The organism is Paenarthrobacter sp. NPDC091711, from assembly GCF_044756605.1.
GTDB lineage: Bacteria > Actinomycetota > Actinomycetes > Actinomycetales > Micrococcaceae > Arthrobacter.
The window spans coordinates 1-42,969 of record NZ_JBIVTF010000025.1 but is presented as its reverse complement, the minus strand read 5'-3'; the positions used below and the strand labels follow the sequence as shown (position 1 = coordinate 42,969).

General features: G+C 63.4%; 40 protein-coding genes. 22 read left to right on the top strand and 18 right to left on the bottom strand.

Annotation, left to right across the window (positions count from 1 at the left end):
• Window positions 1–234: 234 nt before the first annotated feature.
• From ACIQH5_RS21870 to ACIQH5_RS21855, 4 genes are all read right to left on the bottom strand, one after another.
• Entirely contained in the window at window positions 235–1,128 is an 894-nt protein-coding gene (locus tag ACIQH5_RS21870; protein ID WP_400407625.1) for a glucose 1-dehydrogenase, read from the bottom strand.
• A gap of 198 nt (window positions 1,129–1,326) precedes the next feature.
• Complete coding sequence (locus tag ACIQH5_RS21865; protein ID WP_400407623.1) at window positions 1,327–2,160, bottom strand: alpha/beta fold hydrolase; 834 nt, start codon at window positions 2,158–2,160, stop codon at window positions 1,327–1,329.
• Between the two features lie 107 nt (window positions 2,161–2,267).
• Window positions 2,268–3,122 carry an alpha/beta fold hydrolase gene (locus tag ACIQH5_RS21860; RefSeq protein ID WP_400407621.1) on the bottom strand — a complete coding sequence of 285 codons (855 nt, stop codon included), beginning with the start codon at window positions 3,120–3,122 and terminating at the stop codon, window positions 2,268–2,270.
• Window positions 3,123–3,131: 9 nt separating this feature from the next.
• Complete coding sequence (locus tag ACIQH5_RS21855; RefSeq protein ID WP_400407619.1) at window positions 3,132–4,034, bottom strand: alpha/beta fold hydrolase; 903 nt, start codon at window positions 4,032–4,034, stop codon at window positions 3,132–3,134.
• A 75-nt stretch (window positions 4,035–4,109) separates the two neighbouring features.
• Here ACIQH5_RS21855 and lysS point away from each other — a divergent pair, with 75 nt between their 5' ends.
• The 15 genes from lysS to ACIQH5_RS21780 all read left to right on the top strand — a co-directional run bounded on the left by lysS (window position 4,110) and on the right by ACIQH5_RS21780 (window position 18,750).
• Complete coding sequence (gene lysS, locus ACIQH5_RS21850) at window positions 4,110–5,639, top strand: lysine--tRNA ligase (protein ID WP_400407617.1); 1,530 nt, start codon at window positions 4,110–4,112, stop codon at window positions 5,637–5,639.
• A 2-nt stretch (window positions 5,640–5,641) separates the two neighbouring features.
• Window positions 5,642–5,815: a hypothetical protein gene (locus tag ACIQH5_RS21845; protein ID WP_011772935.1), complete on the top strand. Its 174-nt coding sequence runs from the start codon at window positions 5,642–5,644 to the stop codon at window positions 5,813–5,815.
• Between the two features lie 129 nt (window positions 5,816–5,944).
• Entirely contained in the window at window positions 5,945–6,271 is a 327-nt protein-coding gene (locus ACIQH5_RS21840; RefSeq protein ID WP_014920382.1) for an Lsr2 family protein, read from the top strand.
• A 362-nt stretch (window positions 6,272–6,633) separates the two neighbouring features.
• Window positions 6,634–9,126, top strand: a complete 2,493-nt coding sequence (locus tag ACIQH5_RS21835; RefSeq protein ID WP_400407614.1) for an ATP-dependent Clp protease ATP-binding subunit — start codon at window positions 6,634–6,636, stop codon at window positions 9,124–9,126.
• A gap of 168 nt (window positions 9,127–9,294) precedes the next feature.
• Window positions 9,295–10,512: a glycosyltransferase gene (locus ACIQH5_RS21830; RefSeq protein ID WP_400407612.1), complete on the top strand. Its 1,218-nt coding sequence runs from the start codon at window positions 9,295–9,297 to the stop codon at window positions 10,510–10,512.
• 87 nt (window positions 10,513–10,599) lie between these two features.
• Window positions 10,600–12,702 carry an alpha/beta fold hydrolase gene (locus ACIQH5_RS21825; RefSeq protein WP_400407610.1) on the top strand — a complete coding sequence of 701 codons (2,103 nt, stop codon included), beginning with the start codon at window positions 10,600–10,602 and terminating at the stop codon, window positions 12,700–12,702.
• A 189-nt stretch (window positions 12,703–12,891) separates the two neighbouring features.
• The gene (locus tag ACIQH5_RS21820) at window positions 12,892–13,401 is read left to right on the top strand and encodes an amino-acid N-acetyltransferase (RefSeq protein WP_062070814.1); all 510 of its coding nucleotides are present in this window, start codon (window positions 12,892–12,894) and stop codon (window positions 13,399–13,401) included.
• A 170-nt stretch (window positions 13,402–13,571) separates the two neighbouring features.
• Window positions 13,572–15,020: an FAD-binding oxidoreductase gene (locus ACIQH5_RS21815; protein ID WP_400407608.1), complete on the top strand. Its 1,449-nt coding sequence runs from the start codon at window positions 13,572–13,574 to the stop codon at window positions 15,018–15,020.
• 14 nt (window positions 15,021–15,034) lie between these two features.
• A complete protein-coding gene (locus ACIQH5_RS21810) occupies window positions 15,035–15,223 on the top strand; it encodes a hypothetical protein (RefSeq protein ID WP_400407606.1) in 189 nt (62 codons plus the stop codon).
• A gap of 174 nt (window positions 15,224–15,397) precedes the next feature.
• A complete protein-coding gene (gene dhaK, locus ACIQH5_RS21805; RefSeq protein WP_400407604.1) occupies window positions 15,398–16,399 on the top strand; it encodes a dihydroxyacetone kinase subunit DhaK in 1,002 nt (333 codons plus the stop codon).
• A 2-nt stretch (window positions 16,400–16,401) separates the two neighbouring features.
• Entirely contained in the window at window positions 16,402–17,064 is a 663-nt protein-coding gene (gene dhaL, locus ACIQH5_RS21800) for a dihydroxyacetone kinase subunit DhaL (protein WP_400407627.1), read from the top strand.
• Window positions 17,061–17,753 carry a dihydroxyacetone kinase phosphoryl donor subunit DhaM gene (gene dhaM, locus ACIQH5_RS21795; RefSeq protein ID WP_400407602.1) on the top strand — a complete coding sequence of 231 codons (693 nt, stop codon included), beginning with the start codon at window positions 17,061–17,063 and terminating at the stop codon, window positions 17,751–17,753. Before dhaL ends, dhaM begins: the two co-directional genes overlap by 4 nt.
• An 89-nt stretch (window positions 17,754–17,842) precedes the next feature.
• The gene (locus tag ACIQH5_RS21790) at window positions 17,843–18,019 is read left to right on the top strand and encodes a CsbD family protein (protein WP_062070824.1); all 177 of its coding nucleotides are present in this window, start codon (window positions 17,843–17,845) and stop codon (window positions 18,017–18,019) included.
• 107 nt (window positions 18,020–18,126) lie between these two features.
• Window positions 18,127–18,387: a DUF4235 domain-containing protein gene (locus ACIQH5_RS21785; protein ID WP_024818999.1), complete on the top strand. Its 261-nt coding sequence runs from the start codon at window positions 18,127–18,129 to the stop codon at window positions 18,385–18,387.
• Window positions 18,388–18,390: 3 nt separating this feature from the next.
• Window positions 18,391–18,750, top strand: coding sequence for a VOC family protein (locus ACIQH5_RS21780; protein ID WP_400407600.1), 360 nt, complete (start codon window positions 18,391–18,393; stop codon window positions 18,748–18,750).
• Between the two features lie 33 nt (window positions 18,751–18,783).
• On the opposite strand, the gene ACIQH5_RS21775 is transcribed toward ACIQH5_RS21780, so the two are convergent.
• Window positions 18,784–19,296: a VOC family protein gene (locus ACIQH5_RS21775; RefSeq protein WP_400407598.1), complete on the bottom strand. Its 513-nt coding sequence runs from the start codon at window positions 19,294–19,296 to the stop codon at window positions 18,784–18,786.
• Between the two features lie 91 nt (window positions 19,297–19,387).
• On the opposite strand from ACIQH5_RS21775, the gene ACIQH5_RS21770 reads away from it, so the two are divergent.
• Window positions 19,388–20,200 (top strand): helix-turn-helix domain-containing protein, encoded by an 813-nt coding sequence (locus ACIQH5_RS21770; RefSeq protein WP_400407596.1) that lies wholly within the window; start codon window positions 19,388–19,390, stop codon window positions 20,198–20,200.
• A gap of 6 nt (window positions 20,201–20,206) precedes the next feature.
• Here the strand turns inward: ACIQH5_RS21770 and ACIQH5_RS21765 are convergent, their stop codons facing one another.
• The 3 genes from ACIQH5_RS21765 to ACIQH5_RS21755 form a co-directional block, all read right to left on the bottom strand.
• Window positions 20,207–20,686: a MepB family protein gene (locus tag ACIQH5_RS21765; protein ID WP_400407594.1), complete on the bottom strand. Its 480-nt coding sequence runs from the start codon at window positions 20,684–20,686 to the stop codon at window positions 20,207–20,209.
• Between the two features lie 26 nt (window positions 20,687–20,712).
• Window positions 20,713–21,195 carry a hypothetical protein gene (locus ACIQH5_RS21760; RefSeq protein WP_400407592.1) on the bottom strand — a complete coding sequence of 161 codons (483 nt, stop codon included), beginning with the start codon at window positions 21,193–21,195 and terminating at the stop codon, window positions 20,713–20,715.
• 121 nt (window positions 21,196–21,316) lie between these two features.
• Complete coding sequence (locus ACIQH5_RS21755; protein ID WP_400407590.1) at window positions 21,317–22,267, bottom strand: A/G-specific adenine glycosylase; 951 nt, start codon at window positions 22,265–22,267, stop codon at window positions 21,317–21,319.
• 136 nt (window positions 22,268–22,403) lie between these two features.
• On the opposite strand from ACIQH5_RS21755, the gene ACIQH5_RS21750 reads away from it, so the two are divergent.
• A complete protein-coding gene (locus ACIQH5_RS21750; protein ID WP_400407588.1) occupies window positions 22,404–23,087 on the top strand; it encodes a hypothetical protein in 684 nt (227 codons plus the stop codon).
• Here ACIQH5_RS21750 and ACIQH5_RS21745 read toward each other — a convergent pair.
• From ACIQH5_RS21745 to ACIQH5_RS21715, 7 genes are all read right to left on the bottom strand, one after another.
• Window positions 23,084–24,079 carry a GNAT family N-acetyltransferase gene (locus tag ACIQH5_RS21745; protein ID WP_400407586.1) on the bottom strand — a complete coding sequence of 332 codons (996 nt, stop codon included), beginning with the start codon at window positions 24,077–24,079 and terminating at the stop codon, window positions 23,084–23,086. The two genes, ACIQH5_RS21750 and ACIQH5_RS21745, sit on opposite strands and share 4 nt — an antisense overlap.
• Window positions 24,080–24,208: 129 nt before the next feature.
• Complete coding sequence (gene disA, locus ACIQH5_RS21740; protein WP_024819020.1) at window positions 24,209–25,285, bottom strand: DNA integrity scanning diadenylate cyclase DisA; 1,077 nt, start codon at window positions 25,283–25,285, stop codon at window positions 24,209–24,211.
• Between the two features lie 233 nt (window positions 25,286–25,518).
• Window positions 25,519–27,363 (bottom strand): allophanate hydrolase, encoded by a 1,845-nt coding sequence (gene atzF, locus ACIQH5_RS21735; RefSeq protein ID WP_400407584.1) that lies wholly within the window; start codon window positions 27,361–27,363, stop codon window positions 25,519–25,521.
• The gene (gene uca / locus ACIQH5_RS21730; RefSeq protein WP_400407582.1) at window positions 27,360–31,070 is read right to left on the bottom strand and encodes an urea carboxylase; all 3,711 of its coding nucleotides are present in this window, start codon (window positions 31,068–31,070) and stop codon (window positions 27,360–27,362) included. Before uca ends, atzF begins: the two co-directional genes overlap by 4 nt.
• On the bottom strand, window positions 31,067–31,723 hold the full coding sequence (locus ACIQH5_RS21725; protein WP_400407580.1) for an urea amidolyase associated protein UAAP2: 657 nt from the start codon (window positions 31,721–31,723) through the stop codon (window positions 31,067–31,069). The genes uca and ACIQH5_RS21725 overlap by 4 nt, the downstream gene beginning before the upstream one ends.
• A complete protein-coding gene (locus ACIQH5_RS21720) occupies window positions 31,720–32,607 on the bottom strand; it encodes an urea amidolyase associated protein UAAP1 (protein WP_400407578.1) in 888 nt (295 codons plus the stop codon). Before ACIQH5_RS21720 ends, ACIQH5_RS21725 begins: the two co-directional genes overlap by 4 nt.
• A 63-nt stretch (window positions 32,608–32,670) precedes the next feature.
• Window positions 32,671–34,209, bottom strand: a complete 1,539-nt coding sequence (locus ACIQH5_RS21715; RefSeq protein WP_400407576.1) for an amino acid permease — start codon at window positions 34,207–34,209, stop codon at window positions 32,671–32,673.
• 227 nt (window positions 34,210–34,436) lie between these two features.
• On the opposite strand from ACIQH5_RS21715, the gene ACIQH5_RS21710 reads away from it, so the two are divergent.
• A complete protein-coding gene (locus ACIQH5_RS21710) occupies window positions 34,437–35,141 on the top strand; it encodes a TetR/AcrR family transcriptional regulator (RefSeq protein ID WP_400407574.1) in 705 nt (234 codons plus the stop codon).
• On the opposite strand, the gene ACIQH5_RS21705 is transcribed toward ACIQH5_RS21710, so the two are convergent.
• Genes ACIQH5_RS21705 through ACIQH5_RS21695 form a run of 3 tightly spaced genes read right to left on the bottom strand, consistent with a single transcriptional unit; the run spans window position 35,138 to window position 38,355 of the window.
• Window positions 35,138–35,761, bottom strand: coding sequence for a Pr6Pr family membrane protein (locus ACIQH5_RS21705; RefSeq protein ID WP_062070889.1), 624 nt, complete (start codon window positions 35,759–35,761; stop codon window positions 35,138–35,140). The genes ACIQH5_RS21710 and ACIQH5_RS21705 overlap by 4 nt on opposite strands.
• A 53-nt stretch (window positions 35,762–35,814) precedes the next feature.
• On the bottom strand, window positions 35,815–37,188 hold the full coding sequence (gene radA / locus ACIQH5_RS21700; RefSeq protein ID WP_400407572.1) for a DNA repair protein RadA: 1,374 nt from the start codon (window positions 37,186–37,188) through the stop codon (window positions 35,815–35,817).
• A 39-nt stretch (window positions 37,189–37,227) separates the two neighbouring features.
• On the bottom strand, window positions 37,228–38,355 hold the full coding sequence (locus ACIQH5_RS21695; RefSeq protein ID WP_400407570.1) for an aromatic acid exporter family protein: 1,128 nt from the start codon (window positions 38,353–38,355) through the stop codon (window positions 37,228–37,230).
• 237 nt (window positions 38,356–38,592) lie between these two features.
• Between ACIQH5_RS21695 and pstS the strand changes: the two genes are divergently transcribed.
• The 4 genes from pstS to pstB all read left to right on the top strand — a co-directional run bounded on the left by pstS (window position 38,593) and on the right by pstB (window position 42,737).
• On the top strand, window positions 38,593–39,714 hold the full coding sequence (gene pstS, locus ACIQH5_RS21690; protein ID WP_400407568.1) for a phosphate ABC transporter substrate-binding protein PstS: 1,122 nt from the start codon (window positions 38,593–38,595) through the stop codon (window positions 39,712–39,714).
• A 137-nt stretch (window positions 39,715–39,851) separates the two neighbouring features.
• Complete coding sequence (pstC, locus tag ACIQH5_RS21685) at window positions 39,852–40,784, top strand: phosphate ABC transporter permease subunit PstC (protein WP_024819033.1); 933 nt, start codon at window positions 39,852–39,854, stop codon at window positions 40,782–40,784.
• Window positions 40,785–41,888: a phosphate ABC transporter permease PstA gene (gene pstA, locus ACIQH5_RS21680; protein WP_091327046.1), complete on the top strand. Its 1,104-nt coding sequence runs from the start codon at window positions 40,785–40,787 to the stop codon at window positions 41,886–41,888.
• 69 nt (window positions 41,889–41,957) lie between these two features.
• On the top strand, window positions 41,958–42,737 hold the full coding sequence (gene pstB, locus ACIQH5_RS21675) for a phosphate ABC transporter ATP-binding protein PstB (RefSeq protein WP_011772968.1): 780 nt from the start codon (window positions 41,958–41,960) through the stop codon (window positions 42,735–42,737).
• Window positions 42,738–42,969 lie beyond the last annotated feature (232 nt).

The window sequence follows — 42,969 nt, the reverse complement described above, 5'->3', positions numbered from 1 at the left end:
CATTCCGAACCCGGAAGCTAAGACCCACAGCGCCGATGGTACTGCACCCGGGAGGGTGTGGGAGAGTAGGACACCGCCGGACAACCATTAACGGGAAGCCCCGACCAACACAGGTCGGGGCTCCCCGCATTTAACAACCACATTCGTCGCCAGCCTAGGGGACGAGCTTTCCCTTATATGAGGGAACAAGCCCGCCCCTTAGAAGGCGAGGCCTACGACTTCACCGCCCGAGAGCTAGGGCGTGGGGGTACCGCCGTTGACGTTCAGCGTTTCGCCGACCACGTAGCTTGACTCGGGCGAGGCCAGGAACACGTAGGCCGGTGCCAGTTCTGCCGGCTGTCCCGCGCGGCCGAGAGGCGTCGACTGCCCGAACTCCGGCAGCTCTTCCTTGGGCTGGCCGCTGCTGACCTGCAGGGGCGTCCAAATGGGTCCCGGCGCAACGGCATTGACCCGGATGCCCTTGGGCGCGAGCTGCTGTGCGAGTCCCTTAGTGAAGTTGTTGATGCTCGCCTTGGTGGTGGCGTAGTCCACCAGCGTTGGCGACGGGTTGTACGCCTGAATGGATGTGGTGTTGATAATTGTGGACCCTGCAGGAAGGTGGGGAAGCGCCGCCTTGGTCAGCCAGAACATGGCGTACACGTTGGTCTTCTGTGTGTGGTCGAACTGTTCGTCGGTGATCTCGGCCAGGTTTTCCTGAGCCACCTGCTTGCCGGCGTTGTTGACCAGGATGTCCACTCCGCCGAGGACGGCAACGGCGGTATCCACCACTTCCTGGCACGTGGCGGAGTTCTTGAGGTCTCCGGGTACCTTGACGGCCTTGCGACCTGCGGCCTCGATGATGCCGGCAATTCGCGAGGCGTCTTCTTCCTCTTCGGGCAAGTAGGAAAGAACGACGTCTGCCCCTTCCCGGGCAAAGGCGATGGCCGTGGCGGCACCGATTCCCGAGTCCGCTCCAGTGACGATCGCCTTGCGGCCTTCCAGGCGTCCCGTCCCGCGGTAGCTCTCGTCACCAAGGTCTGCCTTGGGTGTCAGCTCGGCATCAAGGCCGGGTTCGGGCTGGTGCTGTACGGGTGGTGAGATCTGTTCGTAGGCGGTCACAGGGTTTCGGAATGTGTACTGATCAGTCATGGTTCTCCTCCTGTTGCCGGGTGCTGAGACACGTAAGGCAGCCGCCGGGAAATCAAGCCGGTCAGCGCCCGTCCCCTAAAAAGGTAAGGGGACTTATGAATTACAGCCTAGGGGTGGGAAGAGCGGTCTGCCAAGCCACGCTGGTCAGCCGAACCACTTCATGTGGACGTCGATACGGCCCAAATGCTGCCGGCGATCCTAACCCGAGAAGAACTCCGACAACTCCGCGATCAGCTTGTCCGGCGCCTTGATGGGTCCGTCATGCCCGAACCCGGGGAGGATGGTGTAGCTGGATCCGGACAAGATGTCGTGGATCTGGCCGCACGCAACACCGAAGTATGCGGGGCTCTTTTCGCCCACCACAATCAGCGTCTCCAGGGGAAGCTCAAGGAATGGTTCAGCAGGCATGTCCGCCGCGATGACGGCTTTGATTTCGCGGACACCGCAGGTCATTAGCTCCCGCATCTGTTTGCCCAGCGGTGTGCCAGCGGCCAGCTTGTTGGCCAGGGTCAACATGGACAAGGGCATCCGGGCGAAGGTCCCGCCGGTCTCCACTCCCTTGATGAGGATGGCGAGGGCGCGATCGTAGTCTCCCGCCGCCGTCGCGCGTTCATAGTCCGGTGTCCAATCGGCTTTGACGCTGTGGTTGACCGACACTGCGGGATCATACACAGCGAGGCGCTCCACGGGCAGGGTTCGAGCCGCATGCAGCGCAACGGCACCGCCGAAGCTGTGCCCGAAGACGTCCGTGCTGGAAGTGTGCTTCATGACATCGTGGAGGTCCCTAATGTCCGCTTCAAGGGTGTAGTCCTCTGACTGCGGGGACGAATCACCGCGCCCACGCCGGTTGAAGGTGTGGACGGGGCGGCCGAGGGCCTCGCTGAGTTTTTGAGCAAAGCGTGCGTAGTCAGTGGCCGTGACCATGGAGGCAGGAACGACGACGACGCCGGAGCCTGCCGCTGCCAGCTCACCGCCGGTGGTGAGTACTTCGAGGTGGCCGCCGTCGTGGGTCATGATGATGTCGCGCGTCATGACTTGAGCCTAACCGAGCGACCTGAATGCAGGCACCTTCCCGGTCCCTATGTGGAAAAAGCAATCCGCGTGGAAAAAGCAATCCCCTGGGAAAGTATGAAAACCGCTCAGCCCTTGAAGTAGTCCGAGATGTCTGAGACCAGTTCATTGACCGCCGCTGGAACAGAGCCGTGAAAACCCTTGGGTGAGACTTCCAGGGTGCTGCCGGGAACGGCCCTGTTCAGGCGTGCGGCTGCCACCTTGTAGAACTGCGGGCTCTTCTTACCCACCATGAAGTGCGTGCTGGAAGGAAGGACGGAGAAATCCCGCGGAGTATCGGACTCATCGAAGGCTGCTTTGAGTTCCCCCACGCCAGTGGGCAGCAAGTCGCGGAATAGCTTGTTCACTTTGGTTCGTGACACCACGGCCATGAGCCCGGCCAGAATGGGTTCAGGTACGCGGGCAAGTGCTGTACCAGCCTCCATGCCCCGCTTCATCTTCGCCATGGCCTGGTTGATGTCACCGGCATTGACGGAGTCCTCGAACCCTTTGATCCACCTGGTATCCATGCTGCCGTCGATATTCACCGCGGCGTCGTAGACGGCAAGTTTGTCCGGCTGGTGGGAGCTGCCCACGAACTCCTGAGCGGCGTTCAGGGCCACCGAACCGCCAAGGCTGTGGCCCATGATGTTGCGGGCACCCGTGGCGTCCATGATGGTGCGGACATCGGCGATCTCGGTGGCCATGGAGTAGTCGGACGGCTGCTCGCTGGACTTGCCCCGGCCACGGCGGTCGTACACATCCACGGCCCAGCCTTCACCCAGTCCCTTGGACAGGGCTATGGAGAAAGGACGGTAGATCAGCGCGGTCAGGAATGCCCCGCCAATGAGCACCACCCGGCGTTCCCCGGGCGCGTCTTCGGTGCCGTAGCTATACAAGGCGAGTTTGCCGCCGTCGTGCGTTCTGATGTCCTGTTCCCTCACCGGAACATCCTAGGGGGCACTGTGGGTTTCCTCGCCCACCACATTCCCCGACAGGAACCGGGCGATCCGGGACGCGAGCCGCTTCCCGGGCCGGAGCGGACCTTCATGGAACTGCAGTGGCACCACCGCGAAAGTGATCGCAGGCACGGCCCCGGCCAGCATCCGGCCGGTCTCTGCGAAGTAGGACGGGCTCCAGCCGCCGCTGAGCATCAGCGTGGGAGTAGAGAGTTTCATGAAGTCGTGAAGGTGGGCGTCGGCGTCCAGTACCGCGCGCATTTCCGTGACCGCGGTGGGCAGCAGGGATCGCATCTCCAAACCGAGCCGGGTCCGGGCCGAGAGGACACTCAGCGCCCGCAGCGCACCCATGGGCAGATAGGAAATGGGCCCAGCGGTCCCCAGCCCTTGCACCAGGTGGGCCCACGCATGATCCAGCTGCCCGGAGGTAACAGCTTCCTCGAGCTCGGGCCGCCAGCGGCTGCTGAGGTTGCCGGAGAGCGACACGGCGGCGTCGTAGGTCACCAACTTGTTGATCCTGGCCTGGCGGGCGGCTTGCAGAGCTACGAATCCGCCGTAGCTGTGAGCCACCACATCCGTGGAGCCGCTCTGTTCCATGACCGTTTGAAGGTCCGCGATCTCGGTGCCCACTGAGTAGCCCGGTGGTTGTGGTGCGGAATGGCCCCGGCCACGCCGGTTGTAGCTGTGCACCGGACGCCCCAGCATGACGCTCAGCGTCCGCGCGAACGGCCAGTACAGGGAGTCGGTCACCAAAGTGCCATGAACAAGCACGACGCCGGTTGGTTCAGCGGGTGCTTTGGAACCTGGAAGGGCAGTACCCAATGAACCAGCCGGCCGGAAGGTGTGCACCTCCAGCTGTCCGCCGCCGTCGTCCGTTTCAACCGTCCACGTTTCCACAGCCCGAGTCTATGCGTTTCCCTGATCTTGGCGCCGGGAAGTAAAGGTCAGTAATCACCGGTAAACTTAAGGACTGTGACTTCCGCAAACACCCCCGCCCTGAACACCTCCGCAGAGCCCATCGACGCCAGCGAGCAAATGCGCATCCGTATGGAGAAGCGCGCCAAGCTGATCGAGCGCGGCACCGAGGCCTACCCGGTGGGTGTTGAACGGACTCATTCCCTGAGCGAAATCCGCGAGAAGTACGCGCATCTGGAAGCCGATGAAACCACCGGCGAGATAGTGGGCGTCACCGGACGCGTCGTCTTCGTCCGCAACACCGGCAAACTGTGCTTCGCAACGCTCCAGGAGGGCGGCGTGGACGGCAAGGGTGTGCGCTTGCAGGCGATGCTTAGCCTGGCCAATGTTGGCGAGGAGGCCCTGGCTGACTGGAAGGCCCTTGTTGACCTTGGCGACCACGTCTTTATCAAGGGCGAGGTCATCTCTTCCCGTCGCGGCGAGTTGTCGGTCATGGCCGACTCGTGGTCCATGGCGTCCAAGGCCCTGCGTCCGCTGCCTGTCCTGCACGCGGAACTGAATGAAGAGACCCGCGTTCGGCAGCGTTATGTGGACCTCATGGTCCGTGACGAAGCCCGCGAGATGGTTTACAAGCGCGCAGCTATCACCCGCTCGGTCCGGGACACCCTTGACCGACACGGCTATGTGGAGGTGGAAACTCCCATCCTGCAGCTGGTTCACGGCGGCGCTACGGCCCGTCCTTTTGAGACGCACATGAACGCGTTCGACCAGAAGATGACCTTGCGCATCGCCACTGAGCTCTTCCTTAAGCGCGCCGTTGTTGGTGGCATTGATCGCGTGTACGACATGGGCCGGGTTTTCCGCAACGAAGGCGTGGACTCCACACACAGCCCCGAATTCACCACCCTCGAATGCTACGAAGCATGGGCGGACCAGTTCGTCATGGCTGAGCGCATGAAGGAAATCATCCTGAATGTGGCCGACGTCGTAGGTACTCGCACCATCCAGACGGATGCTGGAGAAATTAACCTCGACGGCGAATGGGCTTGGATTTCGGTATACCCGGGTATTTCCGAAGCTGTGGGAAGTGAAATTACTCCGGACACCACGGTGGAGGAGTTGTTGGCAATTGCTGCCAAGCACGAGGTCAAGGTGGACCCCAAGTGGGACGCCGAGAAGATCGTTGTGGAACTGTTCGGCGAGATCGTGGAACCCACCCTGCTGAATCCCACGTTCGTCTACGACTACCCGCCCTCCGCCCAGCCGCTGGCACGCCCGCACCGTGAGGACGGCCGGCTCATCGAGGCCTGGGACCTGATTATTGGCGGCATGGAGCGCGGTACGGCGTTCTCCGAGCTCATCGATCCCGTGATCCAGCGTGAACGCCTCACAGAGCAGTCCCGCCGCTCCGCTGCAGGCGACGAGGAAGCCATGCAGTTGGACGAGGACTTCCTCCGGGCCCTTGAATACGGTGCACCGCCCATGGGCGGCATCGGGCTGGGTATTGACCGATTGGTGATGTTGTTCACCGGTGCCGGTATCCGCGAAACCATCCTGTTCCCGTTGTTGAAGCCTGAAGGTCACTGATTATGGAGTACATCGCAGTCCTGGCGCCATCCATTGTGGTGGGATTGATCTTCTGGTTTGCCATGAAGTCGATCTTCAATGCGGACAAATCAGAACGGCAGGCCGAAGCCAAGGCACAGGCCGAAGCGAATTTGAAAAATTCGGGACCTGCATCCGAGGGCCCGGCAGCTAAATAGCTTCAATTGGGTTCAGCTAACGGAAGAGAATCCAATTACGCTTTGACGTGCGTGCTTGCCGTGAACGATAATCATCAAAGGAATCCGGGGAATTTCTGATTATCCAACCCTCCAAATGAGAGGCACCTCATGGCACAGAAAGTAAAAATCATCCTCGTCGATGACCTGGATGAAGGGGCCGCGGACGAAACTGTCCGTTTTGGCCTCGATGGCGTGAGCTACGAGATGGACCTGTCCACTGCCAACGCAGCATCGCTGCGCAAGGCATTGGAGCCCTACGTCGCAAAGGCCAGGAAGACTTCTTCCGGCCGTGCAACCCGGGGCCGTGCCACAGCCGCACGTAACCAGGATTCCGCGCAAATCCGCCAGTGGGCCCGTGACAACGGCTACACGGTCAACAGTCGCGGACGTATTCAGGCTGAAATTCAGGAAGCGTACCAAAAGGCCAATTCCTGATTCACCGCTGCAATGCCCCGGCAGTCACTGCCGGGGCATTGGCGTTTAAGCCGGAAAGTTTATGGTCGGCCGCCCCAACACTTGGAATATCCTGTGAATCTCTGGCCCAGGCACGCTTCGAATACCGGCACTAATGGGTTCCAACAAAGCCGCGGCCAGGGGCATAGGGGAAATGCCGCCCGCCGACGGTAGCCATGTGCTGTCGGGCAGGGCAACAGGGTGACACCGCAGGCTGGCTGGGTCAAGGGCCGGAGCAGGATTTATTCCGCAACCACGTCATGTTTCCCCTGTGGCGAACACGCCCCAAAAGTGCTTCTCGGACACGTAGCATCAAAGTACGTCGTAGCTAGGAGTGTGGCGAAATGTTTGAGAGATTTACGGACCGTGCCCGTCGCGTGGTCGTCCTTGCCCAAGAAGAGGCACGGATGCTCAACCACAATTACATCGGTACCGAGCACATCCTCTTGGGTCTGATCCACGAGGGTGAAGGCGTTGCTGCCAAGGCGCTCGAGTCCCTGAGCATTTCGCTCGATGGCGTTCGTGAGCAGGTGCAGGAGATCATCGGTCAGGGCCAGCAAGCCCCGTCCGGTCACATCCCCTTCACGCCGCGCGCCAAGAAGGTGCTCGAGCTTTCCCTCCGCGAAGCACTGCAGCTCGGCCACAATTACATCGGTACTGAGCACATCCTGCTCGGCCTCATTCGCGAAGGCGAAGGTGTGGCCGCCCAGGTGCTGGTGAAGCTTGGGGCAGACCTGAACAGGGTCCGTCAGCAGGTTATCCAGCTGCTCTCCGGCTACCAGGGCAAGGAGACCGCAGGCAGCGGCTCCGGTCAGGGCCAGCCGGAAGGTACTCCTGCCGGTTCGGTGGTGCTTGACCAGTTCGGCCGCAACCTGACCCAGGCTGCCCGCGAGAACAAGCTCGATCCCGTGATCGGCCGCGAGCAGGAGATGGAACGCGTCATGCAGGTCCTCTCCCGCCGTACCAAGAACAACCCGGTCCTGATTGGTGAGCCGGGCGTCGGCAAGACTGCCGTCGTCGAAGGCCTCGCCCAGGCGATCGTCCGCGGCGATGTTCCGGAGACCATCAAGGACAAGCAGCTGTACACGCTTGACCTCGGTTCCCTGGTTGCCGGTTCCCGCTACCGTGGTGACTTCGAAGAGCGCCTGAAGAAGGTCCTCAAGGAGATCCGCACCCGCGGCGACATCATCCTCTTTATCGACGAGATCCACACCCTCGTTGGTGCAGGTGCTGCTGAAGGCGCTATCGATGCTGCGTCCATCCTCAAGCCGATGCTTGCCCGTGGCGAACTCCAGACCATCGGTGCCACCACGCTGGATGAGTACCGCAAGCACATCGAGAAGGACGCCGCTCTTGAGCGCCGCTTCCAGCCGATCCAGGTCAAGGAGCCCTCTGTCGCTCACGCGATTGAGATCCTGAAGGGCCTGCGTGACCGTTACGAGGCCCACCACCGCGTAACGATTACCGACGGCGCCCTTGCCTCAGCAGCGCAGCTGGCCGAACGCTACATCTCGGACCGCTTCCTGCCGGACAAGGCGATCGACCTCATCGATGAAGCTGGCGCCCGCCTGCGCATCCGACGCATGACCGCTCCGCCGGAGCTCAAGGCCATGGATGAGCGCATTGCCGAAGTGAAGATGGAGAAGGAATCCGCCATCGACGCCCAGGACTTTGAGGGTGCTGCCTCACTGCGCGACAAGGAGCAGAAGCTCATTGCCGAACGCGCAGAGAAGGAACGCAACTGGAAGTCCGGCGGCATGGACGACATCTCCGAGGTTGACGAGGACCTGATTGCTGAAGTTCTTGCGAACTCCACCGGCATCCCGGTCTTCAAGCTCACCGAGGAAGAGTCCTCGCGCCTGCTCAAGATGGAAGACGAACTGCACAAGCGCGTCGTCGGCCAGGACGAGGCCATCAAGGCACTGTCCCAGGCCATCCGCCGTACCCGTGCAGGCCTGAAGGACCCCAAGCGTCCGGGTGGCTCGTTCATCTTCGCCGGCCCCACCGGCGTCGGCAAGACCGAGCTCGCCAAGGCACTTGCCGAGTTCCTGTTCGGTGAAGAGGACGCCCTCATCACGCTGGACATGTCCGAGTACTCCGAGAAGCACACGGTTTCGCGTCTCTTCGGTGCACCTCCGGGCTACGTCGGCTACGAAGAAGGCGGCCAGCTGACCGAGAAGGTCCGCCGGCGTCCGTTCTCCGTGGTTCTGTTCGACGAAGTGGAAAAGGCCCACGCGGACCTCTTCAACTCGCTGCTGCAGATTCTGGAAGACGGCCGACTGACCGACTCCCAGGGCCGCGTGGTGGACTTCAAGAACACCGTGATCATCATGACCACCAACCTTGGTACCCGCGATATTTCCAAGAGTGTGGCCACGGGCTTCCAGTCCGGCACGGACACCCAGACCGGTTACAACCGGATGCGGGCCCGGGTTACCGAAGAGCTCAAGCAGCACTTCCGTCCCGAGTTCCTCAACCGTGTTGACGACGTCGTGGTGTTCCCACAGCTGACGCAGGACGAGATCATCGAGATCGTGGACCTGTTCGTGAACCGCTTGGAGCGTCGCCTCAAGGACAAGGACATGGGCATCGAGCTCACCCCCGCTGCCAAGGTTCTCCTGGCCACGCGTGGTTACGATCCCGCCATGGGTGCCCGGCCGCTGCGCCGCACCATCCAGCGCGAGATCGAGGACCAGCTGTCCGAGAAGATCCTGTTCGGCGAGATCCACTCCGGCGACATTGTTGTGGTGGACGTTGACGGCGAAGGTGACGACGCCAAGTTCACGTTCGAAGGCAACGCCAAGCCGCGTATCCCGGAGATCGCTCCCACCGCGTAAGCGCAGCAGCACAAAGCGCACCAGCACTAAGCCCCGCCCGCTCCAGCAATGGAGCAGGCGGGGCTTTTGCGTTGGCGCGTGCCGAGTTCTTGTACAGGTAATGCCCATAAGGTGGCTTCATAAGGGCGTTATCTGTACAAAAACTCCGAAGAAGGGAAGTGGGACCGCATGCGCGTACTCATGGTGGCTCCAGGCACGCGGGGCGATGTTGCGCCCATGGCCGGACTCGGGAGCCGCTTGCAGGGCTTGGGGTATGAGGTGGCGATCGCGGCCAACCCTGCCTACGCCCCTCTGGTTGTTGAGTCCGGCTGCGAGTTCAGGCCGCTGCCCGGGGATCTGGCCGGGTTGATCAGGCAACCAGCCCCCGGCGACAAGGCGTCGTCCGCGGGCGTGCTCACTTTCTGGCGGAAACTCACTGAATACATGGATGACGCCGCCACCGGAACCCTGGCTGCGGCTGAGGCCGGGGCTGACGTGATCTTAGCCAATTCGGTGGCGCCCTATGCGTACGACATCGCAGAAGCATTGGGCATTCCGGCCATCGGCGCACATTTGCAGCCCACGGAGCCGAGCGCGGCATATCCGCCGGTTCTCATGAATTCTGCCCGGAGCCTTGGCGCACTGGGAAACAAGATCATCGGTGAACGCGCAGCTGCGGGTCCAGCTCCCTACGGCGCCCCCAGTGCACGCCTTCGCAAGGAGTTGGGGCTCGGCAAGCAGAGTCGCGCGGCCGGTGAACGCCGTCGTCGTAAAGCCCACGCCACTATTCTTCACGGCATCAGTCCTTCAGTTCTGCCAAGGCCTGCGGATTGGCACTCGGGCCTGGTGATGGCTGGATACTGGTGGCCGGCCGTCAAAGCGGACTGGCAGCCCCCGGCGGAACTCGTGGCCTTCCTTGCCGAGGGGCCACCGCCTGTTTTTGTGGGTTTTGGAAGCAGCGCCCACATCGATCCCGCCTTTATTCTCGAGGCCACCCGACGTGCCGGGGTGCGTGCGGTTGTGCAGGGGGCCGAAGGGATGCTGGGCGAGGATGCGCTCGGCGTCGGCAGCGTTCCCCATGAGTGGCTCTTCCCGCAGATGGCGGCCGTGGTTCACCACGCCGGAGCGGGAACGACGGCGGCCGGCTTCCGTTCGGGGGTTCCGGCCATTGGCGTTCCTGTATACACGGACCAGCCGCTCTGGGCATCCCGGATCGCGGCGCTCGGGGCGGGGCCTCAGCCGGTTCCCTACAAGAAGCTGACTCCGGAAAGCCTCGGTGAAGCGATCAAGGAAACTGTCAGCACGGCGTCGTACGCGCAGCGGGCCGCGGAAGTGGCGGCTGCGATCGCCGCTGAGGACGGTACCGTGCCGGTGGTCGAGGCCCTGCGAAATCTCCCCTCCACGTAGCGGCAGAGCACGGAATATGTGAAAGTACTGTTTCACTGTGAGTGAACCACCCTGTGATCGGCGGCACATTACGTGTTGAATCGGAGCATGGACTCTGCTGACACTCACACCCAGGGCGAGCAGCCCGAAACTCCTTTTCACGACCTTGACCACTACCTCGCCATCCCGCGGGTTGGTGGCCTCACCCTCAGCCCGGACGGTAAGCGCCTGGTCACCACCGTGACTACGCTGAACGGCAAGGGAACCGAGTTTGCCACCGCCCTGTGGGAGCTTGACCCCACAGGCCGGAACCACGCACGACGGATCACTCGCAGTTCCAAAGGCGAGGCCGGCGCGGTCTTCGCTGCCAACGGCGACCTCTACTTCACCTCGGCCCGCCCTGATCCGGACAGTCCAGACGCCGACCCCGTGAATGCACTGTGGCTGCTTCCCGCTGATGGGGGCGAAGCCCGCGTGGTGCACTCGCGTTCAGGCGGCATCGCTTCGGTGATGGCCGCGAAGGACGCCGACGCGACATTCATCAACGCAGAGGTCCTGGCCGGGTCCACGGATGAGGACAGCGATGAGGAGCGTCGCAAGGCACGCAAGGACAACAAGGTTTCCGCCATCCTGCACAGCGGCTACCCGGTCCGGTACTGGGACGCCGACCTTGGTCCTGCCGAACCGCGGCTCTTCGCCGTGGAGCAGGGCGATGACAAGGAGCCCGGCAAGCCTTCCACCGTGGACACCGCTGCGCCGCTCAAGCTCCGGAACCTGACGCCCGGCGTCGGCGGTTCGCTGCGCGAGGCCAAAACCGTGGTGAGTCCGGACGGCAAGACCATCTACACCAGCATGACCAAAGCGCTCGCGAAGGCTGACAGCCGGGAGGTGCTCGCCGCCGTCGACGTGGCCACCGGCACCGTCAAGGTGCTGCTGGACCACGAGGGCATGAGCTACTTCCCGGGACCCGTAAGCCCGGATAACAGCACGCTGGTTGTTGAAAGCGAAAGCGATACGACGCCCACCCAGGCACCGCAAGTGAAGCTGCACCTCCTCAACGTTGCAGGCGGCGAGACCGCGGACCTGGAGCCGCTCGCACACCAGTGGGATCGCTGGGCTACGGTGCTCGCCTGGCTCCCTGACGGCAGCGCGGTCCTGGCAAAAGCGGACGACGACGGCGCGTCGCCGGTTTTCCGGATTGACGTCGCTGACGGCGGTGTCACGCGGGTGACGAAGGACGCCGCCGCCTATTCCGACGTCGTGGTTTCTCCTGACGGAACCACCGCGTACGCTCTGCGAAGCTCCTACGAGTTCCCTGCCGAAGCCGTGCGAATCGACCTCTCCACCGGTGAAGTCCTCCGTTTGCCAGCGCCGGCGGAGCGGCCAGCGTACAAGGGGCGGTTGGAGCGGGTGGAGACCACGGCGGAGGATGGGTCGCGGGTGCCTGCGTACCTCGCGCTCCCGGAAGGCGCCTCTGCTGATGCTCCTGCTCCGCTGCTGCTCTGGATCCACGGTGGACCGCTGGGCTCGTGGAACGCCTGGACGTGGCGCTGGAACCCGTGGCTGCTGGTGGCCAAGGGCTATGCCGTCCTCCTTCCCGATCCTGCACTTTCCACCGGTTACGGCCAGGAGTTCATCCAGCGCGGATGGGGCGAGTGGGGCAAGAAGCCCTACACGGACCTCATGGCCATCACTGATGCCGTGGTGGAACGGGCGGACATTGACCAGACCCGGACCGCGGCGATGGGCGGATCCTTCGGCGGCTACATGGCCAACTGGGTGGCTGGCCAGACTGACCGCTTCAAGGCGATCGTCACCCACGCCAGCCTCTGGGCGCTGGATCAATTCGGTCCCACCACCGACGCGGCCCAGTATTGGCTGAAGGAAATGACGGTGGAGATGGCCATGGAGAACTCGCCGCACCTGAACGTAGGCAACATCAAGACTCCCATGTTGGTGATCCACGGCGACAAGGACTACCGGGTGCCCATCGGCGAAGGCCTGCGCCTTTGGTACGAGCTCCTGTCCTCATCGCAACTGCCGGCTGACGAGAACGGCCAAAGCCCGCACCGTTTCCTCTACTTCCCGGACGAGAACCACTGGATCCTGCAACCGCAGCATGCCAAGGTTTGGTACGGCGTGGTGGAACACTTCCTGGCCAAGCAGGTGCTGGGCGAGGACGTGGCGCTGCCCGATTCGCTCGGACTTTAGCGGGGGCTAGTACCGCGCAGGACCTGCGCCATTTGCCGCGTGCTCGCTCCTCCGTCGCTTGGACGCACGCTACGCAAATGGCCCAGGCCCGGCGCGTGGCTCTCCTCTCTCGTCATGCGCGGGGGGTGGGACATCCAGCTCCTCGTGCGTCGTTGGTATGGGGGAGTTGGGCCTCGTTAGGATGGGGGAGTGAATCCGACCTTCAGCCTCCGCCCTGCCCGCACCAGCGACGTGGCGGCGATCAAGAGGCTTGTGGCCCCCTTGGCCGAGGAGCGGATCCTCATGGCCAAGGAAACCGTGGCGTACTACGAGAGCCTCCAGGAGTTCCGGATCGCCGAGTCTGACGGTGGCGAAGTTATTGGCTGCGGGGCCTTGCATGTCATGTGGGAAGATCTGGCCGAAATTCGCACCCTCGCCGCAGCCGACTCCTGGCGTGGCCGGGGAGTGGGGCACGTCCTCGTGGAGAACCTGCTGGAAGAAGCGCGGGCGCTTGGCGTGAGCCGTGTGTTCTGCCTGACCTTTGAAGTGGACTTCTTCAGGCGCCACGGATTCGAAGTCATGGCGGACCAGTCGGCCGTGGATCCCCAGGTGTACTCCGAGCTGTTGCGCTCGCATGACGAGGGCGTGGCCGAGTTCCTGGATCTCGCCCGCGTGAAGCCCAACACCCTGGGCAACACCCGCATGATCAAACAGCTCTAGCAACCCTCCCGCAGAGCTCTAAGATGTGATCTCCCGCCGAAGGGGTGGGTTAATCAACCCTGCCCGATTATGAGTGATTTATTAGATCTTCACTTATATCCACTTGATGGATAAACTGGTTAAGGCTTGCTGGGGAAGCTTCCACCACATCGGTCAATTGAGAGAAGATCATGCAGTCCCACGCGTCGTTTTCAGATGTTTCAGAACTCCAACTCAGCGTGCACGGCCCCGTGTTCACGCCTGCCGATCCGGGTTTTGCTCCCGAAGTTGCGGCCTTCAACCTCTCCACACAGCACCAACCTGAACTCGCCTTCGGCGCCCTCGATGCAGAGGACGTTTCCGCGGCTGTTCGCTGGGCCGCCGAGCGCGGCATGCCCGTCTCCGTCCAGTCCACCGGACACGGCGCCACCAATGCCATCGAAGGCGGACTGCTCATCAGCACCCGCCGGATGCTTGAACTGAGCATCGATCCCATCGAGAAGACGGCCCGCGTTGGTGCCGGCGTTCGGTGGAAGGCCGTGGTGGATCTCGCAGCGACCTTCGGTTTGATGGGACTCTGCGGTTCCACTACCGACGTCGGGGTGGTGGGCTACACCCTGGGCGGCGGCCTGCCCATCCTGGGCCGCAAGTACGGTTTCGCATCAGACCACGTCATTGCCTTTGAACTCGTCACCGCCGACGGCACCCAGCGCAGGGTGAGCAAGGACGAGAATCCGGAACTGTTCTACCTCCTCCGTGGCGGCAAGGGAAACCTGGGCATCGTCACGGCCATGGAATTCCATCTCTTCCCGGCAGGCGATCTCTATGCAGGCGGGATGTACTTCGACGGCGGATACGCCCCTGAAGTCCTGCGGGCATTCAGGGAATGGGTGCCTTCGCTGCCAGTGGAGGCATCAGCATCCATGGCGTTCCTTCGCCTTCCGGACATGGAAATGATTCCCGAGCCACTGCGCGGGAAGTTCGTCATCCATCTCCGCTACGCCTATCAGGGCGATCCGGTAACCGCGTCAGAAGTGCTCCAGCCGATGCGCACCAGCGCTCCGTTCATGATGGATGCCACGGGACCTCTGAGTCCCACCCAATTCGACACGATCCACCAAGACCCGGACCAGCCGGTGCCAGTGCGGGAGCACGGTTTCCTGCTGGACCGCCTGGATGACGAAGCCGAGGATGCACTCTTGCGGCACTTCGGGCCTGGGGTGGAAAGCCCTGTGTTGTTGGCGGAACTTCGTCTCCTGGGCGGCGCGTTGGCAAAGAGCGCGGACGGGGAAGACCTTGTGGGTGGTCGTGACGCAGCATTCAGCTTCTTCATGGGCGCCATTGCTGTCCCTCCGGTCCTGGACATACTGCCAACGGTCTTTAACTCGGTCCACGAAGACCTCCGTCCTGCCGCGAATGCGGGGACGTTCGTGAATCTGCACGGCCATTTTGTGGATGCCGAGGACAGGGAGAAGCCATGGCTACCCGGCGCTCGCGAACGGCTCAGGAAGGCCAAAGCGGAGTTGGACCCGAAGAATATGTTCAGCTTCGGGCACGTTGTGGGGCTTCCGGTCATAGATCAGACCGTGCTGCTGGAGGACGTTGTCACGGCCGGCGGCGACGCCGTCCTGAACAGCTGACGGGGATGCGGACAATGGACCACAGGACCACGTTCCCCGATTTCTCCGCTTTCCAGATCGACATTCCCTATGGATCATGGCCGCACGAGGCCTCGTGGCAGGACGCAGGGCACTCGAACCCGGATCTGTACTCGGCCTTTTGGCCCGAGTATCACGCCAGAAGTGAACCCGAGGCAGTGACAGCGCAGGCCGCCGAGGATTAGCGGGACATAACAGCAACATCAGAAAGGGACAGTCATTGGGGGCTGTCCCTTTCTGTTGTTTTTGGTAGGGGCTGACGACGCTATTTATGCACAACCGCTCCCCAGGGCCTACCGTGCCCACAGCCGCCGGTAGTAGGGTCAGAGCACCAGCCACAGCACGCCCAGGAGCATCACATGAAAAAGCTCATTAATGATCCACGCGCCGTGGTGGACGAGTCCGTTGAAGGTTTCGGCATGGCCCATGCCGACATCGTGGACGTCCATCCCGAGCCCAAATACGTCGTCCGGAAAGGCGCTCCCGTAGCGGGCAAAGTAGCCCTGGTCTCCGGTGGTGGCAGCGGTCACGAGCCCCTGCACGCGGGCTTCGTGGGCCTCGGCATGTTGGATGCCGCGGTCCCCGGCGCAGTCTTCACCTCGCCCACACCGGACCAAATCATTCCGGCGACCGTCGCGGTGGACTCAGGCGCCGGCGTCGTCCATATTGTGAAGAACTACACCGGCGACGTCCTGAACTTCGAGACGGCCGCCGAAATGGCGCAAGCTGAAGGCGTGCGCGTGCGTTCGGTGTTGGTCAACGACGACGTCGCGGTGGAGGACTCGCTGTACACGGCGGGCAGGCGCGGGGTTGGCGGAACTGTCCTCGTGGAAAAGATCGCCGGTGCATCTGCCCAGCGCGGCGACGACCTTGACGCCGTCACCGCCATTGCCGAACGTGTAGTGGCCAATGTGCGGACGATGGGTGTGGCCCTGTCCGGCTGCACGGTTCCGCACGCCGGCACACCGAGCTTTGAACTCGCGGAAAATGAGATCGAGATCGGCATTGGCATTCACGGCGAACCCGGCCGGCACAAGATCCCGATGGAAGGTGCTGATGCCATTACGGACCGCCTCCTGGAGCCTGTGCTGGAGGACCTGGCCCTCGTGTCCGGTGAGAAGGTGCTCCTGTTCGTCAACGGCATGGGTGGCACCCCGCAGAGTGAGCTGTACATCGTGTACCGGCGCGCGGCCCAAGTGCTGGCCGAACGCGGCGCCACCGTGGAGCGCTCGCTGGTGGGGAACTACGTGACATCCCTTGAGATGCAAGGGTGTTCCGTGTCCGTGCTGCGCCTCGATGACGAGCTGACCAGGCTCTGGGACGCCCCTGTCCACACTGCAGCCTTGCGGTGGGGAGCGTGAGCATGGGGTTGGACGTCAATTGGGCCTTGGACTGGTTGAAGCTCTCCGCAAAAGCCATGGACGAGCACCGGGTGGAACTCATTGAGTTGGACCGGGCAATCGGCGACTCTGATCATGGCGAGAACATGGACCGCGGGTTCCAGGCAGTGCTGCAGAAGCTCGATGAGACCCCGCCGGAGACGCCGGGAGCAGCATTGAAGTCTGCAGCGATGACGCTCATGTCAAAGGTGGGCGGCGCCGCCGGGCCTCTATACGGCACGGCGTATTTGCGGGCAGCAACCTCCTTGGGGGACGCAAGCCATATTGACGCGGTAGCGTTGGCCGCTGCCCTCGGAGCCGCCCGTGATGGCGTGGTGGCCCGGGGCAAAGCCGAACTCGGCGACAAAACCATGATCGACGCGTGGACACCGGCAGTTGAAGCGGCCGAAAAGGCGGCCGCGAGTGGTGCCGATGCCCTGGCCGTCCTCGAAGCAGCTGCGGAGGCTGCCGAGACAGGGGCTATGGCCACGGATCCCTTGGTGGCACGGAAGGGCAGGGCCAGCTACTTGGGGGAGCGCAGTGCAGGCCATCGCGACCCCGGAGCTGCATCAACCGCGTTGCTTCTGAGGGCGGCCGCAGCAGCTGCCGCCGGTTCCACTGGTGATACGGGAACCGACGCCGTATGACCGTGGGGATTGTGGTGGTGTCGCACAGCAGCAAGATCGCTGAGGGTGCGGTGGAACTCGCCGCGCAGATGGCGCCCGACGTCGAACTCGTCGCCGCCGGGGGAACTGACGACGAGCGAATCGGAACCAGCCTCGAGAAGGTGCTGGCCGCCGTCGAGCAGTCCTTGGTTGATTCCGGGGGTGATGGCGTGGTGGTCCTGACTGATCTTGGTTCGGCCGTGATGACAGCCGAATCGGCGGTGGAGTTCGCCAGCGATCCTGATGCCGTTCTCCTGGCCGATGCGCCGTTGGTTGAGGGGCTCGTGGCTGCAGCCGTCGCAGCGCAAGGGGGTGCCGGCGTCGAGGATGTCCGCAAGGCAGCGGAAGCTGTGGCTTTCGGGAACGGGCCCTCAGCGGGGGGAGGCCCGGAGATCCCCGAGCATAGGGACGAACCGGACGCCAGTGCCGACTTCGAGCTCATCAACCCTTTGGGTATGCATGCGCGGCCTGCCGCAAAGATCGCCGGGGGACTGTCCGGGCTGGACGCGGAAGTGACCGTCAACGGCGTCGATGGCATGTCCATCATGGCGCTCATGGCACTGGCTGCCGGTAAGGGTTCCATCCTGCGTGTTGAAGCACGCGGCAAGGACGCGCCGAAAGCAGTGGAGTACGTGGGCCGGCTTGTGAAGGAAGGGTTTGGGGAACTCTAGGCCTGGACAATTTTCTCCGAAATATTGCTAAGTACACTGATTAGTGATGTTGTAGAGGTACAGGTTCACTACGAGGAAGAGGTACGAACATGGGTGCTGACGACAAGCTGGAGAACGCTGGCGAGAAGCTGGGCGGCAAGGCTAAGGAAGCTGCAGGCAAGCTGACGGACAACGAGCGCCTGGAAGCCGAAGGCAAAGGCGACCAGACGAAAGCCGACCTCAAGGGCGCCGGCGAGAAGCTGAAGGACGCCTTCAAGAAGGACTAAGAATCCAAGCGGGGCCGCTGCAAGTGCAGCGGCCCCGCTTTGTCTTTGAGGCGATTGTTGTGCGAGGCGCCATTCCCGCGGCGCGCTAACTGATGGAGGATCTTTCCGTGAACATACTGGTAAAAGTGTTTGGCCTGGCAATTGGCCTCGGCGCCGGCGCGCTCGCAAACAAGACGCTGGAAGGCCTCTGGGAGAAGAAGACCGGCAAGCCTGCCCCCAAGGACAGCACGGACCTTAGTGACTCACTCCCGGGCGTGCTGGTCTTCGCGGTGGTTTCCGCAGGTGTAGGCGCCATTGTTCACGTCCTCACCCAGCGGGGTACCAAGAGTGCCCTGGCCCGTATGAAAAAGACTGCAGACGAGGTTTAACACATGGCTATAGCTAAATACCCGAGTGTGGTTATCGATTGTCCCGACGCCGCTACCTTGGCCGCCTTCTATGGCGAGCTCTTCGGCTGGGAAGTCGAGGATAAAGGTGACTGGTTTGACATCCGGCCCGCCGACGGCAGCAACTGCATCTCCTTCCAACAAGTGGAGGTGTACCAAGCGCCGGTGTGGCCAGGCCAGACCATCCCGCAGCAAATGCACCTGGACATGATCGTGGAGGACCTGGACAAGGGCGAGGAAGTTGCCCTGTCCCTTGGCGCGAGCAAGGCTGACCACCAGCCAGGAGAAACGTTCAGGGTGCTCCTTGACCCGGCCGGGCATCCATTCTGCCTCTGCCTCACGTAACGGAAACCCGCCGGGCCTGGCCTCCTAGTGAGTTCAGCCCTGCTGGGCGGCCCACTCATCAACGCGGCGGTTGCTCTCTTCTTCAGAGAGGTCCTCGACGCGCGTCATGATGGACCAACGGACGCCGAACGGATCGCGAATGCTCGCATAGCGATCACCCGAGACGAACGTGGACAACGGCTCGCGGATGGTGGCCCCGGCTTGCTCCGCCTTCTTGACCAGCCCGTCCGCGTCCTGGCAGTACAGGCCAAGGGAGTAGCAATCGTCTTCGCCACTGGGCGCAGGGACAAGGTGGTATTCCGGGTTGGGCTCGCCAAGTTGCAGATGGCCATTGCCGAAATCGAGCTCCGCGTGGACCACCACTCCGCCCATCTCCGTCTCGCCAACAACCCGGGCGCCGAACACGTCGCGGTAGAACGCAATGGCCTCCTTGGCGTTGGGTACCGCGAGGAACGGTGTGAGGCTGGTCAGGCCGTTCGGGATGCCGTGAGTGGTGTGCTCACCGTTGGCCGCTGTGAAGGACTCTGTGCTTGTAGTATCTGTCATGGTTATGACGCTACGGGCTCCATGCCCCGAAGCGCTTGGAGATTCGCGACAGCTTTGATCCTCAAGGTTTAATCCTCAAGGGAAGGCTCCCATGGAAGGTTCGTTCAAGGGCATCCTCTATCCGGCGAGGCTGCCCACCTTCCACAGATTTCCCGCCCCTGCTTCCGTAGCCCACCTGGTGCAGTGGTTCTGGATTCCGGAGTGGAACATCGAACCCGGCCGGTCGTCCCGGCAACACGTGATCGCTTACCCAACGTCCAACCTGGTGGTGCAGGGAGATGCGGTGGAGTTCTCCGGGCCTACAACCCGGGCCGCTTACCGTGACCTGACGGGCCAAGGATGGGCCGTGGGGGCATTACTCCGGCCCGCCGCAGTGCCCTTGTTCACCGACCATCCGGCAGCCCTCCGTGATCAGGAAGTGGTGCTTCCTTTGCCGGGGTTGCTCACTGCTGTGTCAGCAGCCATGACGGCGACTCCAGGAGGCAACACGCACGACGACGGCGCTCGCCGCGAGCGGGCAGTGGAAGCCTTTGTTGCGTGGCTGATTTCCTTGGAATGTGTTGCGTCCGAGGAGGCCCTGCTGGCCAATCGCATGATGGACATCATCGCTTCCGAGCCTGACGTGTTCTTGATTGAGGATGTGGCGTCCCGTCTCGCAGTGTCGCCGAGAACCCTCCAGAGAATCGCCGGAAAGTACGTCGGTTTGAGTCCCTCCGCCCTTATTCGGCGCCGAAGACTGCAGGATGCCGCCGAGCTTGCCCGGTCCAACCCAACAGCGGACCTTGCCGCGATCGCCGTCGAACTTGGCTATTCAGATCATGCACACCTAAGCAACGACTTCCGTAAGTACCTGGGGTTCACTCCAAGCTCGTACCGGAGGTCGGTGGGTGGAAACCCGGGCTAGCTTCGCTCAGTTTGCCGTTGCCGTCGAAGAGAAGTACGCGCACTGCCATTGCTGTGTTTGGACGGCCCGCCGGTTGCTCACTGCCGACCACGGTGGATAGACCCGGAAGCCGCGCTTCCCGCCAACGCCGTTCACGGACACGATCCCGTGCTTGACCAGCGCCGAGGCCGGGAAGGCGAAGTGGCCTGCTCTGGTCCCTTCGCGGACTGTTATCACCAGCGAGTGGGTGCCGTCTTCTGCGGGGAAGGGCTCGGTGGAACCGTCCTGAGCGCGCCGCCAGACAGCAACGAACAAGCCCACTTTTGTGGGGGTGAGCTTTCCCACCCGGAACCGGATGCGTTCTTGTCCGCGCCCGGCGATGGCCGCGCCGTACTCCCGGTTGTCGGCCTCCGGCACCGGTAGTGAAGAGTTTCCGGAGGGAAGGCTCAGGGCCTGCAGCGCCTCGGCTACGTCTGGGTGGACATCGTGGAGGGGCACGCTCCCCATCCTACGGCGCAGCGGCAGAGGCAGCCCTACCGTTGCCGCAAATCTGCTTCATTCAATACCAGTCCAGCCGAAATGACCCGCCCGCATTGTTCGCCATAGGGAAATTCGCCCTGGGGTGTGAACGTCAGCGTACGTACGGGCAGCGCGATACCGGCCGGGGAAGTTCCAGTCACGGTTGCCTCCAGGGGATTCTCGCTGAGGGCAGGAAGCTCGAGGAAACCTTGGAGGGTCCCGTCCGGCGACGACGTTGCTGAGCACACGCCGTCCGGTGTGCAGCCTTGGTCCACGGACGTCGCCCCGGGGTTCAACATCAGTTCCTTCTCAGTGCACACGCCATCCTGGCATGCCTTCAACCGAAGCGAAGCGACGTCCGGGGCATAGTCCGCCGCCACGGTCAGGGAAACGCCGGGCACGTGTCCAATCGCCGGACAACCCACGGGTTCGGCGAGGCAGCCAGGGAGAAGCGCTGCGGTCCCAACAAGGGTTAAAGCCAACCCGATTCTGCCCATGCTTCAGAGTAGGACTTCGGGCCGTCGGTGTCGCTGAAATGCCGCCAGGGAAGGGCAAAGGCGGCTGCATCGTTACTACACCCAGATGTCCGTTGCCCAACCGATACCGCAACGGCCAAAGCTACGCCGGAAGCCGCAAACCGCCGTCGTGCATTTCAGCTAAACCGTCCATCAACAGCCCTTCAAGGGCCCGCTCGAGTTGTTCGGGCGCCGAGTTAAGCCGGTGCAGGGCGGCGAGCGGGATTCCGACGCCGGACGGCGCGAACCCGAGATCCGCCGGCGCTTGCTCGAACATCTCGCGGGGGACAGGGGCGGCAGATCCGCGGAGGACTGCCATCACGGCGCCGCGCACCTGGCGGTCCGTGCCGTGCCATGACTGCCCCTTTGGGGTGTACGACGGTGGCGGCTCACCAGCTGCGAGCCAGGCACAACTCGAGCGGACGGGACAGTCAGCGCACTTAGGACTGCGGGCCGTGCACACCATGGCACCGAGCTCCATGACGGACGCGTTCCAGCGGACTGAGAGGTCCTGCTCGAGAGGCAGCAGCGCCTCGGCCAAGCGCATCTCCGCGGCGGTCAGCGCAGGGGCAGGGAGCGCGCTGCCGGAGATGAGCCGCGCGTGGACGCGCCGGATGTTGGTGTCCACCACTGTTTCGCGGCGGCCAAAGGCAAAAGCCGCGACGGCGGCCGCTGTGTAGCTGCCGACGCCCGGCAACTCCAGGAGCTCACCGTAGGTATCGGGCACCTTGCCGCCGTGCTGCTCACGGATGGCGACGGCGGCCGCGTGCAGTCGCAGGGCCCGGCGCGGATAGCCGAGGCGGCCCCAATGGCGGACGGCTGCACCCGATGGTTCATCGGCAAGGTGGGAGGGCGTGGGCCAGCGTTCCATCCAGTCGAGCCACACCGGCAGGACTCGAACAACGGGTGTTTGCTGAAGCATCACTTCGCTGACCAGGATGCCCCACGGGCTGCAATCGGGCTCGCGCCACGGAAGGTCGCGGGCAGTCTCGGCGAACCACTGATCGAGGGCTTGGTGGAGGCCTGCCAACTGGCCTGAATCGGGAAGTGTCATGCTGCCATCCACTGTAGTGGAATCCGGACGTATCGCCGTCCCGGAGCTGGCCATGTCCGACGTCACACAGGCCGGGATGTGGCACTTGCGGCGTGGAGGTTAGGTACCCACACGGCCGCGAGCCTAGCCTAGAACCATGGCCAACAAGGGTAAGCAACAGTCCAGCGGGCGCCCGCCAGCGCCGGCGAAGGGTGCTGCCCCTGTCAAAAGGCGCCGGCCAAGCCCCGCAGTGTACCGTCGTCGTCGGCAGGTGGTCTTTGGCGCCCTGCTGCTGGTGATCGCCCTGGTGATCGGCGGCGTCGTGGCCCTCACAGGCGCACTGGCCGGTAGCCCGGAACCTCAGGCTGTCAGCACGGCCGATGCCTCATCGGCGCCGACGCCGGGGACTACCCCCACAGGATCAGCAGCACCGTCGCCGTCGGCCTCGCCCGTGTGCGACTTCAACCTGATGACCGTCGCCGCCAAGACCGACAAGCCCGCCTATGGTCCGGAGGAAAAGCCGCTGTTGACCATGACCATCACCAACGGCGGCGCCGCCCCGTGCGAGGTTAATGTGGGCACCTCCCAAATGGAGTACCTGCTGATGAGCGGCTCAGACCGCATCTTCTCCTCGAAAGACTGCCAGACGGGCGGTGAGGATCTCATCAAGACCATCCAGCCCGGCAAGAGCGAGACCGCAAACTTTCCGTGGCAGCGCAACCGGACGTTGGAAGGCTGCGCCAGCATTGCCGCCACACCGGGTGCGGGTGGTGCCTACTACACGTTCGAAGCGCGGCTAGGGAACAAGGCGAGCCCCAAGGTCGCCTTTCAGCTGAGCTAGTTCTTGCTGGGTGTGCGGCTGAAGCCACGGACGTTCGCTGCAGCCTGCCGCCCGTCCAGAACCAGGCGCTTGACCCGGTAAAAGAGCTCGGGCGACGTTGAAAGAAGTCCCTGTTTGACGGTTTTGGCCGCCACGGCCTTCACGCGCGTCAGCAGTGGCGCAGTGCCGAGGCTTTCGATGATCTGGACGTGAGTGGCAAACTCCCATTTGTAGGTCTCGGCGCCCTGCAGGAAATCGAAACTCCTATGGCCCGAGTCAAAGCTGTGCTTCATGACCCGCAACAGCATTTCCTTGCCGATCCCATGCTTTGCGAAAGCCGGGCTATATGCAGGAATGAGTGCCAGGTATTCGTCCTGCCAGATGAAGCCGGCATGGAAGGCGACGTATTCATCAGCCACTTTCAGCGTGGAGAGAATCAGGTGCCCGTCCTCAAAGAGCCGCCGGAGCATTGCCACTGATTCAGCACTCTCCAGCGTTTCGTGTCCTCCCTTGTACTGCTGGATCTTCCATTGAAGGCAGGTATGGAAGGCTGCGGTGTCCGGATTATCGAAAGTGAACTCAGGCTCGCCAAACTGCTCGGTCAGCTTCCGGAGCCGCTGCCGTTGGGTTCTCAGTAAACTCTTGCTCCTCTTCCGGATGAGGGCCAGGTACGCTTCCCAGGTTTCAAAAGCAGCCCAGATAACCAAAGGTGCCGGTTCCAACAGGGTGTCAGGGACCACCGATGTGGGGTCCTCATCCGGCAGGGCGATGACTGACGCCACCACTTTGGGAACGTAGCGCAGGATTTCGGACGGGGAAGTAGTGAGGCCCGGCAAGGGCTTCACGTAGTCATAGAAAGGCCCGCTGTGGACCGCCTTTTTCCCGTTGATTTCGGCAAGCCGGACCTGCGCTTTACTTCCCTGGATTCCGTATGTTTTTAGCTCAATGGTTTTCGCCCGATAGAAGTCACGGGCAAGTGCCGTGAGGAAGGCGTCGGAAGCGTAGAAGTCCATGCTGATTTACCCCTGGAACCGCCCCGGAGGGCGTCACGTTTGAGCCCACCAAAAGCTGTGGGCAGACTGAGTTCTGGGGATGGAACAAAAAGAGTCGGCTGAGTCCAACTGACTCATTCTAAGCCGGGTCTAAAGGAAACGGTCCAGCAGGCTCGCCTCAGCCATGCGGCTCAAGCCTTCGCGGACTGTACGGGCTCGTTGATCGCCGATTCCGTCCACCGTCATGAGGTCATCAATGGTGGCTGCCATGAGGTTCTGGAGCCCGCCGAAGTAGTCCACCAAACGGTCTGCCACAGCCTTCGGCACGGACTTCAGGCCGGACAGCAGACGGTAACCACGCGGCTGAACCACTGCGTCAAGCTGCTCAACCCCACCGGCGAAGCCAATGATGTGGGCAATGCGGCTGAGGTCGATCAGTTCCGTGGGGCCCAGATTGAGGAGTGCTTGGACGGCTTCCTCGATTTCCTCGGGCGTAGCGTCCGGATCGGAGTAGTCGCGGATGATGACATCGCTGCCGGGTCCGCGGCCCATCGTTAACTCCTCCACTTGGAGTGAGAGCAGCCGGCCGTCTTCACCGAGTTCCAGCACGTACTGGGCGATTTCCTCGGAGATGCGGCGAACCATTTCCTGGCGTTGCAGCGTGACGGCAACGTCCCTGACCGTGACCAGTGCCTCGATCTCCAGGGCCGAAAGAGAGCTGGTGACCTGGTCCAGGCGGGCGCTGTACCGCTCCAAGGTTGCCAAGGCTTGGTTAGCGCGGGCCAAGACCTTTTCGGAGCCTTCCAAGACGTGGCGCAAACCGTTCACGTAGAGGGCGATGATTTGCATCGATTGGCTGACGGAAATAACGGGCACGCCGGTCTGGATGGCCACGCGCTCCGCGGTGCGGTGCCTGGTCCCTGACTCCTGGGTTTCGATGCTGGAATCGGGAACCAACTGGACGGCGGCCCGGACAATGTTGCTGGCATCCTTGTCACAGATGATGGCGCCGTCCATCTTGGCCAGTTCGCGGAGACGCGTGGGGGAGAAATCGATGCCGATGTCGAACCCGCCCGAACAGATGGAGTCGATGGTGCGGTCGTAGCCCAGCACGATCAACGCGCCGGTGCGTCCCCGAAGAATGCGTTCCAGGCCGTCACGCAAAGGAGTTCCGGGTGCGACTCTGGCAAGGGTCGCCTTGAGCGACTCTTCCGGGCTCCGGGCCATAGGGTTTCCCTTCGAAGGTGCAAGCCATGGCTCACAGACAAGCTGAATCCGGCGTCAGTGCGCTCAACAAAAATGCCCACATGACGGCAAGCACAATGATAGGGCTTCCAGGCGCCGTTAACCGCACCAGCAAGCCCCAAAGTGGGTCATTTCGTGATGTTCAGCGGTGCCTTGAAAGTGCTTTGGCGGCCGTTTGTTGGAAACCCTATTTCCCTCAATCGGCCGCCTTTGCGCTAGCGCTGGCCGCGGCTAAGACCTGTCAGCAAGGCATTGCGCGTTTCCCGCCACAGCCCTTGGTTGCCTGGTACAGCCGCATTTTCTTCCAGATATTTAATCCAATCGCCGTACTCGCTAATGTCCCGCGCGCCTTCGGCAGCCACGGAATCGCAAGCGAATCCCACTGCCGTGCTCCCATCATCCAAAGTGATGGACCCCAGCAACATTGGTTCGGGCAACCCGGCCAGGAACGATCCCAGGCCGGCCTCGGAAAGCAACCACCGCTCGGCCACCAAGGCGGTTCCCTGGTCAGAGCGAACCACGCCAGGCTTTGGTGGTGTGGTTTCCAGGGCCACCATCCGGTACCGGGCCGCAGTGACCACCCGGCCGTCCCAGAAAGCCCCACGCCGCTCAAGTTCCGCAGCCAAGGGCTGGCCCTTCCGGTGGGCACCCACCACAACCAAGGGAACGACGGCGGCGCCCGCGGCAACCGGCCAGGGAACCACTGGAGAGGCAGACCTTGGGTCGGCAGCGCCGGCAGCGAACAGTCCCGGCTTCTTCGGCGTGAGTTCAATTCGCCCGGCAATGTCCGCGGCCACGCCGTCCTCGAACGTTCTTGCCACCACCGTCAGGCCGAACTGCGAGACGCCGCCCTCGTCTGTGACCGTACCTGCCGGCACCGCAACGGCACTGAGATCAAACAGGTTGCAGAAATTGGTATACGTGCCCATGCGGGAATTGACCCCCACGGGATCGGCCGCAACGTCGGCCAGCGTCGGATGGAAAGGAGCTGTTGGCACAACCAGGGCATCGAAGCCCTCCAACCGGAGCATCGCTTCGGTTCTGAGCTGTTCCAAGGTAGCGGTGTCCGTCACGTACTGGTGCGCGGGAACCTTAGCCGCAGCGCTGATGATCCCCGCCACTGTAGGGTCGAGCGTGGCGGCAACCCCCTCCGACGCCACCGAGTCAATGAAGCTGCCGACGGCAGCATAGCGTTCGGCCACCAATCCGCCGTCGTACAGCAGCCGTGCTGCCTCGAGGAAAACATCCAGTTCGATGGGGTCGGCGACCACCCCCGTGGAGCGCAGCCGCTCTATCTGTGCCTCGAACTCGAGCGCCCACGCCTCCGGAAGCGCAGGCAGGGCAGCGGGATAGGCCACTCGCGGCGAGGCCGGCGCAGCGAGCCTGACGTCCGCGGGCCAGTCGCGGCCCTGCCCGGCCATGATGCCCATGGCGAGCTCGGCAGTGGCGAGGTGGCGGGCGAAGATCGTGACGGTATCCCAGGAACGGCATGCAGGAACCACACCTTCGGTGGACACCACGCCGAGGGTCGGCTTGATCCCCACAATCCCTTGCAGGGCAGCGGGAATCCGGCCCGAACCCGCCGTGTCCGTCCCGATGGCAATGTCCACGAGGCCAAGTGCCACCGCCACCGCAGAACCGGAACTTGAGCCGCCGGAAATCCGCTCAGGTCGCCGTGAATCGCGCACAGCCCCATAGGGGCTGCGGGTACCCACCAGCCCCGTGGCGAACTGGTCCAGGTTGGTGGCCCCCAACACCATGGCGCCCGCGGCGCGAAGCCTCGCGACCGGCACCGCATCCCGGGCAGGCGCTTCACCAAATCCGGGGCACGCCGCCGTCGTGATCAAACCGGCAACATCCACGTTGTTCTTCACGGCGAGCAGGAGCCCGGCAAGCGGCAGGTCCTCCCCGGCGGCCGCAGCGGCGTCGATCCGGGCCGCCTCTGCGAGCAGTTCATCCCGCCCCCGCAGGTGGATCCAGATTTCAGGACGGTCGACGGCGTCAATCGCCTCAAGTGCCGCAAGGACGCGTTCCGCTGTGGTTCCCCGGGAGGTGGTCATGATGCGCTTCCTTCCAGCACGAGTGCGCGTTCCCGAATGTCCACAGGCTCAAGCACCACCAGGGCCTCGCCTGCTACCACCTGCCCGCCGGCCGTGGACAGGACTTGTTGGACCACACCATCCACCGGAGACTGGATGACCGTTTCCATCTTCATCGCCTCAAGGGAGACCAACGACTGGCCGGCCACCACAAGATCGCCGGGTTCCACCTCCACTTTCCACACACTCGCGGCGAACGGAGACGTGACCAAGGTGCCGCCGTCGGGCACCACCACATCGTCCGCCGGCGGGGCCAGCGAAACAGCCTGCTCTGCGCGATCAAACTCGCCGGCTTCCTCCCAGGCCTGGCGTTCCACGGCGAAGGCGGCTGACTGGGTTTCACGGAACTCCGCAATGGAGACACTGTTGCGTTCCAGGAAGTCCTCATGCTCGGCCAACGAGAAAGTGCCTTCCGTAATCTCCACACCCCGGCCCCTGCCGGCAGCCATGTCCGCCCGGAGATCCAAGAGCTCCTCAGGGCTGACGGGGTACCAGGAAATACGGTCGAAGAACCGGAGCAGCCACGGGGAGCCCGGCTCAAAGGGCGCGGCATCCGCGTAGCGCGACCATACTTGCGTGGTCCGCCCAACAAACTGGTAGCCGCCGGGACCTTCCATGCCGTAAATGCACATGTAGGCACCGCCGATGCCAACGGCGTTCTCCGGGGTCCACGTGCGGGCCGGGTTGTACTTGGTGGTGACCAGCCGGTGCCGGGGATCCAAGGGCGTGGCCACAGGCGCTCCGAGGTACACATCGCCCAGCCCCAACACCAGGTACTCGGCGTTGAAGACGGTATCGAAGACGTCGTTGACGGAGTCCAAGCCGTTGATGCGGCGGATGAACTCGATGTTCCAAGGGCACCACGGTGCGTCGTCACGGACACCGGCCATGTAGCGCTCGATTGCTTCGCGGGTAGCGGGGTCGTCCCAGGACAGGGGGAGCCGGACACTGCGGCTGGGCACCACCAGCTCCGAGCTTGCAGGAAGCGAAGCGTCCACCTCCTGCACCAGGCCCAACAGCGTGGAAGTGGGCAAGACCGACGGATCAGCCTTAATCTGCAGGGAACGGATGCCCGGGGTCAGATCCACGATTCCCCGAACCCTAAGACGTTCGAGTTCCTGGTGCAGGGCATGAACCCGGGCCCGCAGGCCAAGGTCCAGCACCATGTCCCCGTACTCCACCAGTAGGTTGTCATCACCGGAACGGCGGAAGGTGACTGCAGGCCGTCCGTCGCCTTCCGGCACCCGGCCCAGCACGCCGTCGTCGCCGTCCCCGCGCAGCAGCCCGGCGGTGCCGGAAGCGGTGCCGGAAGCTGTGCCAGACACCGCGCCGGTGCTGAAGCCCGCATCGCCCGGCAATATCAGCTGCCTCGCGGCGCCGAGTTCCTTGAAGGAAGGTGCCTCAAGCGAGCGGATCGGCACGAAGCGGACCTTGTCCCCGGGACGGAGTTGTCCCAGCTTCCAGCGCTCGCCGGTCACAACGGTAACGGGGCAGACGAAGCCGCCCAGGCTGGGACCATCCGGGCCCAGCAGAATGGGGGTATCGCCGGTGAAGTCCAAGGCACCCACCGAATATGCGGTGTCGTGGATGTTGGAAGGGTGCAGTCCGGCCTCGCCACCATCAGTGCGGGCCCACCGCGGCTTGGGCCCGATCAGGCGGACGCCCGTGCGGGCGGAATTGAAGTGGACCTCGTACTCGGCGGCATAGAGTTCTTCAATGTCTTCGCGTTGGAAGAATTCCGGGGCGCCATGCGGTCCTTCCACCACTTTCAGCTCCCATTGCGAGGTAAGCGCCGGGCGGCTCTCCGCGGGAACCGCGCCGGGGACTGTTTCAGGCAGGTGCCCGGTGACCGTGCGGAGCACATCGCTGGCCCGCAGCACACGGCCGCCGTGGCCGCCGAACTGGCCCAACGTGAACGTGGAAGCACTCCCGAGGTACTGGGGAACGTCCAGCCCGCCTTCAAAGAGGACGTAGCCCCTCAGCCCGGCTCCGTCCGCGGAGCCCACATCCAGGAGGCCGTCTTCAGGGACGGTGATGGGCTCCCACGTGGTGGCCACGTTGCCGTTGACCGTCACGGTAACGTCGGCGCCGGTGACGCACACTGTGGTGGCGTGAGTGAAGCGGAGTGCCGGCCCGGCCATGGTGAATTCCAGGCCGGGTGCGCCCTCCGGGTTACCCAGTGCGACGTTGCCCAGCCGGAACGACAAATCGTCCATGGGACCACTGGGCGGAACGCCGATCTGCCACAGCCCGGTCCTGCCCGGCCAGTCCTGCACGCTGGTTTGGAGGCCGGGCCGTTCAACGGTGATCCGGGGCTCAGGATCGCCCACGGTGTTCAGGGTTCCAGTGGAATGTTCTGCTGCGCGGACTATTTCCATCCCCGCCACGGCACGCAGCATGCCCAGATTCGTTTCGATACCGTCGATCCGGGTCTCTGCCAGCGCAGCGGCCAGGGCGTCGAAGGCGGCGTCGCGGGTGGTACCGGACGTGATGACCTTGCCCAGCAGGGGATCGTAGCTGGTGGAGACTTCGCTGCCGGTCTCCACCCAGGCGTCAATGCGTACGACGTCGGAGGCCGGGTACTGCGCGTTGGTGACGGTTCCGGCGCTGGGCTGGAAATTCCGGGCGGGGTCTTCTGCATAGATGCGGGCTTCCACGGCATGTCCTGAGACGGGCACGCTGTCCGGCACGCCCTGAAGCACGGGCTCCTGCTGGGCCAGATTCAGCATCCACTCCACCAGGTCCACTCCGGTGATGGCTTCGGTGACGGGGTGCTCAACCTGCAGCCGGGCGTTGACTTCCAGGAAGGATGCCTCTTGGCGGACGGGATCGTAGACGAACTCCACTGTGCCCGCAGAGCGGTAGCCCACGGAGGCGCAGAGCGCACGGGAGCTTCGGTGCAGTTCCTCCCGCAAAGCCTCCGGCAGATCCGGCGCGGGCGCCTCTTCGAGTACTTTCTGGTGGCGGCGCTGCAGTGAGCAGTCGCGATCACCGAGACTCACCACGCGTCCCTCACCGTCGCCGAACACCTGGACTTCCACGTGGCGGGCATGTTCGATGTAGCGTTCAGCGAAGACTCCGGCGGTTCCGAAGCTGGAGCTGGCTAAACGGGCCACCCGGGAGTAGTTGTCACGGAGTTCGGCTTCTTCCCGGCAAACTGCCATGCCGATGCCGCCGCCCCCGCCGGTTGCCTTGAGCATGAGCGGGTAGCCGATAGTGGCCGCTGCTGCCACGGCCTGGTCCACGTCGTCAAGCAGGCCGGAGCCCGCGATCATGGGAACTCCGGCGCGTTGAGCGGCATCCCTTGCCGTGTGCTTGGTCCCGAAGATCCGGAGCTGCTCGGGGGTAGGCCCAACAAAGACGAGCCCTGCCGCCTCCACTGCTTCCGCGAACGCAGCGTCCTCGGAAAGGAACCCGTAGCCGGGGTGAATGGCGCCGGCCCCGGTGGCCGCCGCCGCGCTAAGGATGGCCTCAACTTTGAGATAGGACTCCTTGGCGGAGGCGGGTCCCAACAGGACGGCCTCGTCTGCGAGCTTCACGTGCTTGGCGCCGCGGTCTGCCTCGGAGAAAACGGCGACGGTGCGCAGCCCGGCTTTGCGGGCGGATTCGATGATCCGGCAGGCGATCTCGCCGCGGTTGGCGATGAGAAGGGTGTGGAAACGGTTCATGCGCGGACCTCCGGACGTGTGACGATCATGCGCACCGACGTGGGGTTGAAGCCGTTGCAAGGGTTGTTGATTTGAGGGCAATTGGAGACCAGCACCAGGGTGTCCACCTCGGCGCGGAGTGCCACCCGTTTGCCGGGAGCGGACAGCCCGTCCACGATGCCCAAGGCGCCATCCGGGTCCACCGGTACGTTCATGAACCAGTTGATGTTGGACACCAGGTCTTTCTTGCCCAGGTCCCACTTGGCGCCTTCAATGAGGAAGTTCTCCACGCAGGCGTGCTGTTCATGGGTGTGCTGGCCGTAGCGGAGGGTGTTGGATTCCTGCGAGCAGGCGCCGCCGATAGTGTCGTGGACGCCAACCTCGTCCGCCACCACGGTCATGAGTGCCTGGCCGCTGTCTGCGCGCAGGACTGAGCCAGTGGTAAGGAAGATGCTGCCCTGGGTCGCGATGGTCACGGCGGCCGAGTAGCGGGTGCTGGTGTCTTGGGCCGCGTAGAGAATGCAGTCCACGGCCTGGTTACCGTCGAGGTCCACAATGGTGAGTACGTCTCCGGCCTCAACCACGGCGGACCACGGGCCGCGGGCTTCCACCAGTTCGTCCAGTACCACTTGCCCGGCGATCAGTGCGGGGCCGATATCTGTAATGGCGTTCATGCCGAAGTCCTTGCGTTGTAGTCGAGTTCGGTGTTGTGGAGGGCCAGCCGCCCTTCCGGGCCCAAGCCAACGGCGAGGGTTCCGTCCACGAGGGCCGCGAGGTCCTGCGGAGCCCGCCACGCGACGATGTCCACGGCGCTGCCGGTGAAGTCGGGGCGCGGGTCCAGAGGGTGGGCGGTATTGGCCAGTACCAGCACCGCGTCCATGTGGAGGAGAAGTTCGACGGCGGCCCCGGCACCGGCGCTGCCGGCGAACTGGATGCGGCCGTCCCGTTCCACGGTGACGCCTTTGAAGAAGGACAACGACGGCGGTAGTTGCCTTTGGCTGACCCCGCGCTTCATGCCGCCGAGGGTGAGAAGTTCGCGGCCTGCCGGTGACGGGCTATGGGCTGATCCGGAACCGTACTTGGCGGTGTTACCGGCCAGGTTGGTGGTGCCGGTGAGGGCATCGTGCTTGCCGGAAGAATCGGCCACCACGGTTGCCATGAGACGTCCGGCGTCGGAAAGAAGGGGGTGGCCTGTGGTCATGTAGGCCTGCCAGGGGACTTTGACAGTGTCCGCAACGTTGAGCCGCTCATGCTGGGCTCCACTTCGGATGATGACAGCGTGAACGCAAGCATCGCCGTCGAGGTCCGTGAGCCTCAGGCGCGTCCCGCGGGCCAGCTCCAGATGGGTGTAGTGGCCGAAGGCCAGTGTCTCGGCCCAGGTGAGGGAGTCCAGTGCTTTTGCCGGGAGGTTCCGGGTCAACCGTGCCGGCGCCATAGCAGGCGGGACGTGGATCATGGTCTCGGCTGTACGCCCGTGCTGGGCCCGTGCGTGCAGCTTAGCGCCGGCAGTGGTGGCGGTCCCGTTTTCAGGCGCCTGTGTTTCAAGAGTCTGTGTCATGGCAATCATTTCTGTGCTTGAACTTGTCCGTGTTTGAACGTGAATTGGTCTGCCTGTAGCGAGTCAGACGGCGTTGGGGTCCAAAGCCTCGGCTGCTTTGTTCTCCCGAACCCGGATGTTCCGCCGGACCCAGAGGCCCAGGAGTAGGACGGCGCCCACCATGATGGGGGCGGAGAAGAGCAGTATCCCGTGCTCCCCGGAGGGGTCGTACACTTCGGGGCGCGGCCAGGAAAGGTTGATGACCATGAGGGCGCCGTACAGCACGGCCAGGATGTTGACGGGCAGGCCCCAACGGCCCAGCGAGAAGAGTCCGGCCGGCATGGTTTGCCCTACCCGGTCCCAATCACCCCGGATCCGACTGAGCAGCTGCGGTACCGTGACCATCAGGTACGCCAGGTACACCATCACGATGCACACACTGCAGAGGGTGGTGAAGAGTGCGGAGTTGCCGATGTTGATGGCTAGGATGCCCACCGCCAGGGCGCCGATGGCGATGGAGGGCCACATGGGGGTTCCCCGCTGCGCGTGGACCTTGGAGAGAAGAGCGGAGGCTGGAAGTTTGCCGTCGCGGGCCATGGAGAACACCAGCCGTGAACCTGCCGTTTGGATGGCCAAGGTGCAGACGAAAATGGCGATCGCCACGTCAACCAGCAGTACTTTGCCCCAGAACGTGCCCAGCACAGCAGTGAGCACGTAGGGCAGTCCCTCGGTGGCGAGCCTGCCGTCGTCCAGACTTGGTGCTGCCATCAGCGCGGCGATGATCATGAGCCCGCCGCCTATACCGGAGATGATCAGCGCCGAAAGAATGGTGCGCGGGGCTGTCTTGCGGGGATTCTTGGTTTCCTCCGAGAGTTCACCGGCGGAGTTGAAGCCCACCATGACGTAGGCGGCCATCAAACCGGACACCAGGAAGGCACCCACTGCGCCAAGGTCCGAGGTTGTGACAACACTGACGTCCGCTACTACCTCCGGGCCGCGCTGCGCGGCTGCGAACAGGGCCAGGATCACCGCGGCGACGCCCACAATTTCGCAGGTCACGCCAATGGAGTTGACGTGTGACATGAGCTTCACGCCCAGGCAGTTGATGAGGGTGGTCAACACCAGGAGTGCGGCGCCGAGGATGACTGCGTTCGCCGCTCCTGTGGGGGACGTCAGGGCGGGATCGCCGCCAACCACTTGGAAGCCATCCCACAATTGGGGGAGGACCACCTGGAGGGCGATGGCTGCTGCGGCAGCAGTGATGACCTGGGCGATGGACATGAACCAGCCGGCGAACCAGCCCACCACTTCGCCACCCATGCGGCGCGACCACTGGTAGACGGCGCCGGACAGTGGGTAACGGGCGGCGAGCTCAGCGAAATTCAAGGCCACGAGGAGCTGGCCTACCAACACCACCGGCCACGTCCAGAAGAAAGCAGGACCGGCGAAGGAGTAGCCGAAGGCGAAGAGCTGGAAGATGGTGGTGAGGATGGAGACGAATGAAAAACCTGCGGCGAACGAAGCGTAGCGGCCAAGCTTGCGGTGCAGCGTGGGCTGGTAGCCGAGCGCTGTCAGGTCTGCATCATCGGTGCGGTCGGTCGCCGTCGAAAGGGTGGAAGTCATCAGTTTCTCCGTGTCTGGAACGGGATGTGGAACCAGCCCGGAGCGGTTTCTGATCACCCGTCCGGAATATCGGTCAAGTGATAGTTTTTCAGCGCAGTGTCCCCGCAGCGTTTCGCCGATGTAAAGCCTTGGTTACCGCGTATTTCCAGGATGTAAATGAAAACTCACCGCTCGGGGAGCGCGCCGTGAACGGCCTGTTTGAGGGTGCTGCGATGCAAGAATGAAGGGTGACTACAGCCGGACCGGGACGCCCACGCAAACAGCAGGCAGTACGCCCGGGGGCCACCGCCCGTGACGAGATATTGGACGCTGCTGCAGAGCTCTTCACCAGCCAAGGTTTCGCCAACACGTCCACACGGGCCATCGCCGACGCCGTAGGTATCCGGCAGTCGTCGCTGTATCACCACTTCTCCACCAAGGATGAGCTTCTGGGTGAGCTGCTCGGCGGGACGGTGTCCACAAGCCTCGCCTTTGCCCGGACAGTAAACGACCACGAGGGCGACGACAGGAATGTAGTGGCCGCAGCTGCGCGGTTACACGCGGTGGTGCTGTTCGACGGCTCGCAGCTCTGCAATTCCCGATGGAACCTCGGGGTGCTTTACCACCTGCCGGAGGCCAGGGCCCGGATCTTCCAGCCCTTCATGGCAGCCCGAAACGAACTCAGGACCATTTACGGAGAGTTGGGGCGCGAGCTCGCGGCAGTCGCCCGGTCAGACGCAAGCCTGGGCGATACCGCTTTCCGTTTGGTGGAGTCCTTGATCAATCTCCGCGCGGACGGACTGATCGCTGCAGACTCCGCGTCCACCACGGCGGATACGGTCTTGATCCTTGCCGGACTCAGGGAGGAACTTCCGAGAGTGAGGGCTGCCAGTAGCGAGCTCATCAGCCGGTTCGGAGCTCCACAGGGAGCACCCGCCAGAAAGACCGCCTAGTAGTCCACCTGCCGCTTGAGCTTGTTCCCCAGCCACAGCATCGCAAAGCTCACCACGACGAAACCCACAGTGATGGCCAAAGCGAAGACCACCACGCCGCCCCAACCGCCGGCGCGGGCAGGATCGATGAACCAGTACGGGTACCAGTTCACGAACGCACCACGGATCAGGCTGTAGGTCAGGTAAAACACGGGGTAGATGAGCCAGTACCAGATGTGCCGGACTTCAAGGCGCGCCCGTGGCGGTTGGAACAGCCAGTCGGCCACCATCACCACAGGGATCAGATAGTGGACCACAAAGTTGACCCACGGAACCATGGATCCCAGGTCCTGCCCCGTGAGGAGTGCGCCGAAGACGATGCCCACAATGGCCATGGCAATGGTGGCCGTGCCACGGGTAACATCGTCCGCCTCGGTGGGTCGCTTGCGGATGAGAACCCTGTAGCCACTGATGAGGAGTACGGCGGCGGCGAAGAGATTCGAAAGGTTGGTGAAGTAGCTGAAGAAGTTCCAGACGTCGAACCCCAAGCTGATGTGGACAGCCAGCTGCGTCCCCACCGCCACCAGCGTCAGAAGGCCAAAGAAAAAGCGTCCCCCGATAAGCACATTCCGTTTGGTCATGACCCAATCCTTACCGAAACCCCGTTGAACGGCCCCCCGACACCCCGTAAGGGTTAAGTGATCAGCAGTTCCAGCGCCTCAGCCAGGTGGCCCACTTCGCGCACCGAGAAGCCGTCCGGGATAACGCCTGCACCTGCCGGACTTGCCGGAACAATGGCGTGCGTGAAGCCAAGACGGTGGGCTTCCTGGATGCGCTGGTTGATCCCGGGAACCGGACGGACCTCACCCGCCAGGCCCACCTCGCCGAACGCGATCAGCCGCTGGGGGAGTGCCTTCCGTGACTTGGCGGACGCGACGGCCAAGGCAACGGCCAGGTCCGTGGCCGGTTCCGTCAGCTTCACGCCACCCACGGTCGCCACATAGGAGTCGTCCTTATGAAGCATGCAGCCGGCACGTTGTTGAAGCACTGCGAGCAACATGGCAACCCTGGAGCTTTCCAGCCCGCTGGTGGCACGGCGGGGCTGCGAATTGGCGCTCTCGGCAAGAAGGGACTGAACTTCTGCCAGCAGCGGCCTGCGACCCTCCATGGTCACCGTGATGCAGGTGCCCGAAACGGGCTCACGTGTCCGTGAAACAAACAAACCGCTGGGATCCGCCAAGCCCTCAATACCTGTCTCATTAAGATCAAAGCATCCGACGTCATCCGTGGCGCCGTAGCGGTTCTTGACGGCCCTCAGCAGACGCAGACGGGAGTGGCGCTCGCCTTCGAACTGGCACACAACATCCACCAGGTGTTCCAGCAGGCGAGGCCCTGCGATGGTGCCTTCCTTGGTCACGTGGCCCACCAGCAGCGTGGTCATGTTGCGCCGTTTAGCCGCAGAGATGATGGAGGCGGCCACCTCACGCACTTGGGACACCCCGCCGGCGCTGCCTTCGACGTCGGCACTGCTCAGGGTCTGCACGGAGTCCACAATCAGCAGTTTGGGCTCAAGCTTTTCCACTTGGCCCAGTGCCTGCCCCAGGTCGGTTTCGGCGGACAGATAAAGAGTATGGGCCACGGCATCGATCCGCTCGGCGCGCAGCTTCACCTGCGCCGCGGACTCCTCGCCCGTGATGTACAGGACATCCTGCCCAGTGCGCGCGAACTTAGCAGCGACGTCCAGCAGGAGCGTGGACTTCCCGACGCCGGGTTCCCCAGCCAGCAGGATGACGGCACCGGGGACGAGCCCTCCGCCGAGGACGCGGTCGAGTTCGTCCACGCCAGTGGGCAGGAACGCCGCTGTTGTCCCATCCACGTCAGCGATGCGGCGGGCCGGCTCCAAAACTGTGGTGGCCGCCGTCGTACGCGCTACAGTGGCGCCGTACTCCTCAACGGTTCCCCACGCCTGGCATTCACCGCACCGGCCCACCCACTTGATGGCAGTCCAGCCACATTCGGCGCACTTGTAGGCGGGTGTTTTGGATGCGCGGGACGTCTTGGAAGCCATGGGTTCAAGCGTAGTGGCGGGGACTGACAGTATTAGCCGCTAAAGCGCCGGGAGCACTGCCCGCGCTTCCTCCGGCTCCATTCCGCTCGCCTCCAACAGATCCACCATGAGTGGCCGGAACAGCATCACCACGGTTTCGCCTTCGAGCCGTTGCACGTCCAGCATCTTGGGGTGCAGGCGCGCCGCGATATCGGAGAGCTCGTTCCGGGCCCGCCGCAGATGCACGCGCCTGGTTCCTTCGCTCTGCTCCGACAGTCCAATGGTCATCTCGTCGATTGCGTCGGCGGTTTCCTGAAGGACCTCGGAGATGCTGTCTATCGCTTCGTCGGACAACGCAGCATGGTTGATGGCGCTGGTGAGCCGGCGGGCAAACACCCGGCTGTTGCGGAGCGCAAGATCGATGTATTCGAGGGAATGCTCCAAGCCGGCCAGCTCGTCGCGGTGCCTGCGATGGGCCGGTGCCAGGGTGGCCACTTCACCGGAAGCCCGCAGAGTCTGCCGCATCCGGTCCACCAATGGCTGACAGTTGCGGCCCCGGATCAGGGCGTGCCAAGCCGTGGTGGAGTCACTGTCGATCATGGCTTTAGCGCATTCTCGTAGCACTTCTGCTAGCTCATGGAGAATCTTCTGCACGTCTTTCCGGGGCTCACGCCGCGGATCCTTCGGCACCAAGATGGTCACCAGCAGTGCGAACACGCCGCCGATTACGGCGTCGAGGCTTCGCGTAAAAGGCCCACCGGCCGGTGCAGGCAGAAGTACCACCAGCAACGACTGCAGGCCCAGTTGGGTAGTAAAGATGGTCCCGCTGTCCAAGAACCTGGCCAGCAGGATGGAGAAAAGAAGGACGATGGCGGCCTGCCAGATCCCGGCGCCCAGCCAGTGGAGCAGCAGGTCACCAACAACAATCCCCAGGGTGCAGCCGAGGCCCACCTCAATGACCCGGCGCAGGCGCGGATCACGGGAGAAGCCCAGCGCAATCAGGGAAGAAGTAGCCGCGAACAGGGGACCTTGGTGGCCCAGCACGTATTCAGCGAAAGCGTAGGCCCCCACGGCGCACACCGTCATCTGGATGGCAGGCGTCAACGAATTCCGGCTGCGGACCAAACCGGTCCTGACTCTGGCGCGCAGGAACCTCTTGCTTGCAGAAAATCCCTTTGCGGCAGCCATGCCTTCCAGTCTATTTGCCCAACCCCCTCAACTACCCCAAGCCAGGAGCCCCTCAAGGTGGCACGCGCCACATAACCCAATGGTCCGCCGTCGTTCATCTTCCGTTCACCTTGCACCGCAGATCCCGTTACCTGCGCTCCCTACCTTCAGTAAAGGAACACATTTGGTCCACAGCTCGCGCACGCCGAAATCTCCGTTCGGCCCGCATCGAAGAATCCCTGGAAGGGGCACATCCAAGTGAAGGCAACTCACTTCGGCCGCAACGCGGCAATCGCGGTCATCGCAGCCGGCGCTCTCGCGCTCACTGCTTGCGGTTCAGACAACGCAACGGGCACCACTGGCGGCACCCAGTCGGCAGCCTCCGGCCCCAAGGTCACCGGCACCCTGACCGGCATCGGCGCTTCCTCCACCGGCGCAGCCATGGACGCTTGGAAGGCAGGCTTCTCCGCCGCTAACTCCGGCGCAACTGTTCAGTACTCCCCGGACGGTTCGGGCGCAGGCCGCAAGGCCATCATTGACGGCTCGGCACAGTTCGCCGGCTCCGACGCCTACCTGAAGGACGAAGAGCTCGAGAGCTCCAAGGCCAAGTGCGGCCCCGACGGCGCCATCAACATCCCGGTGTACATCTCCCCGATCGCGGTTGCCTTCAACGTTCCCGGCGTCACCGACCTGAAGCTCGACGCCGCGACCGTCGCCAAGATCTTCCGCGGCGAAATCGCCAAGTGGAACGATCCCACAATCGCCGCCCTCAACGAAGACGTCACCCTCCCGGACCTCAAGGTCACCCCGGTGAACCGCTCCGATGACTCCGGAACCACCACCAACTTCACCGACTACCTCGCAGCCGCTGCACCCGAGGTCTGGACGGACAAGTCCGCCGGCATCTGGCCCGCAACCCTCGCCGGCGAGAACGCCAAGGGCACCTCCGGTGTGGTCAAGACCGTCACCGACACCCCGGGCGCTGTGACCTACGCTGATGACTCCGCCGTTTCCGGCAAGCTGGGCACCGCCTCCATCAAGGTGGGCGACGAGTTCGTCAAGATCTCCGCAGAAGCCGCTGCCAAGGCCGTTGAAGCCGGCAAGCCCGTTGACGGCCGCGCCGCCAACGATGTTGCCATCAAGCTGGACCGCAAGACCACCGCATCCGGCGCCTACCCTGTAGTCCTCGTCTCGTACCACGTTGTGTGCACTACCTACGAGACCAAGGAAGTTGCTGACCTGGTCAAGGGCTTCGAAACGTACGTCGTTTCCGACGAAGGACAGAAGACCGCAGCTGACGCCGCGAAGTCCGCACCGCTCTCCAAGACGCTGCAGGACAAGGCCAAGGCCGCCATCGAAACCATCAAGGCCAAGTCCTAAGGTTTCCCGGCGGGTTTTCTGAACCCGGCTGAACACTGAAGTTCCCTGTCCCGCGCCGAGTGGCCGCAGAGCCGCTGGAGCGGGGCAGGGAACTTAGCCATGTAAGACCAGTTCACTCCAGACTGAAGGAACGTGAAGTGACCACCAACTCCCTGACAACCTCCCAAGGCGCAGGACGCGCCGGGGACAAGGTTTTCTCCGGGGCCGCCATGGCCGCAGGGTGCCTGATTCTTGCGGTCCTCTTCGGAGTCGCGCTGTTCCTCGTGGTGCAGGCAATTCCGGCCCTGACGGCCCCTGCTGAGGACATCCAGGGCGGCAACGGCTTCTTCGCCTACATCGCCCCCATCGTGGTGGGAACCCTGATTGCCGCCGTGATCGCCCTCGTCATCGCCACCCCCGTGGCAATCGGCGTGGCACTGTTCATCTCCCACTACGCCCCTCGCCGGCTCGCCGCCGGCCTGGGCTACGTGGTGGACCTGCTCGCAGCCATTCCCTCCGTTGTTTACGGCGCCTGGGGTGCGGCTTTCCTGGCCAAGGAAATCTCACCCGCCTACGACTGGCTGGCAACTTACCTCGGCTGGATCCCCATCTTCGAAGGACCGGCATCGGCCACCGGCAAGACCATCCTGACCGCGGGCATCGTCCTGTCCGTCATGGTCCTGCCCATCATCACTTCCCTGTCCCGCGAAATCTTCCTGCAGACCCCCAAGCTGCACGAGGAAGCAGCGCTCGCACTGGGAGCCACCCGCTGGGAAATGATCAAAATGGCCGTGCTGCCCTTCGGTCGTCCGGGCATCATCAGCGCCATCATGCTGGGCCTCGGCCGGGCACTCGGCGAGACCATGGCCGTTGCCCTGGTGCTCTCCTCCGGTGTCCTCACTGCGAGCCTCATCCAGTCCGGCAACCAGACCATCGCCGCGGAAATTGCCCTGAACTTCCCCGAAGCCAGCGGCATCAAGGTCAACACGTTGATCGCCGCCGGCCTGGTGCTGTTCGTCATCACCCTGGGTGTGAACATGATCGCCCGCTGGATCATCACCCGGCACAAAGAATTCTCGGGAGCCAACTAAATGTCCGCCACAGTAGTCCGCAAGCGCTCAGCGCTCACCAAGGGCCAGCTGCCCAAGTTCGCGCCCTACATTGTCCTGGCCGTCGCGCTCATTGTGGGCGCGGCCATCATGGCGCTCATCGGCTTCAACGCCTTCGGCTGGGGCATCGTGTCAGCCATCCTGTTTGCTGTGGGCCTGGTTTCCTGGAGCGGTGCTGTTGAAGGCTCACGGAAGGCCAAGGACAAGCTCGCCACATGCCTGGTGGTGGGCTCGTTCCTGATTGCCCTCCTGCCGCTGATCTCAGTGATCTTCACTGTGCTGGTCAACGGCATCCCCGGCCTCATCACTCCCGGCTTCCTGGGCACCTCCATGAACGGTGTCACTGGCGCGTTCGACAACAAGGCAGTGGAGGAAGGCGCCCCGGTACTCGGTGGCATCTACCACGCACTGCTGGGCACCATCCAGATAACGCTCCTGGCCACGGTCATCTCCGTACCCGTGGGCCTCCTGACCTCCATCTACCTGGTGGAATACGGCAACGACCGTCCGCTGGCCCGCGCCATCACGTTCTTCGTGGATGTCATGACCGGCATCCCCTCGATCGTGGCCGGCCTCTTCGCGGCAGCGTTCTTCTTCGCCATCGTTGGCCCCGGCACCAAGACCGGTGCGGTAGCCGCCGTCGCGCTTTCCGTCCTGATGATCCCTGTTGTTGTCCGCTCCAGCGAGGAAATGCTCAAGATCGTCCCCAACGAGCTTCGCGAGGCCTCGTACGCGCTGGGCGTGCGCAAGTGGCGGACCATCACCAAGGTGGTTATTCCGACGGCGATCTCCGGCATCGCGTCCGGTGTCACCTTGGCGATCGCCCGCGTTATTGGCGAAACCGCGCCGATCCTGGTGACCGCAGGCTTCGCCACCACCATCAACAACAACGTCTTCGGCGGCTGGATGGCCTCGCTGCCCACGTTCATTTACACGCAGATCCTGAACCCGACGTCGCCGTCCAACCCTGAGCCCTCGGACCAGCGTGCTTGGGGCGCGGCGCTGGTGCTGATCATCCTGGTGATGCTCCTCAACCTCGGAGCCCGCCTCATAGCCCGTCTGTTCGCGCCCAAAACGGGACGCTAGCCGGGCCGGCCGCCGGTTTTCAGCGAGGCACCTTCAAACTTCCACACCCCCAAGGAACAAAGGAACACCATGTCCAAGCGCATCGACGTCAAAGACCTGAATGTCTACTACGGCAACTTCCTGGCCGTCGAGGACGTCAACATCAACATCCAGGCCAAGTCCGTTACGGCTTTCATCGGCCCGTCCGGCTGCGGCAAGTCCACCTTCCTCCGCACGCTGAACCGCATGCACGAGGTCCTTCCCGGCGCGCGCGTCGAGGGCGAGGTCCTCCTGGACGGCGACAACCTTTACGGCCCCGGCGTGGACCCCGTGACCGTCCGCACCCAGGTGGGCATGGTCTTCCAGCGCCCCAACCCGTTCCCCACCATGTCCATCCGCGACAATGTGCTGGCCGGCGTGAAGCTGAACAACAAGAAGATCTCCAAGGGCGCAGCCGACGCCCTGGTGGAGAAGTCCCTGGTGGGCGCCAACCTCTGGAACGAGGTCAAGGACCGTCTGGACAAGCCTGGCTCCGGTCTTTCCGGTGGTCAGCAGCAGCGTCTCTGCATCGCCCGCGCCATCGCCGTTGAGCCCCAGGTGATCCTCATGGACGAGCCCTGCTCCGCCCTGGACCCCATCTCCACGCTGGCTGTTGAGGATCTCATCAACGAGCTCAAGGACCAGTACACCGTGGTGATCGTGACCCACAACATGCAGCAGGCCGCTCGTGTGTCCGACAAGACCGCGTTCTTCAACATCGCAGGCACCGGCAAGCCCGGCAAGCTGATCGAGTTCGCTGACACCACCAGCATCTTCAACAACCCGGGCCAGAAAGCCACGGAAGACTACGTCTCCGGCCGCTTCGGATAAAGGGTTCTGCAGGTTCCGGCTTCTATGGGGGGAGTCGGCACAGAACGACGGCGGCCGTCGCCTTGGGGGTACGGCCGCCGTCGTTTTTTCTTGCCCAAGTAGGTAGCAGATCAGGCCGTTCTGAGCGCTGGGAACGACTGTGGAGTCTCATGACTTAATAGACAGTTCTGTCTCATGACTTCGTAGACACTCTGTCTCAGGACATCGTGGACACTTCGTTGGCGGGTTTGCT

Coding starts and splice junctions, on each gene's coding strand:
- ACIQH5_RS21870 (WP_400407625.1), bottom strand. CDS start 1,128: ATGACTGATCAGTACACATTCCGAAACCCTGTGACCGCCTACGAACAG.
- ACIQH5_RS21865 (WP_400407623.1), bottom strand. CDS start 2,160: ATGACGCGCGACATCATCATGACCCACGACGGCGGCCACCTCGAAGTA.
- ACIQH5_RS21845 (WP_011772935.1), top strand. CDS start 5,642: ATGGAGTACATCGCAGTCCTGGCGCCATCCATTGTGGTGGGATTGATC.
- ACIQH5_RS21840 (WP_014920382.1), top strand. CDS start 5,945: ATGGCACAGAAAGTAAAAATCATCCTCGTCGATGACCTGGATGAAGGG.
- ACIQH5_RS21835 (WP_400407614.1), top strand. CDS start 6,634: ATGTTTGAGAGATTTACGGACCGTGCCCGTCGCGTGGTCGTCCTTGCC.
- ACIQH5_RS21830 (WP_400407612.1), top strand. CDS start 9,295: ATGCGCGTACTCATGGTGGCTCCAGGCACGCGGGGCGATGTTGCGCCC.
- ACIQH5_RS21825 (WP_400407610.1), top strand. CDS start 10,600: ATGGACTCTGCTGACACTCACACCCAGGGCGAGCAGCCCGAAACTCCT.
- ACIQH5_RS21815 (WP_400407608.1), top strand. CDS start 13,572: ATGCAGTCCCACGCGTCGTTTTCAGATGTTTCAGAACTCCAACTCAGC.
- ACIQH5_RS21810 (WP_400407606.1), top strand. CDS start 15,035: ATGGACCACAGGACCACGTTCCCCGATTTCTCCGCTTTCCAGATCGAC.
- dhaK (WP_400407604.1), top strand. CDS start 15,398: ATGAAAAAGCTCATTAATGATCCACGCGCCGTGGTGGACGAGTCCGTT.
- dhaL (WP_400407627.1), top strand. CDS start 16,402: ATGGGGTTGGACGTCAATTGGGCCTTGGACTGGTTGAAGCTCTCCGCA.
- dhaM (WP_400407602.1), top strand. CDS start 17,061: ATGACCGTGGGGATTGTGGTGGTGTCGCACAGCAGCAAGATCGCTGAG.
- ACIQH5_RS21790 (WP_062070824.1), top strand. CDS start 17,843: ATGGGTGCTGACGACAAGCTGGAGAACGCTGGCGAGAAGCTGGGCGGC.
- ACIQH5_RS21780 (WP_400407600.1), top strand. CDS start 18,391: ATGGCTATAGCTAAATACCCGAGTGTGGTTATCGATTGTCCCGACGCC.
- ACIQH5_RS21775 (WP_400407598.1), bottom strand. CDS start 19,296: ATGACAGATACTACAAGCACAGAGTCCTTCACAGCGGCCAACGGTGAG.
- ACIQH5_RS21770 (WP_400407596.1), top strand. CDS start 19,388: ATGGAAGGTTCGTTCAAGGGCATCCTCTATCCGGCGAGGCTGCCCACC.
- ACIQH5_RS21765 (WP_400407594.1), bottom strand. CDS start 20,686: ATGGGGAGCGTGCCCCTCCACGATGTCCACCCAGACGTAGCCGAGGCG.
- ACIQH5_RS21760 (WP_400407592.1), bottom strand. CDS start 21,195: ATGGGCAGAATCGGGTTGGCTTTAACCCTTGTTGGGACCGCAGCGCTT.
- ACIQH5_RS21755 (WP_400407590.1), bottom strand. CDS start 22,267: ATGACACTTCCCGATTCAGGCCAGTTGGCAGGCCTCCACCAAGCCCTC.
- ACIQH5_RS21750 (WP_400407588.1), top strand. CDS start 22,404: ATGGCCAACAAGGGTAAGCAACAGTCCAGCGGGCGCCCGCCAGCGCCG.
- ACIQH5_RS21745 (WP_400407586.1), bottom strand. CDS start 24,079: ATGGACTTCTACGCTTCCGACGCCTTCCTCACGGCACTTGCCCGTGAC.
- disA (WP_024819020.1), bottom strand. CDS start 25,285: ATGGCCCGGAGCCCGGAAGAGTCGCTCAAGGCGACCCTTGCCAGAGTC.
- atzF (WP_400407584.1), bottom strand. CDS start 27,363: ATGACCACCTCCCGGGGAACCACAGCGGAACGCGTCCTTGCGGCACTT.
- uca (WP_400407582.1), bottom strand. CDS start 31,070: ATGAACCGTTTCCACACCCTTCTCATCGCCAACCGCGGCGAGATCGCC.
- ACIQH5_RS21725 (WP_400407580.1), bottom strand. CDS start 31,723: ATGAACGCCATTACAGATATCGGCCCCGCACTGATCGCCGGGCAAGTG.
- ACIQH5_RS21720 (WP_400407578.1), bottom strand. CDS start 32,607: ATGACACAGACTCTTGAAACACAGGCGCCTGAAAACGGGACCGCCACC.
- ACIQH5_RS21715 (WP_400407576.1), bottom strand. CDS start 34,209: ATGACTTCCACCCTTTCGACGGCGACCGACCGCACCGATGATGCAGAC.
- ACIQH5_RS21705 (WP_062070889.1), bottom strand. CDS start 35,761: ATGACCAAACGGAATGTGCTTATCGGGGGACGCTTTTTCTTTGGCCTT.
- radA (WP_400407572.1), bottom strand. CDS start 37,188: ATGGCTTCCAAGACGTCCCGCGCATCCAAAACACCCGCCTACAAGTGC.
- ACIQH5_RS21695 (WP_400407570.1), bottom strand. CDS start 38,355: ATGGCTGCCGCAAAGGGATTTTCTGCAAGCAAGAGGTTCCTGCGCGCC.
- pstA (WP_091327046.1), top strand. CDS start 40,785: ATGTCCGCCACAGTAGTCCGCAAGCGCTCAGCGCTCACCAAGGGCCAG.
- pstB (WP_011772968.1), top strand. CDS start 41,958: ATGTCCAAGCGCATCGACGTCAAAGACCTGAATGTCTACTACGGCAAC.